The sequence below is a fragment of the Megamonas sp. genome (assembly GCF_986095205.1).
The window spans coordinates 1-57,671 of sequence record NZ_CFQVBI010000039.1 but is presented as its reverse complement, the minus strand read 5'-3'; the positions used below and the strand labels follow the sequence as shown (position 1 = coordinate 57,671).

Genomic DNA, 57,671 nt, shown 5'->3' with positions numbered 1-57,671 from the left:
AGCTCTAAACAGAGCTAATAAAATAGCAGATATTTATGGTTCTGCTGTTATAGGACGTATTCTAGATTCATCTCGTGAAGCTTATGGTACTTATGAACAAGAACGTGAATGGTTTCTTAATAATTATAAGAACTATGTTGAACGTGATGAAAATGGTAATGCTATTCTTAAAGCTCCGGAATTAGAAGAAGTTCCTTTAAATGATACTAATATCGAAAGTATTGCTGATAGATATGCAGATAATGCAGCTTCTAAAGGTTATTGGAGATCTATGTCTAATATAGCTTATGACGTAGTTGAATGGATGAATATCTTAGGTACTGCTAAAACTCTTACTAAAGCTACTAGAGATAACATTCGTAAAGCTATGGCAACTGGTGATAAATTTGCTATAGTTCGTACATTAAATGCTATACCTAATGCTGATAGAAGTCAAATTCTTAGAGCTATTGGAGGTTTCGCTGGAGGTTCTCTTGCTGAAATGGCAGACGAAATGACTATGAGCATTGCGATGCAAGAAGGTACTCATGCAGCTCGTAAAGATTTTGGTTTGCTTTCTGATACTGATGCTCTTACTGATTTTAGCATGAGAGTTAGTAGTTATCTTAAAGATCCTGATATTTGGACTGAAGGTATTGGAGGTCTTTTAGGTGGTGCTGGTATGCAAGCTATAATGCCATTTATTGAAACTAAGATTAATAAACGTGGTATTGAAAGGGAGCATGAATATCTTAAAGGTATTGAACGAGCTACAGAAGCTATGCGTTCAGGTCTTGACGGTATTGTTGAATCTCTTGCAGAAGGTGATATAGTTGGTGCTAAACTGAAAGAACAAGAAGCTATTCTTAATCAAGTTGCAGCTAATAGTCTTGATGGTTCACTTGAGTTCTATAAAGAGATGCTTAGAAATATGAGTGCTTCTCTTAAAGAAATTCAATCTATTAAAGATAGAAGAGATAGAGGTGAAGCTATTAGTGCTGAAGAACAAATTGCACTTGATAAAGGTGAATCTCTACTAGCAAATGCTAATTACTTTGAACAGACTCTTAATAAGATTGAAGCTGTTGAAGATATTTATAATAAGCATTTCGATGCAGTCAATGGTACTACTGACAAAAATCTCTATGAATATCAACGTCGTATTGCTACTCTTGAAGCTCAAAAAAGACTTAATGAACTAGAACTCGAAGCTATTACAGCTAATCCTGCTGAATATCAAAAGCGTGCTGCTGAATCTAAAGAGTATCTTAGTAATTATGTTGATTCTAAATATACAGACGATAATATTCGTATAGCTAAGAAAGCTGATATAAATACTTATGCTGAAAATAATGCAACTCTTGAAGATGCTAAAGCTGCATTAAGTGTTTACGATAAAATGATTGCTAGTCTTAAGAAACAAATAAGTGAACTTGAAAATGCAATCACTAATGCTCCTAAAGATGCTACTGCTGAGCAATTGCTAGGTCTTAAAATAGCTCTTAAAGGTGCTAATAGTAAACTCGAATCTTATAATAAAACTCTTAGTGATATTAGTAATATTCGAGATACAGCAACTAAAAACATTGAAGCTCTTAATTTAAATAAAGATGATAAAGAGGCTGCTCAACAAGCTAGAACTCTTTTATCTAATCTTACTAATCCAGAAGAAGCTAAACGATTCTATGAAAATAGAAGAACTGCTATTAATGCTGAACTTGATTATTATCGTAATGGTAATGGATTTGAAGATATTAAAGATCAAATCAAATTATATGAAGATGAAATCAAAGCCTCTACTGATAAAGATCTAACTGATGAACTTAATACGTATCAAACTTCTGAAGCTTTACAAGCGGATGAATCAAAGTTCTCTGATTCAGACACAAGAAAAGCTGCATATAATGCCCGTCTTGCTAGACTACAAAGACAAGAATCTGACACTAAAGCCGCTAACGCTCGTAGAGAAGCTGCACTTAAAGCAGAACAAGAACGTCAAGCGAGACAACAAGAAGAACGTGATGCGCTTGCAACAGAAGAAGATTCAAATGCTGCACCGATAGGTAGCGGTACATTTGGTAGATCTTATAGAGAATTTGAAGGTATTAAACCTTTATCCAATGAAGCTTCTAGTCTCTATAATGCTCTTATGTCTGAATCTCAAGTTACAGATTCACCTCTTTCTAACGTTATTGAGAATAGACGTAAAAGTAAATCTCTTACTTCTAAAGATGCAATGCTTCTTGAAGAAATTAAAGAGTTTAATGATGCTACTAATAGAGCTTTAGATAATTCATTTGATACACTTACGACTACAAATCTTAAATGGATTGTTACTCGTATTGCTGCTAAATACTCTATATTTGATAATATATTCTTCGGTCGTAGATTCAATTGGGTTGATGCTGTTACTAAAACAGAAGTTGAATATGCGCCCAGTGTAAATAACGGTGATCTTAGTGCTGAACTTAATAGTTATTTGTGGCATCTTAGTCGTTATACTGCTCAAGTTCTTGAACAAAGTGGTAGACCTCTGCCTAGTTTCTTAGCTGATGTTCACTTTGGTTTAAGTGAGACTACTAAGACTGATATTAATACTCTTACTAACAAAATTATGCAGGAAGCTAAGAGTATGCAAACTAAATTTGATATTATCAATAATACTATAGAAGATAACTTAGGTCGTAAGAATCCTAAATATGCTTTGTATGTATCTATTGGTGGTGTTGAATATAGAGTGCTTAATACTCCGAATCCTCGTAAAGATGTTGGTATTGTTATTGAAGGTTTTGAGAATCAACTTAATCGTTATGTGCTTACTCCTGCTAATATGGCAACTCCTAATGATGATTATATTCTCATTGCTAGGCAGGCACAAAGCTCCGCTCCTGACCAGTCCTTGTCTCCTACCGGGGGCTACAAAGCTCAACAGAGTTCTACTGATGAAACTATTGCTCCTAAAACTGAGATTACAGAGACTGTTTCTAGTGCTAATGGTATTACTACTGAATTTGTAAGTGATGAAAGTTCTACTAATACCGATGATACGCCAATCGAGTTTGTAACGGCTTCAAATCAGCCCCTTATAGACTTCAAAATCGAGGGCATTGATACTAAATCCATGCTTGAATTTTTAACGTCTCTAATGAGCCAAGAGGGGGTAAATTTGGCACTATTCGACACGGATTTGATAAACGCCTTAGTGCTGATTCCGAAGTTGCTTAGAAACACTAAAGTTGGTAGTAAGTACGCTTCTGATGCTTATATTAAAGCTCTAATGAATAAGTACTTTACAGACGCTAAACTTACTGGTATTGAAACTAAGATTATTGAAACTGCTAAGAAAGTTGCAGCTGCTGTTAGTATTAATATTGATGAAGGTGGAAATTCAATTCGATTGAATACTGCTGAAAATTGTCGTAATGCTATTAATGCCCTTGATAATCTTAAGAGTTTATATAAAGATGAATCTAAATGGTTATCAGATATGCAATCTCTTACAGATGCTCTGAATACTATTTATGAATCTGATCTTGTTGCTAAGTTTGCACAAGTTCTTACTCAATCTACAGATTATAATTCTGATGCTATTGCTATACGTCTTGATGAAACTCTTCATAACAAATTTGCTATGATTGCTCAAGACTTAGGTGGTATCTTTGTTGATAATCTTAATCTCTTTGGTACACTTGTTGCTTTTATTAGTGATAGAAGTGGTTTTAGAATTAATAAGATTAACTATTATGATCTTGTTAATGGTATGCGTGAATATCGTGGTGATAACTACAAAGAACTCATACCTGAAATCATGTCTATTATGAATATCACTAATTATCTTCATAATGAATTTAAGAATAGACGTGATTACTATAGTGCTAGATTTGCAGTAACTAAAGATGCTACTTATAAAGAGCTTTATAATAATTATAATTTCTTTTATGATCTTATAGATGTTGCTCCTACTAATGGTTTACCTTTAACAGAAGCTCAAGTTCTTGATTTTATTAATCGTACACCTGAGATTAAAGGTAGAACATATCATGAAGGTCTTGATATTAACTTTAGTCCTAACGGTGCTCCTGAGAATATTCTAGGTAATAGTACTGCTACTAACTTAGGTATTTATGAGTTACTTGATGGTATTAAAGAAGGTGATGAGGTTACTGTAGTTCAAACTGATTTAGAAGAGAATCCTAATAGAGCTTCTTATGATGTTGTAATGAATCGTAATGGTAAAGAGTATAAATTAGGTTCTATTCCTAAACTCGAAACTATTACAAATGGTATAGCGTATACAATTCAAGGTGCGAATGGTGTATATTATCCACGTAAATTTGCATTTACTGATGATATGGCTAAAACCTTTGCTGAATATCAAAGAGAGCTATTTAGATTCATGTATCATTACGATATTGCTTTTAATCCTCGTAATAATATATCTGCTAAAGATAGAGAGAACTCTGAACGTAACATTGATATTATCTTTGATCAGTTTAGAAAAGATCGCTTTAAGAAGCTAATGGATACATTTAAAGAACTTGTGTATTCTAATCTTACATCTAAGCAGATTAAAGATATTATGAATAGTCAGACAATGATCGGAGTTGTTGATTCTGAATATACAAGTGATACTGACGGTGAAATTTCTATTGATAATGTAGCTCTTTCATTTAATCAAATATATCAAATTTGTACTGATTTATTTCCTGCTTCTAGAATTAATCATTCAAATATGGATAGTATTATGAATGCTACGGCTATTACGAAACATTTCAATGACGCTGTTAATCGTCATGAAATGATCTTCCGTAATAATCAAGCTATTCGTAATGATATTCGCTTTACAGGTTCTAATACTTTTAGAATAAGTCATATTAGTGCTGGTAGAATACTAATTAATGATGAAGCTCGCAACGAAGATCATGAAGCTAAACATGGATTACCTATTATGCATCATCGTAATTCTTTATTAGATTCTATTAAGCCTACTAAAGATGTTCTTGATTCTAAAGGTAAACCTAGAGTTCAAATACTAGCTATTGATGAGAATGGTGTTGGTAGAGATCCTAAAACTGGTGGTATTGTTCAGAATATAGATAAGTTTGCAACACCTCATGTAGCTGATACTTTTATTGGTAATAGACGTCATGAAGTTGTTGTTATACCTCAAACTGATTCACTTAATACTGTATTCCCTATATATCCTAATACTATTATGGGTTCTATCACTGATAAAACAGAAGAAGCTCGTATTAGTAAATTAGGTAAATATACAAAATATATTGGTGATGCTATTAAAGAAATTCTTGCTCTTAATACTGGTAATATAACCGAAGCTAGACTTGATATTTCTAATAGACTTCAAAATATTATTATATGTAATGAACGTAATAGTGCCGTTCAAGATGATATTTATTTTCAATCTGGTAACAATGGTGATGGTAGTAAACGTTATGTAATGCTCAAAGCTGTTCTTGGTGATGGTAAAGGTAAAGAAGCTTATCATAAGTTTATTCAAACTACTATTGATGGACGTGACGCTGTTATTCATTATACCTCTAGTAATAAACTTGATGTTGCTAACTATAATGGTGCTTTAAATCATCCTAGTTATCCACATACTGTTTATTACTTAGATACTCCTGCTGATGTTCAAAAGTTTAATAATAAACTTAATAGTATAATTCCTAATCTAGTTCGTCAATTCGGTCTTAAAGATGGAATTGCTGTAGCTAAAGATTCTACTGGTAGTTCTTATACTACTGGATATACAGATCCAGTTACAGGCGAACGTTATGAAGATATATATGACTATTATATGGCAACTAATGCTAGATATTCAGATGTAGCTTCAGTTAAAGATAGATATGGAAATGTTGTAAGTAATGTTACTATTGCTGGAAATGCCCCTATTAAATTTTCTATTGCAACTAAAGCATTTGATACTAAAACTGATGTTCCTCAGCGTTTCTATGATCCCGTTGAATTGCTTAAAACAGTTCAAGATGCTGATCGTTATAAAGAAGATTGGTCTAGTATCTCTAAACTTGCTAATATACTTGAATATGAAGCTGGTATTAATCCAGTTTATATTAAGCATAATGTAAGTGAAGCTAAGATTAATATTGAAAGCGAAGGTTATACTGATCCTGTTAAGACTGCTGATGATGGTTTTTATCGTAATCAATTTAGGATTGATATTAACTACAATTATGATCATGCTAATCGTAAGGAACATCAAGGTTATTTAACTCGTACTCTAGCTCATGAGATGATTCATACTTATATTATGAAATTCTTTAATGCTACTCATCGAGATATTAATAATCCTGAATTACTTGCTAAACGTGAAGCTCTTATTGATTATAATAATAAAGAATGGCAAGAGTGGTTTGCTGATTTTAATCAAGCTGTTATAAATACTCGTGCTGAACTTACAGGTAAAACTGATTTAAATGATCGTGAGAGATTCTTAAAGGATATGCTTAGTGATAAAGGTATTGCTAATAGATTTATTGAAATTGTTAGTCAAGAAATCTCTAGTATATCTGAATCTATTGATACTAAACTTAAAGATCGTGTTAAAGGTACTAAGAATGTTATCAATGGTAAAGATGCTATCTCTGAAATTGTTACTTATGCTTTAACCGATCCTCGTATTTTTAGACTTCTCAATGAACTCCATTCTACTACTGAACGTGTTGAAGGTTCTGAGAATCTTGAAACTCCTACATTTTGGGAGAAGTTTAAACGAGTTCTTCTTAATATATTTGAGAAGATCTTTGGTTTCAAAGATACTGAAGTTAAAACTGATTCTCTTATGGAACGTTTTAATGATGTTCTTAATAGAATCTATAATAAAGACTTTAGAGATATGGAACCTGATGGTATTACTTATGGTATTCGGACGAACTCTCCAGTCCCCGGTAGAGAAGGAGCTGTGGAAAGGAGCGGAACGTCTGCTGTATCTACTGTTGAATCTACGACTACAGAAGTTCAAAATGCTGTTAATACAGCTGCGAATGGTGATGCAAATGCTACTGCTGAATCTCCTACGCAAACTACTCCTCGTCGTAGGGCTAGACTTGGTACTAGTTCCGATAGTAATATCAAAGCTGCACAAGTTCTCGAAGCTGTAAAATATTTACATGATTCGGTTGATAGCTTGAATAAAAATAGTAACTTAGATGAAACTAATAAACGTATTTGTTAAACGTATAAAACTTCTACTATGGGTTTAGATTGTAATATTATCCCTCAGATTAAAGTTGGTGATAGCTATACTGATAGTAAGTGTTTTCAAGATCTATGGGATAGGGCAAAGAAGCTCTATCCTAATGATCCTGTTAAAGCACGTGCTGTTGCTAAAGCTGATTATGATGCTCTTAAATCTGCTTCGTTTACATCCGAGTATGGGGACTGGGTTTTGCTTCGTGCTGTCCAAAATGCAGGACTAACAGACGCTCAATTTGCCACTTTTCAGAGCGTCTATGGCAATAATATAGAACGCTTGACTAAAAGTATTACCGTACCATTAAACGAGCAGGGAGAGCCGGAAATAAGGTCATTTCATAAACATATACCTGCTAAGAAAGCACAAGTTCTGTATGATAATGGTTATCCTTTTATTGCTGATAGTGAGCAAATGTATTTGAATCGTATCTTTGCTGCTATTGCTTTTAGACTTGAACCTCAATTCAAAAATCTTACTTACAAAGATTTTAAGAATGGTGTTACAATTCGTTCTTTAATTGCTACTGTATTGCGTCAGTATGCTCAAAATGATAATCCTGATGTTGGTTATTTAGGATTTGCAGCTCAATACAATAATCGTCTTGATGAACTTGAAGCTGCTGGAGCAACTGATGAAGCTATAGATAATGATGCTCTTCTTACTAGTTATGAAAGTAAGATGAATAATCTTCTTAGACTTGCAGATCAACTTGATAATCTTGATGATCAAGGTATTTGGCAGAGTTTTATTAATTATTATAAAGCCGAATTTATGGCTGATATTAATGATTTCGATGTTGAAGATCACATGACTATGGGAGAGATTAATGGTGCTTCCATGACTGATGAGCAAAATATCAATAAGTCTTGGAATAGTTCTCTTCAATTTAAAGTTGATCGTAAGAATACTGCTTCTTCTCGATTCAAACGTATGCTTACAGAAATGATTTATAATAATCAAAGTAATCTGTTTGCTACACTTGAAGATTCTCAATTTAATGGTACTGCTTCTTATTATAATAAATATGGTTTAGCAATGCCATTTGATATTAATGTTCTTTGGAACTCTTTGATTGATGCTACTCGTTATGCAGCTAATAAAGAAGAGCTTATAAATAGTCTTAAAGTTACTTCTGAATCTGTTTATAATGGTCAGCTTCAACCTATTATTGATCAAATTGAGATTTTTCCGAATGATGATGTTAGTACTATTGAACGTAAAGAAATATTCTACAATATGTACATGGCATCTGTTGATATGGCTACAACTGTTGTTACTCAAAGTGAAACTATGAGTTACAATATGTCAGAAAATGATTATAATCTTGCTTATTCTGTTAAAGAGAGTAATCGTCAGTCATTTGCTACTACTAATATCTACAATCAATATCGTAGTATTCTTAGTAATAAATTTCAATATGTTGGTAGTCGTGCTGCTGTTCAGTATGATATTAATGCTATATATAAAACCGGTAAATCTATTACTGATAAAGTAAATACTTTACTGTATAAATCTAACAATGTTGGTATCAATTGGTCTCCTAATACTATATTTAATTATTTATCTATTAAATTTAGTGTTCCTTTTGATGTAATTAAAGCTTTATATCATGACGGAAATGATGATAATAAAGTTAATAAACTTGTATATCAGAAAATTGAGACTGAACTTGTTAATATTGACGGTGTATTTGATAAGATTCTTAATCAAATTAAAGCTAATGTTACTGATAAGCAAAGTGAAAAAGCTAAAGATCGTCAATCACGTAGAATCAAAAGATTGTTTTATGAAGGCTTCAAAGCAGGAGATGAAATTGATTCTGTTGTGGATGATATGCGTGGTCGTATTAATATTCTTGCAACTGTAGGTGGTTGTGATCCGGCTATTAAAGTTGATTTGTCTTACATTAATGTTCAAGGTGAACAAGAATATACTCCTGAGTTCTATAATCATATTACATCAATGCTTCAAGGTATTGTTAATCGTATTGGTGAAGTTAATGTAGAACTCATGAAATATCGTTTCAATGATTTCTTAAAATCTAAAGGTACTAAATATCATCCTCTTATTTGGAATCTTGGTAATGGTATGGGTGGTGATGGTAAAGGTTTCTTTAATTTTAGAAAAGATGAAAATGGTAATGCTATACTTGACGAAAATGGTTATCGTATTCTTGATGCTGTAAATCCTGTTAATGTTGAAGCTGTTAAAGCTTTTCAATATTCTAGATTTAATGGTATGTCTAATCGTGATCAAGGTATTGGAACTCCTTATGTTGATATGCACGATTATATTTGGACACGCGATGTTATTCTTCGTCAATTTCAAGGACGTTACTCATTACCTTCTGCTGATGCGTCTCGTATATATGAATTTGTAACTGGAAATACTCTTACTGAACCTAATGCTATTAAAAGAAGTCTTCCATTTAAACTTATAGATACCGACGGTACTTTCGTTAATTATCGAATAGCTCGTACTAATGATCTTGAATCTAATTATCTATTTCAACGTGTAAAAGATACTTTTCGTACTGAAATGGAAATGATGCTTGAAGCTAGACGTCTGCTATTTGATTATAATGCTAATACTCAAACTCTTTCTATTAAGAAAGAATTTCTTAGACCTGAAGATGATGTTCGTCAAGAATTTAATTCTTTAAGTTCAGATGAACGTAGTAGAATGATTAGTGATCATAATGGTGATGCGGAAGCTGCTTTTAGAGATTTCTATGAAAGTCGTTCTTTTGATAAAGATATATTTGAAGGTCTTCAAGCTCCTATATTCTGGGATGGTAAAGCTCTTCTTAAAAATGGTAAGCCTACAGGTAATATCTTTAAGTTTGGTAATCTTAATTTTAGATATACTGATGCTAACGGTAATACTACTGTAAGAAGTATTATAGATTATATCGAAGACGCTTTTAATGAGCTTCATCCTAATGCCACAAGTTCATTCGGTAAATTCGAACCATTCATGATTTGTGGTGAAGATTTCAATACTGCTTACGGCGATGTTATTGATAATGCTTATATGCGAATGTTTGTTGATAGAATCAATAGTCATCTTCAAGATGCTTTTGATTATCTAGCTCCTGTTAGAGATAATATTCAATCGACTCTTACATATAAGAATCAACTTAAAGCTCTTAATGAAACGCTTCCTGAAGATTATAAAAATGATCGTTATTGGGGTTATGTTGTTTCTAATCTTCTTTGTAATCATTATGTTGCTGATATAGCTATTCAAGAGATATTCACTGGTTATACTTTTGAATTTAAGAATGCTCTTGATTGGGCTAAGCGTGCATCTCAAGGTGTAAGACCGGGTTCTACTACTCGTTCTAATACTACATATACACAGATTGTTGTATCTGATGTTAATCTTAAAGACAATATGTTACAGAAGATGCTTGAACCATTTGCAAATGATAAAGCAACTTCTGATGAACTTAATAGACGCTTTGGTTCTAAGACTATTACAACTGCCGATGCTTTCAATGTTATTACACAAGATGAGTGTATTAGACGTTTCAAAGCTATGGGTGATTATGATAGTTTTACTTTACCTTCTGGTAGAACTTTAGCTGATATTGTTGCTGATGAGGATACACCTATTAGTCCTAGTGATTATGCACGTATTGTTGAACAGTTAAAGTATTACTTCTATAAACGTGGTAAGTCTACGCTTAATAATAGATTTAATACTGATATTGTGTTTTCGCATCAAGATAAGAATAGTACCCTTGTTATATTCAAACGTATGTACAAAGGTACTGGTTATGAAACTCTTTATGATTGGATGAAACAAGAAGGTATTGATTCTATTAACTTTGAATCTGGTCATAAAGTTGGTGGTATGCCTAAAGTTCAACTCTTTGATATATCTAGAGATATTGCAGTTGATTCTAAAGGTTTCCCTATTTTAGATGCAAATGGTAAATACACTTATACTAATGGTACAAAAGCTACTCTTAATATTCAGTATAATGAAGCTACCAAACGTCTTGAATTAAAAGGTTATCCTAAAGGTGTTGAAGATTTTAAACACACTCTTAGTCATAGTAACCTCTATATTCAACAACAAATTCCTTCACATCTTATGGATGAAGAGAATAAGATTGGTACTCAGCTTCAAAAGCGTATTCTTGATAACCTTGTATTTAATGGAGATTATACTATAGGTAGTACTGTTCGTAAAGGTAAAACTGGAGATTATTCTTATGATGGTTCAGGAGCTTTTGAGTATTATCAGATGTTACTTTCTGCTAACGCAAATGATGAGATGTATCGTTTGTTGGCTGATTGGGGTGCTATTACTAATGACGGTAATATTAAATATACTTCAATTGAAACTGACGGTGGTCTCAGAAATGTTATCGGTGTTGATCTTGATTTAGTTCTTGCAGATCTTCGTAGATATTTTAATGAAACTGAAATTGATAGAAATTTCATAAAAGCTACTGTTGTTGTTAATGGTAAACCTTTTATACCTTTTTATCATCCTACGATTAAGAGTCGTATTGAATCAGTTCTATTAGCTCGTATTACACGTCGTGTTACTAATCTTAAACTTAAAGGTGCTCACGTTACTATTCAACCTGATACTTTCTTACAACCCGCTGCTGTTACGTTGGACAAAAAAGGGATTGTTGAAGGGACCCAAGCTAATGTTCAACGTATGTATCTTGAAGGTCAAATTAAGTTCTCTGATGATTATTGGCAATCTCGGGCTGAACTTAATGAAGATGGTACGATTAAAAGAGATGCTAACGGTACGCCTATAATTAAGAAAAATGCTGACTTTAAACTTCAAAGTGAATATTGGGAAACTAAAGCCGATGGTACTAAAGTCTTTCATCCTGCTGAGATTATACTTAATAACTGGGATTCTCGATTTAAATTAGATGCTAATGGTAATCTTGATTTGAATAGTGTTCCAGAGAATCTTAGAACGATGTTTGGTATTCGTATTCCTACTGAGGGTCATCAATCTATGTTCATTGCTAAAGTTGTAGGAGTTCTGAATAATGGTGCTAGTCAAGCTATAGTTCCTGAACATCTTGTTACTCGTACTGGTTGGGACTATGATATTGATAGTATTTACTTATCTATGAAAGAATTTGACGTTATTGATGGGCAATATATTGAATATACTAAAAATGATAGTGATACTTATAAACGTCAATCTTTGGAATACGTTTCTGATGTTTACTTTAGTAAAACTAAAGATGCACTTAAAAATGCATATCTGAAAGAAAAGATTCCATTAGTTAATGAACTTGCAGATATTAATGCTAAAATCAATGCACAAGCTAGTATTGATGATTCTGTTATAAGACGCTTAAAGCAAGAATATAAAAATCTACAGCAACAACGCTTCTATTCAAAGAATGTATCTGAGCGTAATGCACTTGCTAAAGCTATGGAATTGAAGTCTTCTGAAATTGAAGCTTATAATGCTGCAAATATGAATCCGGCTATATCTGATGCAGAACTTAAAGCATTATATGATACTAAAGCTAGTATTTACTCTAAACTTAAAAAAGCTAAGAGTGATTATGATGCTAAATACGAGAAATTCATTAAAGAAACTGTTACTCCAAAATGGAATAGTCTTAATGAATATCGTCGTATGCCTAGAGCTGCTAAGGATAATGCTATAATTGATACTTGGATTGGTATTCACTCTGATATTAAGAATACTCTTAATAAAGAGAAACCTAATGAGTTTGATCATAGTAAAGCTGCTGCTGCTTATATAAATAGAATTGCTGGTTATGATAACTCTATGATGAATCAGCATTTTCTTATTGATCAGATTAAGATTCGTAATATTAATAATAATATTGCAGTTCTTAAAGGTCAATCCATTGCAGCGGATAATGCTCTATCTATAATGGGATTTACACAGACTATGTTGTCTGATGAATTTGCTATTCCTATTAGACTTAATTTCAGTGATATTAAAGGTTATAATGAAGATATTCCTAATAAAGCTGAATGGGCTAGAAAGCAGATTCTTAAATGCTTTAAAGATGAAAGATTATCTAATGGTGAGCATAGTGTTCAAGTAGATGTAGCTTCTAATAGCGTTACAGTTTGGTGTCGTTCTCTTTATAATAATGATTATGGTACTTGGACTGATATAAATGGTGAGCCTATATCTGCACAGCGTTCTGAATTAACATCTCATATTCTTGATGCTGTTAAAGATAATCTTTGGTTTAATATGAATACATATACTATTGGTAATACCGCTTTACTTGCTTCATTCCCTATAAGTTGGAATGCTAATCTTAATGCTGGCAATGCTAAAGTTGAAGGTACTAATAGATATATCTATTCTGCTCTTATTGAATCTCAGCAAATCATTACTGATTTTGTTACGAATATTTCAATTAAGTCTATTGAAAACTCTAATAACTTCACTAATGTTAGTTTCCATAATGTACGCAGTGATTATATGATTGACGCTGTTGCTACTATGAGTAAACTACTTGCTGATAAAGGTAATAGTCTTAAAGCTTTTGCTAAGAGTTATTTTGAAACTACACAAGATAATGTAGGTCTTAAAGATATTATTACTAAACTTAGTAAATATCTTGCACAAGAAGATCTTAGTAATATGGCAATTGCTAAAGCTCATGAACATGGTCATACGATAAACATGAAACAAACTCATGCCATGGCTAGATTTATTGAAGCTCTTGCAAATGACGTGGGTGTTACTGCATACGAAGTAGATAGTAAGATTCAGAATAAAGCTAAAACTATTACTGAACTTGATTCTCTATTTAAAGAAGGTCAAAACTATAAACATGCAGTTGAAGATTTTGAAGCTTATGCTAATTATCTTAATCGACAACTTGAAGTTTTAGATTATTATATGTACGTTGATAAAGCTGTAAATGCTATGAAACTTGCTCAAGGATGTCTTATTACTGAAAAGAAAGGTGCTGGTCCTAAAACTTCTGAAAGTAATAAGCTCTTTGAATCTATTGCAATGCTTGAGCATAATGTTAATACTCTTATTCAGAATGCTAAAGATGCAGGTATTCCTGAAAGTATGCGCAATGAATTACTCTATAAATACTATAGTGTAAATGCAATTACTGATAAAGGTGAGGTTGTTGATAATTGGTTGCTTAAAGCTAATGATTATCTTCTTGAAAATAAGGATTCTAATGGTAAGGTGATTCAACTTGATAAACCTAAATCTCCTTTTAGAATTGGTGATAAATCAATGATTGAAGCTATATTCCCGTCAGTTGTTAATACTAATTGGGAGATTGAAGATAGTGCTTATCCTATTCTTCAACAACAATTGTATTCTACTAATGAGATTTCTGTTAATATGTTTCATGATCTCTTCATTAGTGAGAATCCTGCTTTTAAAGATAAGATTAATTATTGTATGGCTAAACTTAAACAAATTAATAATCCTGAACTTAGAGAAGCTCTGATTAATTATGCTATTATTGATAAAGTTAGACAAATGCCTTTCTTTAATGATGATAGTAAAAGTCCGGAAACACTTCTTGCTGAACGTGCTAAGTTATTAGGATGTGTTAATATTGTTAAAGACGAACAAACTAATGAATTTAAATTCAAAGGTGCTGTTGATTTAGCTCTTACTAATGTCAATCTTAAAAATTGGTACAATGAACTTGAAAGTAGAAATTATACTCATGATGAAAAAATAGCTATGTTTAAAGAATTACCTGTTGGTATTCAATTAGCTATGGTTAAGAATACACTTACTGATGGTAGATATGTTGCTGTAAATGGTCAATATGTTACTAAAGGTAATCTTAGACTTAATCCTAATCATATTCTTTCATTGCTTTCTCCTAATACTATGGAGAGTACAATTGTAAGAACTGGATATATTTCTATTTCAACTAAGGAAAGTGATGATGTTGATTTTACTAGAGATACATTTTTTCAACTTATTAATAGTCCTGATGAATATTGTCGTATTCTTGGTGAGAACTTAGTTAAATACGCATTTTGGGTTAATAAACTTGATTTTGGTCGTAATCTTTCTAAGTATATTCCTATTGATCTTTATGGTAAGTTCAAAACTAAAGATGGTAACTATGTAAGTGCTTATAAAACTTCATGGGGAGATCAATTTGATTCTATTAGTTTTGAATCTATCGACGGTACTAGTGACAGAGATATTAGATTAGCTATGAGAGAACAAGGTATTACTGATGGTGGTAGTAACTTCCGTTCAGAAAATGCAGCTCTTTATAACTATGCTGAAGCTCTTTATGCTAGTCAAGCGAATAAAGATAATATTCTTCTTAGAACTAACGAAGAACTTGATGTTTTCATCGAAGCTTTTGTTCGTGCTAATTCAGAGAATACTCGTATCGTTAAATATATGAAACCTGAATATATTTATGATACTAATGGTAAGAAGAGTAAAGTTAAAGATCAAACTCCTACTTTTACTAAGATTACTAAGAGTAATTTCTCGAAAGCTGTATTTGATCTTAAAGGTGCAGTAGCTAACGAATGGCATAAAGATGTTGATCCTGAGACTCGTAAGTATATAGAAGATGCTCTTAATAGTGTTATTAAAAATGCTATTGGTGTTAAGCATAATGATATTTGGAATATCATTGGTCAAATGATCTTTGAACCTACTAGATATGTAAACAATTCTAGTTATGCTGATGATATATATCTTAAGACTCGTGAAAAGGTAATTGATAAAGAACTTACTGGTCTTAAAAAGACTTACAAAGCTCAATTACCTGAGGGTATGCTTTATAAACGTTTTGATATTAATGATTGTACGTTCTATTATCCTATTAATAAAACGTTTAAATCTGAATATCTTACTACAGCTAATGATTATTATAAATATAACATTGAAGCCCAAGAGATATACGAAAAACTTGCTACTATTTTGAGTAAGTTCTATCGTAGATTTAATTCGTCTGTTACTAATGTAGAAACTCATAACAGTCTTACGTCAGCTATAGATGCTGCTACAAGTAACGCTGATTATACAATTTATATTGGTAATGAATCTGATACATATAGAGGTCTTATTGATACTTCTGCTATTACTACTATCCCATTGCAGGCAGCTATCAATGACACTTTCGATACCGATACACTACCCTCGGAAATCCAAAATTTGGCACTTGTCGGCAACGGAGAGACGCTTTCTCAATTGAAACGACTAACAATACAAGGACAACTTTTTAAGGGCTTAGACAGGCTTATTCAAAGGCTAAATCCAACTAACGTTAGTGCAATTCAAGCTGATGGTATCAATGATATTATAGTTGATTACATTGGTATTAAAAAAGATCTTAATACTACTGTTCATACTATTAATAACTCAACTCCTAAGTTCTCTAAAGTCTTAGATACAGAGTTCATAGCTGATGATAATACTGGAATTAGTATGTCAAACCTTGAATTTATTAATACTCTTTATGAAGTTGAAAAGACTGCTATTGGTAATACTAAACTTCTTAGAGATGAAATGAATCTCATGGGTGAACTTAATACTAATCTTGATAAGCTTGATGCTAAAGCTCAAAGTGAAATTGCTAGACTTGGTAGAGATATGAATAGTCTTTCTAATTATGTTGAAACATTCAAGTATAATGCTAATATACTAGAGAATGTTAAAGATATGATTAAAGCTATTCAAATGCCAATGGATACTGATACTATATTTAAGCTTTGGACTAAAGGTACTGTTGCTGATCGTAAACAATGGGTTACTGATCTGAATAAACTCAGTAGTCTTATAAAGTCTCAAGCTTATATTGAAGATCTAAATCCTATTGACGAAGCTAGTTTTGAAAATGCTTCTCAAAATACTAAAGATAGTATTGCAGAATTTAATAAAGCTCTTCTTAATCTTAAAGGTTTATATGCTGAGATTATGCCTCTTAAACGTAAAGTTGTTGATGCTTCTAAGATTTACTTTGGTTTCTTAATCAATCAAAGAAGTCATAATCCTGCTTTCAATACTAAGTTTAAGTATATTCAAGATAAGCTTGTTGAAAACGGTTTTAATGCTGATGAAATTGGCGTTTATACTATAAATGAAAAAGATATTCAAGAAAATATTCGTCGTATGCTCGGTGATAATCTTGATTTATCTACTGTTATTAAATGGTTAGATTCTGCTGCTCAAAGTGGTATTCCAATCATTGATACGGTTCTTTCTCAATATGAGTTCCATACGCTTAATGCTACTGAATTTGCTTTCAATAATAACAAGCGTACATTCGCATTATTTAAGAAGTATGATAGATTCTATAAAGAGAAATCTAATGGTAAACCTGATATGACTTTCTCTCAATCTCGTTCTAATGACTTTAGAGCTAGATTTATTAACGAAGCTAATTGTCAACTTGCTACACCATTTGATATGACTAAAGCTAATTACGATTATCAAATTGGTAAAGCTCGTGAATACGATGATTATATTAAGAGAAGATCTGAGTTAGAACCTTTGTTAGAATCTGATGATTTTGCTACAGTTAAGAAAGCTCAAGATGCTCTTGCTAAACTTGAGGAAGAACATAAGAAAAGAGTTCGTGCTGTAGGTAAAACTATATATTCTACTATGAATGTTTCAATGCCTGCCAAAATTATTAAAGGTAGACTTGAACTTGATCTTGAAGATGTATATAGTAATCCTAAGAAGTATTTTCCTAATCTTAGTGCTGAAGAAGCATATTATTATACTAAGCTAATTGAACGTGTCTATAAATCTAAGATTCGTAAGAAATTTGCTGAAGCTAATAATATTAAACTTAGTGTTAGAGGTCAAACTACTAATCGAGTTCTTCTTCAAGTCCAAACTGCCAAAGCTGATTATAGAGACGCTAAGTTTAGTAAACTTACTCATTCTGATATTGATATGATGGTTGAAATGCAAGAGATGTTTGCAGAACTTAATGATGTTGCAATGCCTAACACTGTTAGATCTGCTAGTTTCTTTCCGACTTTCATATCTGCTAATCATGTGAATGCTCTTAAACAACTTGCTGGTTATCATAAGTTGCAAGAAGATGATTATAAAAATACACTTAGTGGAGAGACTCAATACTATCTTAAAGCTACTGCACTTAATCGTCCAGAAGTTATAGGTCGTATTAAGTATGATCTCTACGCTATTACAAATAAAGAAGCTTATGATGCTCTAATTGAAAAAGCTAATAAAATAGCTAAACATAGAGGCTATTATAAACCTATTACTTCTATTGCAGATATTATCGAATATAATAAAGAGTTATCTGATAAACAATTAGGTGATGTTAGAGATCGTATGAACTTTGACCCTATGAATGTTACTCTTAATTATATTAATCAGCTTAAACGTATTAAAGTTAATCGTGACTTTGAGCCTGAACTCAATCTTCTGCAAACTATTCTTGCTATGCCTGAGTTCCAAGCTCGTGAATATGGTGTTAAGAGTAAGAATGTTATTAATAAGATTCTATCTCTTTATACTCATAAAACTGAAGTTGTTTCTCGTAAAGGTAAAGAAACAGAAGCTTTTGATAGATTTAAGAAATTCTATGATGCTTTTGAAGGTAAGAATCGTATTAATACATTAACTGATCAACTTCTTAATATACTTCATACAGTTAATAGTAAATCTCTTATGTGGATGAACTTAACTGCTGCTTTAAAGAATATTGGTACAGGTCATATCAATATTGTAAGCGAAGCAACTGGTGGTGAATTTACTACTAAAGCTACACTTCTTAAAGCTCATGAAATGTATATTAAAGCTCTTCCATCATTATGGGCATCACTTGGTGAATATACTTGTAATAATCTTGATGCAGCTTTAATGAAGTTAGCTGGTAATATTTTTGAAGATCATATTGAAGCTGGAGTAGATACTAAGACTAATATTGTTTCTCTTGGTATGTCTAAATGGGATAATGTGATGTTTGCTCCTAATACTATTGGTGAGCATTATTTGCAATTCGCTACTTTCTTGTCAGCTATGCAAACTCATCGCATTGTTGCAGGTACTATTATGAATTATGATCAATTCGTATTCTCACTTAGAGAACGTCTCTTTAGAGATATGGTTGATGATGAAACTTATACTAAGTATAAAGCATATAAAGATAAACAAGAATCTGTTAAAGGTAATAACGTTGAATTTATAGATTATCTTTCTCGATTTATTGCTTATCGTGCTAATAACTTTACTAACGAATGGAAATCTAATTACGCTAAGGCTTATAAAGAAGGTCTTAAGAATGCTAGAGTTGAGTTTGAAAAGAATCAAGTTATATATGATGCTTTTGAACTTAAAGATGGTATCGCTTCAATTAAAGCTGAAAGTAATATAACTCTTGAAGATTTTGCTAAATTCTTAGGTAAAGTTAAAGGTGTTAATCATAGTTTGCATGGTATTTACAATACTTTCGATAAATCTATGTTATCTGGTAAGATGTGGGGAGAGGCTATTCTTCAATTCCGTAAATGGCTTCGTCCTAACTTTATTAGATATTGGGGTAAACGTGTAGGTAAAATTGTATTTGATGAACGTCTTGAATCTTATAGAAGTGGTGCTTACATGGATATGATAAATTTTCTATTATCTAATGGTAAAAGTGCTTATAGAGAAACTATTGATAAAGCTATAGAAAATGACGAAGATATTGATTTTGCTACTAAAGCTAAAGCTATATTCAATGGGTTCTGCGGTTTATTATATTGGTTCAAAGATATAAACTTTAGATATAATACTCTACCTCAAGCTCAAAAAGCTAATATAAAAAGAGCCATGTTTAATTTTACAACTCTTGTTGGTTTATCTCTTGTAGCTGCTAGTCTATATGCTGCAAAAGATGATGACGATGAACTTGATGAAAATCGATTCTTTGCTCTTGCTTGTTATACTATTTATGGTGTTCAAACTGAACTTTATGAAACTTCACCTTGGGGTCTTTATTCATTCTATAAACGTACTATGGAGGCACCTATACCTTTTGAAACAAGTATGTCTAATGTTCTTAATCTTGCTTATTGGACACTTATTGCTCCAATGATTGTAGATGATGAAGAAATGCTTTATGATAGAGGTACATATAAAGATGAAGATAAACGTTGGATTGCATTTAAGAAAACTATTCCGTTATTCAATCAATACAACAAGATGTTCTATTTACCAAAGAACAATACATACTATATGCAACAGAACCCAATATTACAGATGATAGTTGAACTAAATAAGTAAGGACTTCTGTTGGACTTAAAAAAAAATGAGAGAGGGCTTTCAGATAATACTATCAGTCCTCTCTCTTCTTGTATCTATACTACTCATACTCCTGCTCGTGTCATTGCGAACGCTCCGCCCCGTTCCACATCTATCCCTCTACCGGGGTCTGCAATGCTCCACAATGCCATTTTTGCCACCTGCGGGCTTCATATATTGATTATCTATTGGCAGACGATAACTAGTTCATATCACAAAAGAAAGTGTCTCTATGAGCCTCTATTGAAGTCGTTTTAACCATACGGCTATGATGATTTGTACTAACGTTAATACGACTAGCATTAGAAACGCTAAGAGTAGCTTTCCAAACCCCAGTAGGGAACATGGTGTGGTCAGGAGCGGAACTAAGCATAGCACTTGTAACAGCACTATGCTTAGAAGTATTAATAGTATCCCTCACTTTCACCACATTCACTTAGTCCACCAAAGCTAACTTTATTCACATTAACAATGAAAGGTAGAATCTTCTTAATTTGAGTAGAAGTAACAACAAAACTATTGTTAGTACCCGGATGTCTCATAACATACTTAATACTACCAATATAAAGATTAGGAGATAGACGCTTATGTTTTTGCTTTTCAGAAGCGGTCATAGTAGCGAATCTATATACCTTATGCAAAACAGACCAATTACCAGTAAATTCTTGAATAAGAGTTCCATTTGCATCACGAGTAATCACATTCCCATCAACTTCAATATAACACGTATGTGTTTTAGTTTCTTCCATTATGCAGCTCTTAGTGCCGTTAAGGCAAGATCATAAGCCTTTTGATTTAGCTTATAAGCACCTTTTTTAGTAAGAGCTTCAAAGCGATCTTCAGAAGACTTATAATCAACAACATTATTCAGATAACAACTCACACCATTATAAAGCCAAAGCACAGTACCACGATGTAACTCTTGACCAACACCATTCTCGATAGTATCAAGAACAGCTTTGACTTTATTTTGAGTCTTAGCAGAAATAATATCCTTATCAGCAGCAAAGATATTAGTTCTAAGCTTCATGTGCTCTTGTTGTTCATCATTAAGAAACAGATTATACACAAAGCCAGTCATATTATTAGATTTAATATTAATGGCTTTAAGAGCTTGCATAGATTCTTGCATAGCTTCATGATAGATATGCGTAGCACGAATACTATTCACAGCACTCATAATAGCGTTGTGAACATTCTTTGTATGTTTAAAAGAAAACTGTTGTGTTGCATTTTTAATAGCTTGATTAAGCATATTATTACAAATAACACGAATATTTGTAACAGCACACGTGATTAATCCAGAACCATCATGACTATTGGTAAATAAGAGATACTTATCAATAAGATCTTTATTATCAATAGTGATAGCATCAGGGAATTTTGCAGTTACAAGCATACTTGCGCCATTCTTATAACAACCAGCAGTTTCAATACGAACACTCTTATCGTAATCACATATTTGATTAATAAAATCAAGAGCTACAGAGTTCTGTACAACTTCGTACTTAGAACCAACAGCACCAAATACATGATTTGTATCTTCTCTATAAGTAGCAAAACTGTTAGGAACTTTATATAACAGAAAGCTACCCGGATTAGCAGGATCTTCAAGACGAACACGAGTCTCTTTAATACCTACTTTATAATCAAGATTTGCTTCTTTAATAGCATCCTCCATACTCAAATCATTGATAGGTTTACCCATTTCATTAAATACAAGAGGACGTCTTTGATAATTTACAAAAGGCATAATATACTTTGTTTCAATAGAAGTTTATTTCTTAATTGTAACAATATCCTTTTCTTGAAGCGTCCAAGCATCAAGACCTTCAGGAGATTGATTCAATGTTTCTTTAAGATTAGTACTATTAACATAGAATTTGAAATCACCTTCTTCAAAAACAATTCCATGTTCAGCGAGAATAGCTTTAATCTTATTAGCTTTATCAAGATTTAAACCTTTATCAAGTTTAACATCAATAAAACCTTTAATAGCATCAATGTTCGCGGGTACTGTATCAACAGATGGATTTTCAAAGTATTGATACATTTGATTAAGAAAGCTATTAAACATTTCCGTATCTGTAACAACTTCCTGACCTTTACGAACACTAATAGTAATATTCGGATATTTAAGAGACACACTACCAGTAGGTTCTTTAATACCTGTTTCAGCATTCTTCTTTAATACCGGTTCACCATACTTATACGCACATTCAGCTATAACATCTTTAAGACGTTTAATCTTTTTCTCAGTACGTTTAACACGATCATCAAGAGCTTGCTTGTATTGTTTAAGTAATGCTATATCAGTGTTATAACGATCTATAACAAAAGCATAAGCATAAAGTTTCTCACCGAGTTCCTCTTCACTAATCGCAAGTTCCTCAGCACCACTTTCTCCTATATCTCCACCATTCTCGGCAGCATATTCTAATATCCTATCAATATTAGCTTGTATTTCAAACAGATTCATCGAAATTCAATTCAGTTTGGTAATGACTATAATCTTCAATCTCTTTAAAACGAACCATTGTATCCTTAACTAATAAAGTATTAGTAGGAACACTAGCCCAACCTGCAACAAAAGGTCTATGAATAAGACTCATACCTTCAGTTAGAGTATCATAATAACTTACAGGTAAATCTAAATTACTTTGTTCAAATACAGTAGTAGGTTTACCGTAATATTTAATATAAATATCAAGAGGTATAAATGCTGGTAATCTATTCACCTGCACTTTCACTTTCTCCGCCATGATCTGAATCAGTAATAGCTTTTTGAGAAGTTCTAATTACATCGAGATGATCTTTACATTGTTGCATAGTAATGTGCATATTCGGATGTGCTTTACCATACTTATCATAAAGACGCTTATCAATGATATTATCCCATTCTTTATTAAAGCCAGTATAATACATTTCACTCTTAACACTTAAGAACAAATACTCACGTGCATCTTGAGCAGGTAAATCAAGTTCATCTTTAGCTTCATTATAAAAGATCTCATCCATGATGCAACATCTGATATAATGATATGCTCGCTTATTTGCGATATTAGTATCATTTTGATATAAGCAAAAAGCAATATCTTCAAGATCGTAAAGACGTTGAATCTTATCTTCATTTTTTTCAATAGCTTCAACATCTTTAAGAAATCTCTTAAAACAAGCACTAAAAGTTGAATCTTCAACCCAATGAGGAAGACAGAAAGAAATACCATCAAATCTACCTTCATTAGAATAATCACACCAACGAGTTGATTCAACTGCATTTGATTGAACACGTTCACGTACAAGTTCATCAACAACACTTCTAAGAGTAGTTATATATGCACTCATACGAGCGAAAGGATGATCGAATTTTGGAACAAACCAAGCAACACCATGAGCTTTCCAAATCTCATTACCTTCCATAGTAGAAGTCTGAATAAGAGCTTTAGCTAATTCAGGACTTTCATTATATACAACACGAAGATTAGTGTAGATATAATAGAAATGAGAATCAGGTCTTGCATCTTTAATATTAAAAACAAAACGAGAAAAAGCAGAATGCCTAATGTTTATCATTTCAATACTCATCATATCATGATAACCACAAACATAAATAGGACAATGCTCAAGAATCGAAATATGACCTTTATCAATAAGCATCAAAAGAAACTTAACATAACTTCCGGGTTCAATCTTACCTTCAGATTTATAACAAAGACGACCGGCAAATTCAGCTAATTGTAAGCCACCTTTAAGATTATGAGCTGTATGAATAACACTAACAGGTCTAACAAATTTCATCACATATCAAGTCTAGTTTGTCCACCATCTTTTTGAACTCTATACCAATAATCAATATGATCTTCAATTGTACGACGTAATATCCCTCTACATTCAGCATTATTACCACCAACACCTAAAAGAGTTTTACAAGTACCGTCAACAACTTTAGAATAATTCATAACAGCATCAATAATACTTTCATTATCGATAGGCAAACAAGTATTAATTGAATCAGTCTTAACAGTACATCTACCACCAAGACGATGAATCTCATCTACAAGATACCAAACAGCTTTATTAAGATCTTCAACTTGTTTATCAATAAGCTTACGATCTTTGTCTTCTTTAAGACCAGCTCTCCATAGATATTTAATAGCATTACCTATATTAAAATTTCTATGACGAGTGATATCAATACATTTAATACCACTAGGATCAGAAGTATAATGTTTAGGATGATTTACTTGATCATTTTTATTTTTAGATGCCATAGCGATCAATAAAACGATTTATTTTAAACACTACGAGCTTATCAATATCGTCTTCTTTAATACCATATTTACGCATGATACGCTCAATAACAATTCTAACATCAGCAATTTCTTCCATAAGACTTTTAAGATGTTCATTATTATGACATCTATTAATCTTAGAAACAGCTTTAATAAGTTCAGATAACTCTTCAATAACTACTGTATCATGAGGATCAATTGCACAAGCTTTATTAAACATAGCAATTCTCTCATCCCATAATACAGCACCTTTTGGAGAATCTATAACAGCACTTACACTTTCAGGTGTCATATATTTTCCCATTTAGCTAGAACATCATCACTCTTAGTTTCCCAATCATCAGCAAAAATCTCATCACCAGTTGGTGTAAAATAAGTAATAACACCATTATCAAACTTACAAATTTGATTTTGATAATCGAGACTTGTAAAACCCGATTCTATAATCTCACGTTTAACAACATCCGGAAGACTTTGCATCTTAGGAATGGTTTCTTCATTTATATTAGCAGGAATTTGTGCAAATATAAACATATCATCATCCCAATTAGCGCGTCTAGCAATATAAGAACGAGTCTTAACACGTTCAATAGTTTCTCCAAAATTCATAATAACAATTTTAAATTAAACAAAAATAGCCGCTAGTCAATTAAGACCAGCGGCTTCAACAGCGTGCTTCACAGCATAGGCTATAATTGAATAAGAAATCAACCCATATTATCTTTTAAATACATATCTCAACCAACTGCCCCACTTACGATTAATAAGACTACCTTTAACATTCAAAGGTTTAAACTCAAGATACTTAATATTATCAATATTCTTAATAATATCATCAATGTTATAATAAGTACAAACAGGAATACTATCTTGCATAATAGTATAAGCTTTACCATTTTTGTAATGTACAATAACATTATAAGAATCCACATTAGTCTCATTAGCTCTAGCTTCACGCTCAAAACAAAGTTCACGATAAGCCTTACTTTCAGTGAAGAGTTTAAAGAACCATTCAATGACGTACCATACATAAAAGAATATACCTAAGAGGTCATTCTGTTGTTTAGTATGAGAACGTTCATGTTGAATAAGTTTAAAATATCTATTAGGATACCTAATCATTAATGTAAGCCTAGATTTATCTTTATCCTTAAGATAAAGTCTAGCAAACATATTAATAGCAACAAACTTACCAAAAGGAAAATGTTTAGTAATAACAACTTTCATATCTTAATCATCTGAAAAGTTATAATTTATAATAGCTTCCCAATCATCTTTAGGCATACAACCTTTATAATCAGGAACTCTAGCTTCCATAAACTCATCAAGCTTCATAGAAATAACGGTACAAATACCGAGATCCATGAGACGTCTACGTTGATTCATACAACAAAACAAATTAGCTTGATCAAGTGGAATACCAATGCTAACAAGTGCTGCTATAAAATATCTACGAAACATTTCTTTAGTAACACTACTAACAGCATCCATAGCTAAGCCTTTTTATAAATATGACTTTCTGCAATAGCTTTAAGACGATTAGAAAGTTGTTCCATATTAACTTCAATCGTCTTAGCGGCTGAATGATAAGTTGTAATAGTTAATGCTCCAATAAACTCAGGGAACATTAAAATATTAAACTTAGCTTTATAAGTATTACCAGCTTCATTCTGAGCAATCCATGCTTTAGGATTAGCATAGAAACTAAATGTATCAAGTGTTCTAACTTTAGAATTTAGATACAAAGGATTAAGTTTAGGGAAGAATGAAAGAATATGATTATTTGTAGGAGCTTCTGTAGCTGGGATAACACTATCTTTAATCCAAGCTTCAAAATCTTCAACAGTATCAAATATAAGTCTTGCAGAACATTTAGCAATAGCTAAAGAACTACCTCTAGGAACTTTATAATCTATAAGTTTCACAGCACCCTTAAATAGATTATAAGTATATCTGTTAAACATCTTAATAGCATGATCACGAGACTCAACTTCAGCACTCATGTTACTATCAACACAAATATGAAATTGAGGTTCATAAGCACTATCATAATTTTCATTGTCGATTAAATAACCTATATTCCAAATCTTATAATAGCGAGCTTTTTCATTGTTACCATCAAAGAACTCAATTGGAATATTATGAGCATAAATATAATACTGAATTTTCAAAAGAGTTTGATAGAATACAAACTGATTACCACTAGTAACAGGAATAAACTCGCCAGTAGCATCAAGAATGAAATTAATATTGGTATTAAGCCAATCAACTTCATCCTTGGATAAATCAGCAACAGTTCGAGATTCTGTAACTATATATGGCTTATCAGGAGCATCCGTTCTAACAACAGACGGAATTGAAACACCATTTATTACAATAGGTTTATACTTCTCAGTTGTAATAGCAAGTGCAGATAATTCTTCTTCAGCTTTAGAAGGAGAATCATCAACAGGAATATCTTGTTTAATTTCCTCTTCTTCTTTAAAAGGATTCGTATCTTCCATTATATGTAATTAATCATTAGATTCATAATCACGAACTCCGTAAGCATTAGCATTAAACGGAATCTTCTTATCTGTACGTTCATAAAACTTAATAGCTAACATCTTACCAATAAACTCATTTCTATGAGTGAAAATATAACCACTAGTCATATGTTCATCTATAACTCCATTATATACAGCTGTTGGTTTAACTTCAAAAATTTCATCATTTAAATCATTTCGACAAACAAACTTAGCATAAGGCGTAGTAATACTTTTACCTCTAATTTCTTTAGTTATTTCATCTATAAGTATATTTAAACAAAGAAACTCACCTTCTTCACAAGCTTTAGCTTTCATCATAGTTTGTGGACGAGAACCGAACTTATATTCTGCAATCTTAGATCGAACAACACAACCCTCATAACCGGCTGCAATACAACGATCTCTATAAGCTTCAACATCAGAATCACCTTTGATGTTAATAGAACATAATGAAACTATTTTAGCACTTTTAGTAGCGTCATGTTCTTCAGGTTTAAACTGAACATAAATAGCATCTGAATTTGAAGATGTAGCATTAAACCAAGCTTTATTCAAAATATCTCTACGAAGATGATAACGATCTCTATTAGAAACATCAGGAATACTAAGATCGAAGTTTACAAATTGAAGATATTTATGAAGAGGATTCTTAGGATTACGTGCAGCACCACCAATTGTAGTATTCTTTTGACCTTTAATATAAAGCTCACCATCAAAAGTAATATTTCTATAATCGGGAGTACAATAAATGTAAGTCATAAAAGCATCTTCAATATGTTTTACATTATAACGAAGACCTTCTTTACTTCTAATAACAACTTCTTTAGTTTTACCAAATAATCCATTATCAACTTCATCTAACTTAATAGTACAACGAACACCATTAATCTTAGGATCAGCAAAAGCACCATTAGAATAATCAAAAATGCCAGTTTTCCACTTTTGACACTTCATAGGTTTATCAACATTGTTTGCATCAGTAGCAAATTTAGGAATAACGTTATCTAGTAGATCATGAAGTTGATTAGCACTCTCATACATATCACTAGTAACACCATACATTTCTGCCGTCTTGTATCCTCGATCGATTTTACGCTTGATTTGGCTCTTATAAGAAGTCTTTGTTGAAGCTGATACAATTACCTGTCCGACATCTGAAAGTCGCTCAAACAAGCCGTATGACACTCTCTCGTGGCTTCCGTCAGTTTCAATCCTCCAAAACACAATACGCCCCAGTGCATCACGCTTGTAAAGAGTAGTAACGTTATCATCCCCATATACGGTTGCCATCTTCATCAACATTATGAGATAAAACAATACAATGCGTAGGATTATTATATGCAATCAACATACAATTCCAAGAATCACGAATAGTCTTATGAGGAGCATAAGCAATAGTTTTAAAGTTCTTATGACAAAAACATTGATAACTACCGGTTAATGCTTGTTTATTGTGAAGTTTACCTTGAACAACTTCAAAGAGAGTTTCAACAATCTTAAAGTCCTCATCAGACTTAATCTTAGTTTCGCCCATAAATGCACCTTCTTTAAAAGGATTAAAACCCCAAGTATGAACGAATTGATTTAGTTTAATTTGAGCATTTTGATAAGACATCTTACTCATAGCTTCGCGAAGCTGTTTAACAGCATCAATAACAATGTTATAATCAGTCTTATTCATAGGATATAAGAAGTACCTAGTACCATCACCTAAAGCTCTAAGAGGAACACCCTCACATAATAGCCGTTGCGCATCAGGGCACAACTCCTCCTTTTTTACCATTTACGATCTCATTTAAATACATATTAGCAAACTTTTTCTTAACGAAGTTGTAATCTGTAATACGAACTAAATCTGTAGGATCTTTAGCACTATAACCTTTAGTCATGAACAAAGCAATAAAGCCATAATTCTTTTCATATTCGATAGCGGAAGTAAGACCAGTATTATCAGTGTCAAGCATAACATAAACTTGAATCCTAGTAGTCTTTCGTAAAACATCAACAATATCATCAGGAAGTTTAGCAGTTTCACTTGCAATCACATAAACTCCAACATCATTAATTCTTAACTCTCTCAGTATTCGTAACATTAATAGTTTATCCTTTTGAGATTTAACAATCAACTTATAATTAGTATCAGTTAAAGTCTCAAGATTTTCAAGAGGACACTTATTATTAGTAATGAAACGATTAGCAGTATGCTTATTTCTAAATGGAAAATAAAGTTTAATATAACCATCATTAACTTGATATTCATAACAAGGATCATGACGAGTATAATAATATGGATTACTAACACCATCAATCTTAAAAGATTCAACAGCTTTCACGTATTTATCTACGAGATCATTAGTAACACCAAATTGATTATAATACCTATAATCATAAAAAGTCACTTTACGATTTACAGTTGTAATAACACGAAATTCATTATTGATAATCTTATTCTGAGCTTGATATACACGATTAACATAAGGTGAATCATTAAGAACATCAGAAGCATATTCGATGATATTAGAACATATTTCAACGAAGTCTTTATTGTTAGTACAATTCTTTTTAAGAACTAGACCAACAATTTCAAATACATCACCACGATAACGATAATCAGCAAAATCACGAAATATCAGCTTATTACCATACCATTTAAAACTAACTGAAGGATTAGGATCATAACGAAGAGGATTAGAGATTTTATAATTGCGTAAACAAATACAATTATTTATCTCTGTTTCAGGAACATTAAGAAAGACAGAATAAATATGTACTTGATCAAGTGTATTCAAAATATAATCCTTATCACTTGTACTCCACATATTTACATCTTTTGTAGCATTTGCAATCCCCAGTAGGGAACAAGGTGAGGTCACGTGCGGAGCGTTAGCAACACTATGCACAAAACCAATAGATACAAAAAAAGAGGATAGATTGCTCTACCCTCTTCAAAAGTCTAAGTTACATCTTAATATTTACCCGGAGTACCACCGTTACCAGCATAACGATTCTTTAAAGCATTAATTGCATCAGTATTAACGCCTTGACCGGAACCGTAATTCATAGCAACGCCAGCTTCAGCGGCTGCACCAGCAGGTTTCTCGTCTTTATCAGCATCTTTAGAAAGTTCAACAGTCTCACCCGGAAGAATTTCAATTGAAGGTTTTTTGCCGTTAATAACACGTTCAATATAACCTTGACCAACAAAGCCCGGAGTACAAAGATACTTACGATCACCATAATGAGCAAGAAGCTTCATCCAAACAACAATAGGTTCACCTTTTTCATCTAAGAATACAGGCTTACCCTCTTTGCCAACATTGAATGCTTTAACAAAGAACTCACAAAATGCTTTCCATTGAGCGATACGACCGTTAATATCAGCGTTCATATCAATAGGCTGAGGAAAGCCGGGTTCAACGAAGTTAGGACAACCGATATAAGCATCGAGACGGTGACGACAATTTCGGTACGCTTCCGTAATCAAAGATGTAAACGTTTTAACATCTACAGCAGTTCCGTCAGTTTTACGAGTAGTGACGATACGGAAAGAATCAGTATAAAACCGATCAACTTCATCACCGGGAACGGGTTCTTCTTTATAACGGAAAACAATAGTTGGTACGGGAATACCAGCATACTCATAGGTAGATGCAACACCGTTCTCATCTACTTTAGGAGTTTCGGTTTCTTTGATCTCAACAGATACGAGATGTGCCTGACACAAATTGTTGAATTCTTCACGAGGTTTAAACTTCTTGTCTTGGGTAACTACAACCTCACCAAAATTAATAACTCCGGCAGCAGCTTGACTTTTATTAACTTCACTCATTTTATAAGTAATTTAAAGAGTAAAAAAAAGAGGAACCTTAATAGTCCCTCTTTCTGTAAGATAGATTTGCTTAGCTAAGCAATATGTTGTCACGGATATAGATTAAATATCATCCCCGTCACCAGCAGTTTCTTGAGAAGCAGCGGTTTCATCCTGCGTTTCAGCAGCAATTTCAGCATTTGCGGTATCGGCTACAGTTTCCGGTGCATCAGCTTTCTTATTTTCTGCATCATCAGCAGCAGTTTCAGCTTCAACAGACGGATCGTAAGGACGGTCGATAATCTGTGCGTTCACACAAGCCCAGATACGTAACATAGAGCCGTCAGAGTTCGGATAGTCGATACCGGTATCAACCAATTCGTAGTGAACCTCGCGGTTAGCGGTGTACTTCGTGTAAGGTTTACCCTCAGAATCTTTCTTATCAATTCCGTAAGCATAGCCAAGTTCAGCCAACTTATCAGCGGTGATAGCTTGTGCATCCGGAGTATTCTGCAAGAATTGAGAGTAGCAAGCTGCGTAAGAGCAGAACAATTTACGACCAACACCTTTAGCTTTACCGACAGCAGCAAGAGTCATCATATCGTCAGTTTTCACTTTAGAAACCATGATGAAGAACTTCTTGTTCACATCGTTCTCACATTGATCAGCAGTCAAGACCATAGCTTTCATATAGTCGCCTGTTTCAATGTTAAGCATCTTAGATGCAAGACCGTTAATACACATCTTGTTGATAGAGATGTTTACCACCAACTCCGGACGAATTTCATCACTTACTTTAGCAGCTTTAGCTACAGTTTCAAAACGACCTTCATTGATACCAGCTTTCAAGAAATCAAAATTAAATTTTTCCATGACTTTAACTTTATTAATAGTTTATGTAAGATAGATGTTTGCAATATCACTACCACAAACGGTATTTATTCTTTAATAATTTGCGTTATCATCTGCTTCTACATATTGAACATCAACGTAATCATCATTAATAGATTTAACATCTTTAAGTTCAACATCACAATACATTCCGTTAAGAATATCATTAGCGCAGATACGAGCAGCGATCATAATCGCCATTTTTCTCATAAGAGAATGAGTGTGTTTATCCCAATTATCTTTACCTTTAACATCAGCACCAGTAATTGAGTTTTTACCCGATTTAAGACCAGCGTCAATAGCTTCTTGAAGAGTATAAGAAATTGTAGTTCTTTTACCTTTACGAACAAGAGTAACCGTTGTACGATAAGTCTTAACAATACGAGTAACAGGAATCATACCTTGTTCCGTCATCATTTTACGAACATAATCATCATTATATTCATCAATATCAATGTGACGTTCAGGTTTAAATTCAATAATGGGTTTACTTAGCTGAACATTAAAATATTCATATACGGGAACAAAGTCTTCGTCAATCTCAATATCAATATGATGTTTATTAAGACAACCTTCAACAACATTAATTCCCGTATAAACTTGTCTAGTACCACCACTTTCAAAACAGAATATATTCTTTAAAGAAGCGGTAACAGAAAGACCAAGAGTTTTACCAAGTTCAACCTTTTGAATAGCGTCGAGATTAAGATTACGACCATAAGCTAGAGAAGTCATAGGAGAAAGACCTAATTCCTGCCCAGTTAATAAACAAGTAACCATGTTATCAATGTTAATAACTTCAGTGACAGTTCCATCTTTAGTTACATTTTCTTTAAATCTCGCACCAAGATCAGTATTTATAAGACTTTCAGCAAAAGTTCTATATTCACCAAGAACAGCGAGATTACGAGTAATTACATCTTTATTTGCTTGTGCAACAGCTCTACTATTAGCTTTTACAACTTCACCTTTATTAGTAGCAGCATTAGCACCGTCTTTCGTAGCATCATTTGTAATAACCTCTTCACTCATTTTGTCGTTTTCTTTGTCTTTATTTTCCATTGATAAAAGTAGATAATATTTTTGACGTGTGCAACAATAGTAAGCACTAAATTATCAAAAATTAAAATTTAACATCTTTAATGCCGTTAGTCCAGACAATATCAGTAGTAAATTTACTCTGCACATCAATGAGCTTTTCTTTCTCTTTTGACGTGCGGTAATCGTCCGAATTGAGTGCGAAATCTTGCATATAAAGCCATATTATAATAGTAGGCTTATTTATGTATGGTTGTTCCTCTTTCTTGTCGGAAATGGTCTTAAATGGGTTGCAGTATGGAGAGGTACATATAATTGTAGTAAGACCCTTAACATCAAAAACCACATTAGCAACTTCATCCGTAGCAATAACAGAAACATCACCATGTTCAAGATGTTTTAAACATTCTTTTCGGATACCAATATCACCAAATACTTTAGGTTCACCTTTCTTGGCACCAGTAGTATAAGTATAAGGCTGACCATTGAAATCATAACAAATCCTAGAAATCATACCTTTATACCAACACATACAGTAATCTAAAGTCTCAACAAAATTAGTAATAGAACGAGTCTTACTTAGAACAAGTCCTTTACCTTTAATATTCTTAATAGCAGTAGCAATAGCTTCTCTCTTATTAAGATTATTATTATATAACTCTAAACGTTTCTCAATAGCATCACTAAATGCTTTAGTACGAGTGAGTATATTGTCGGGATTCCAATACATTTCTACTTGCTTATTATAGTCATTAGAAAGATCAAGATTAGCTTTCCAACCCATAATTTCAGCAACCATGTTACGTACTGTTTCACTATGTATATGCTCTACTTTATCAGTAAGATTATTTACATAATTAACACCCATGTGACAAGCTTTAATAAGAGCCATATCATCTTCTACCATATCCATATGTAGATGAGTAAACTTCCTAAACTCATAATTCACCATCTTAGCTTTACCTTTAAATATAGAAAGCATAGAAGAGATTTGTTCAGTAAGCTGTTTATATAGCTCTTTTTCTTCACTTGTAAACTCGATACCAACATTATATATAACATAAGGAGAAATCCAACCTTCTTCCAAAGCCATACCTTTAGTTATAGTATCAACAACCGGAATACCACAAGCAGTAAACGCTTTTAGCATATTAACCGGAATCTTTTTCGTAGTAACAAATAAAAACCTATCAGCAGCTACTTTTTTCAACTTCTTGAAATAAGTATCATCTTTATGATAAGCTTCATTTGTACAATCAAGCATCACAAACGTATCAGCATATAGCATATCTTTACCTTTACAAGTTTTAGTAATACGATCAATAAAATCTTTAAGTAAATCTATAACTACACCTGTATGAACAATACGTTTACGAAGAGAATCTTTCGTTTTAATATCAGGAACTACAATGTGAACATAAGGATCAGCTTCAACTTGATTAGCTACATGCTGAATAACCTCACTAATTACAAGAGGAATATCAATACGTTTAGTATATTGAAATAGACCTTTATAACCAGCTTGTTTCCATTTAAGAATACCCTGATAAATACGCTTATATTTTTCAGAAATATCGTAATCTTTCATCTATCTTAATTAACATCTGTAAGTTTAATATTATCAAGAACAGCTCTAGCGCATTGTTCTATTTCATTACGATTATATACATCATCAACATAATCAGTTAATAATTCATATAACCTAAAACCAGCATCACCCATGATACGACAAAGATCAAAAACAATATGTTTAAGCATCTTATCATGATCATAATCTTTAAAGTTCTTACTATTAAAAGGATATTGAATAAAGAAATCTTCAAAGGCAGCATCTAAATACACAACAATAACAGCTTTAACAGCTGAGAATTTATTGGTATAAAAATCTTTATAAATAACAGCTCTATCTCTCTTCATATTTTACCAACCAAACAAGTTATTACTATTATTGTTAATACCACGACGTTCACCTTTACCTGTTTTACCATTACCATAAAGAATCTTATAGGCTTCATTAATATAGAAACCATAATTAAGATTATAATCTTCTTTATATTCGTAATCATTAAACAAAGCAACTCTCTGACCAGCAACAAGCGACTTCTCTTCTTCAACAACAATTCCACTAATATCATCACCATACGCTATATTATCAGAATCAGGAACAATAGCTTTTGTTATAGCACCTCCACCACTTTTACAAATATAAAAACGATTATGCTTTTGGCACTTAATATAAACAGGTTTACCATCTCTAACTGTCTTATAAATTGTAGTATATTTACCAGCAACTTTCTGACTAAAACAGTAATCATAAATGGCAGTACGAGAAGTATTGATATAATTTCTAATAAATTCAGTAATATCAACACCATAAAGGAAATATTCTTTAAGAGCTTTCTTTACAACAGGATATTCATAACCTTTATTATATTCAGGTTCTTGAAGAAAATAACCTTTAAACTTAATAAATTTATCTTCAATAGCTTGACGTGTAGTATAAGTATTACCTTTAGAATCAATCCAGACACCACAACGATTATACTCTTGTAAAGCGTCATAGAAACCATATCCAACAGCAATATAATCATTAACAGCACTTCTACAATACTTCTCAAACTTTTCAGTTTCAAGAGTAAGCTTACTATAATCTTCCCATTCTTTACAAATATGTTCAAAGGTATCTTTTCTAGAAATAGGAAGTCTTACAAGAAGACCATCTGTATTAGCAGAAAGAACATCAAAATTATTAAGTTCAAACGCTTCTATAAGATTACATAAAAGTAATTGAAGATTGATAGTAACAGTATAAGTACATTCAGGGTCATATAAATAATCCATAGCATCATTCAATGCACCATAAATCCGATTAATAACAATCTTAAGAGCATCAGCTTCTAATTTACGACCACTATGTTTTGCATCAAGTCGAGTCGTTCTAAGCCATTCAACAATACCTAAAAACACTTTTGAAGATAAATGATGAGGACTAACACCATATTCAACAATAAAGCTGGGGTACATTGAATTAACATCAGGGTCAGCAAGAATCTCACCAGATTCAGCCCAAATGACACGAGGATCATCTTTACTATGAAGACCACCTTTTGCCATTGTATAACCCTTATCATGAGAAAGAAATTCTAAAGATTGAAAACTCTTTCTCCATGTAGTAACAATGATTCCATTAGCAATAGATTCACGTTTAAGTTCACTTTGCTTAGGACTACCAAGACCAATATAAATACTATATCTCTGAATAGATTCAAGAATCTTCCTATAAAAAGGAGTCTTAAATTGAATACTATCTTTGACAACTTTACCAATAGGCACAGCACTACGCTCAGTTCTAAGATCAACAAACTCATAAGAAGGCATACCTGACCATTCAGAATAAAACTTAGTCATTAGATTTTTACCAATAGAACTACGAGACATATTACGTAGATCAATAGCATACATCTCACTTAGCTTTGCACGAAGATCTAATTCTTTCTGTTGATTCTTAACAAGAGCATCAGTACCAAGAACATCATTAATATTATAATCTGTTACAAGTGCTATCTCATCACGTTTGATACGATAACTCCAATGAATAGGTAAGTCTTGAATACGATACCATTTTAGAACTATCATAACAGCTTTAAGAGCAACAAATGTAGCATCAAGATATAGAATCTTTTGAATATCAAAATCGGTAAAAGGACGAAAATATCTATGACCTTTATAAAAATCAAGAAGTCTACGATACGTTTTACCACCCATATCTTTATCAACAGCTTTCTGAGAATGCTCGAATAGAAATTCAGTTATATGTTGCTTCCTACCATAAGTATCTTCTCGAAGACCAGTCTTCCAATCAAATGTAGGAGCATAATGAATAAATATATCAAGCATAGTCATATCATAGTTAAAACTATTATAACCTATGATAATTTTATGAGATTTAAAAAACATATAAAGATCTTCAATACCACTACTAATATTATTAGAATCATCCCATGAAGCAGGTGTCATATTCTGACGTTCAAATTTATCTTCATGATAAGCTCTATAAATAATAAAAGTCTTAGCACCCATAGCTTCAAGAATAAGACGTTTATCTTCTTTATTCTTAGCTATATCAGCAGCAATATATAAATCAATAATATCTTGAGGAACACCGTAAGGAATAAAGCTAGCCTCAAACATATTAGGATAAACTTCTAAATCATATATCCAACTAGTAGTAGGTGATTTATTAGTAGCCATTTATTTTAAAATAACCCATTGATTAACAAATTTACGATAAGCAATAACAGCAGTATCATATGCTCTATCAAGATAACTATAATCATTATTCTTACGCATATATTCAAGACTCATAGTATAAATATGTATCTTACCATTAGGAAGCACATCAATACCTTCTCCACTTTTAGGAAAAGCTTTACCTCCACTAACAATAAAATACGGATCTTTACCATAAGTTATGAACATACTAGGTTCAACTCTAGCAATCTCTCTTTGAAGTCTAGGAAAACATTCAGCAACAGCTTTCGCATTAATAGTCTGAGATGTACCACACTTGACAACAGAAGTAATATACGATAAAGCAAGTAATTTCTTATCTTCAAGAATGCGTCTAATGAATTTACCTGTGTTACCACTAAGTACGTATTTAGTCTTTCTATCAGCAGGACTAGGAGCAGCAACTAAATGTAGGATAGTTCCGCTCCCTTCCAGTCCTTGTCCCCTACTGGGGATTAGAGAGTTCCGCACGCATAGATCACACTTATCACAATAATCATCTTCACGTAATTCATCAGACGTATCTTCAAACATATTAGAAAATCTCGTTTGCATCAGTAATTACTTTTAGCAGAAATAGCTTCAAATAAGTTACGAGGAAAAAATATATGACGAGGATTCTCAGCAACAATAGAAATTTCAACATCATAACCGTCAAAATTAAAACCATATTCTTTAGAATCAAAATCATATTTTTTACAAAATCCACCAAAAGTAATAGGTGCAGCTACAACAAGAGCATCATCAATCATGTATTCAGCTTCACCTAAATTATCATATTCTTTTTTAGTTAATGCCATATCAATAACATTTAGTAAAACTTTGCAAACCCCAGTAGGGATGAAGGAGTGGTAGGGAGCGGAGCATCTGCACCTTACAAATCAAACATATCAATAGCCATAATATCAGGTATAAATATAATATGATAAGGATTATAAACACATTCATAACCTTTATCAAGATCATCAAATTCATCAGAATTTATATTATACTTCATCTTATATTCTTGAAACGTACATCTAGTAATGATTAAAGCAATATCATTAATCAAAACATTTGTACAAATTGGCAATCTATTTTCTGTCTTCTTCGGTAGTATCGGCATAAACAGAAGTTCCGTCTTCGTATTTCAGAGTTGAACAAACAACAGCAGTAAGATCATAACCTTTAAGATTAGCTCTAGCTTTAAGGAACTCCATCTTACCAACAGTATCAACATTTAAACCACTAGCAAACAAATGTTCTTCGAGAACTTGAACAGCACTCATAGAACATTGCTCAGCAACCCAAGTAATAGGAACCATCCAACGATTATGAATAATACGTTGATTACTACCCATACCACAAGGAGCTGCCCAGTATTCTTTCAAGACATAAATCTTATCTATATCTTGAATTTGATCTTCGGTTATAAGCATAATTTAATGTTTAAATACTTTATCAAATTCATTTTCTTTCATAAGAGCCATATAACCCTTAACAGGAATATTAAGTGCAGATCTTTTAATAATAATATCTTTTGTACCATATCCTTGATCATTTATAGCAAGAATATAAATTTTATCATTACCTAATTTAGAAATGCAATCATCACAAAGATCTCCTATAATTTTTCTAGGAGCCTCTTCATCTCCTTTAAGTTTACCTAATAAAGCAATACCTGTTTCTTTGTCACAAATAGGACAAATAGTAATACTTGGATTAACTCCATGTTTTTCACTAAGTATAATATTTTTACTCATAATTTTAAATAAGCATGTTTAGTAGCTCTACTCATAGCTACATAAAGAAGTCTAAGAGCTTCAGCAGAGTTACGTCTAATACGCTTACCCCACTTAGTTTGAAAATAGATAATATCATCAAGATCAATACAAACATTTTCAAAGGTAGAACCTTGGCTCTTATGTGCGGTTATACCATAACCATAATCAATATCTTTAGCAACGAGTCTATTCTTGTTAGCAGCATTAAGTCTATAGTCGGTCATAGTAAGATGAATATCTTTAAATCTAAAGTATCTAAACCATCTACTACGATCAGTACCAGTAAGAGCTTTATAATGAATTGCATTTAGCATAGCACCGAAGTTATCCATGTTATTAGAATCCCAAAAATCAATGATCTTAAACATAGGAGTAACTTTACCATCAAATGCAGACCTCAATGTAATACAATAACAAGCAAGACCATTATCTGCTACATAATACCGAACATCATGAACAACATAATCTTCACTATTAATAATAATGGGAGATTTATATTCATCAAATACAGTACGATATGCAGTAAACATATCATCTTTTGTTATCATACCTTGAGGATTATTCAGAACACCATCACGAATAAAGGTATTCCAAAAGCCAATACAATCATTAGTAAAAGCAATAAGTCGAACATAATTAATATCCTTACTAAAGTTATCAGAACTAAACATTTCAATAACCTTATTACGGAAATCAAGTTTATTCATAATAGTAAAACCTTCACCTTGAGCATTAACAGCTTCGCGAGTTTGAAGAATATACTGATAGAAATTAGCAGTACCATTAATCAAATCAGAGCGAATAATACCAAACAATTCAAGCAAAGGATTACCAGCTTCTTGTCTAACAATTTGAGTTAAACGAAATTGAACATCAGTATGAGTAAAAGAAGGACTAATACGATTATAAGTATCTTCTTTTCCTTTTCCTTTAGCAACAACATAAGGAATCTGAAGTTCATCTCCTAAGAATAAGAGTTTACATCGACACTGAATAGCTGTCTTTATAAGTAGATTAAACAGACCGGGATTAATCATAGAACATTCATCAATAATGACAAGTCTATAACCTCTCATTTTCTGTTCACCTATAACCTTAAAAGAAGGATTCTCAATGTTATAATCTTCAATATCTACATCAGGTCTAAGACCACAAAGAGATTGAATGGTCATACCTTTCTTACCAGAACTATTTTCAAGAACTCGAAGAGCTTTATGAGTTGGAGCTGTAACACAAACCTTTTCAATTATCAAATAACGTACAAGATGACGCATGATAAAAGTTTTACCAGTACCAGCATAACCACTAAGAGTAAAACTTATAGATTGTGATTGCCACCATTGCCAAATAGCATTAATAGCATCTTCTTGTTGTTCTTTAAAATAAGAAACGTTAATACGTTTGGCAGACCTAAATAGCGCATCTTTATTAAAATCAGAACTCATCTACAACAATAAATCTTTCAGATTTAAGACGATAATCAGGTTCACCATCAGGTTCATTAGGACAACAAGCATGTAAATCCATAGTAGAACAATCAGGATGTTTATCATTATAACCTCTAAAATTCACATCTATAAGATAAGAACCTTTTTCAGTTACATAAACTATACCAGATACAGTATCTCCTACAGCTTTAATTTTTATTTTAGGTTTATCTGTAGTATCCATAATTTAAAAGGGTTTTAAAATGTATTTACAAGCAACATCAATAGTATTGTAATAACGAACAAGCGGGTGGACAGGTTCAGCAGTTGTATACACATCAGCAACTATTTGTCTTCCGTTAATACTTTTGATAACAGCTCCTCCGTTAGGGAATATAGAAATTGTGACATCATAAACAATATCGAGAAACTCCAAAATCATTCCCAACTGCATACGCCAAGATAACGTAGTAGCAAACTCAATAAAATTACCACTACCATTAGTGACTTGGAGAAGATAACGTTGAAAAGCAATACTAATATCTTCATAAGGTTTAAGTAGGTTCAACAAAGACGTCTCCATTAGCTGTAAATTCTATATCGTTATTATCACAATACTCAACAACATCTTCTTCACTAATCTCATAAAACCATTTATAACCTTGATGTTCAAATTTATTACAAAGAGCTTTATACCAAGTAAGAAATATATCTTTAAGCTTAGTAAAATCCTCAGCATACATCCAGCTACTATCTTCAAATTCAACAGTAACTGTATTGCAATGATTATACATTCTATCAAGTTTATAGAAATTAATAGAATAAATAAAATCTTCACAAGACTTAATAAAGTCTTTATCTAGCTTAGCAATACTTTCTTTAATATAAAGGATCTCAATAGCTTTATTCCATGTAATACTACCTGTAAAACAAAGACCATCTCCTTGACAATTACCAAGACTATAATAAACCTCAGATTCTTCAACACCTAAAACATCGAGAGTATGCTTAACAGAATCAGTGAAACATTGAGCATCACGTGTAGCACTAAGAATATGACCTTTAACAACTTCTTTAGCATTATCACTAAGTTCAGCATACCTATAAATAGGCACTTCAATTTTAACTATTCTCATTTTGGCTCATTTTAGACCCATAGAGACACTTTGTATTAAAGTGAACCAATTGGTTTATTTCAATACAAAAGTGCCTCTACGAGCTTGTATTAAAGCGTAGGCAGCTTCTTAATGGTTAATTCACTCCGGCGTTCCTCGGTAATATCCCGATGCTTAAAGATGTAGTGATTAACAGATTCTTGTTTAATGTTATCAAGAAGAAAGTAAGTAAACTCCTTACCATTGAGAACAGTAGTAGTAAGTTTACCAAAAATAGGAAGACCTTCTCTAAAAGGAACAAAATTCTTGAGATCAGCCTTAGCTTGATTCATTTCACGAATTGTACCCGGAATCCAATACTCATTATCGAAACCACTAAATTGATGTTTCGGAATGTTTGTAATAGGAACAGAGATAGGAACAACGAGTTTAGCTTCATTGTTTGCTTCATCTTCTTCACGAACAGCAAGCCACTGATAATGATCTTGACCTTCAAGTTTACTATAAGTAGCTTTCCATTTGCTCTTATGCAAACGATAAAAAGCATTACCATTAGAATTAGCTTCAGATTTTGTTTTACCTTTAGCTTCAACAGTCTTTGCTTCACCACTTGCAACAAGATTCTTTAACGCATCAAAATTCATAACATTAAATAAATCATATTTATCTTTTTCACCAAGAGTTACATCGTTACGATTAACAAGAAGTTCTTCTTTCTCATCATCAATACGAGTAACTAAGAACTTAGAACCGGATTTCTTTTCTTTAACTTTAACAAGTCTTTTGGTAGAATCATACAAACTGTAACGGTCAACAACTTCAAGACTTGTAATAGTGACAGTATCACCACTTTTAAGCATAGAATAAACCGGAGATACTTCACCGTATAGAGGATTACGACCTTCTTTAGTACGAATAAATTCACCAATATAAGATTCTTCTGCACCTTTAGCAAATGTAAGCATAGGAGTAAAAATCTTCTTATAATTCTGATGATTAATGGAAATAGGATTCCCATCAACAATTGCAATCAACTTGATTACAGATTCGCCATAAGTACGAATAGCATCTTCACGAGTCATAGTTTGCTTAGCAAGCTTAATGACTTTACCGTCTTCGAAATAAAACGAAATAATCGCTTCATCGCCATTCATACGGCTAACATAACCAAGATGATCATTGACCAACAAATACATCCCTTGCTTTAAATCAGCAGAGATAAGAGAATAAGTAAGATTTGCTTTCATATTTAAATTTCAATTTTCGTAATCGTAAAAATACCTTTAACACTTTTAGTAATAGCCTTTTTACAATAATCCAACAATTCATTATCTAATGGTTTAGTAAAGTCATATAGTTTAAACTGTTTAGGAAGTGTAACAAGTCTATTATAATTTTCATAACCATCTGTATAATAACAAACAACAGAAATTCGATTCTTAACCGACCATAACTGATTATTATACAGAGTGACAGTTTTGCTACCAATATTAACTTGAGAAGTATCAGCACTCTCATCAATAGATACAATAGTACCATAGATTCCCCTAGAGGTAACAACTCTATCACCAACAACAAAGTCTATTTCAGTCATAATATATACTTTAGTATTAGCATCACTCCATGTAGCATTTCCAGACCCCAGTAGGGAGATAGGACTGGAATGGGGCGGAGCTTAGAGCATACCTTTAAAATCAATAGTAACTACTTTATCATCTTTAACAGAATGAAGAATACAATAATCAAGTTCATTAATTGTACAACCAAAAGCATCTGCAACAGCTTTAGGTAGTGTTTCAATTGCGGCTTCCCATCCACCTTCAACAATTGAAAAGATACCACCTTTATCGCCACGAGATAATGCAAATACACCTTGTCCTTTAAATCTCTCAATATGACCTTTATTAAGCATAACTGTATAACCACAATTTAAGCAGCTATTAACTGTACTTTTAATATTGGTACTAAATTTATGTTCACCACAGCAAGGACAATTATTAGTCATACAATTCTCACGTTCTCTAGTAACAATAAGATTATTATGAATAACTTCAAAAGCTTTTTCTATATCCATTCTGTATAACAATCACAAGGTTTACGACGAGTATATTTATTAGGAGTATTCCATTCTACAGAATCATATTGAATATAATCAGTATCAGGATACATCTTTTCAATAGCAGCTCTCGTCGAAATATCAGTTCCATAAATACGAACATATTTATTTCTAAGTTTCGTAGAACATGGAAATATAAAATAGAAATTACCTTTATCACTTTCATGAATTTCAGAAACTTCTTTATGTGCATCTTCAAATCCACATATATTTGCAATATCAAGTCCGAGTTTTTGCCAATGCTCTTTCTTATCATCAAATATTTCTTGAAATGTACGAGAATTATCATTTGAATTAAGAACTTCATCAACATCTTTAACTTTAAGTCGTAAATCAGCAATCTTAGCTTTATCTCTGAAGACTTTAGCATCTTCAATTGCTTTCTCAACTTTAGTAATAAAATGCTGTGATTTAACATTAGTAAAACCTTTATTAAATATTGCAGGATTGAAATAAATACAAACTAGACAACGAGGGTCATTACCCCTACGCTGCCTAGATTCGCAATTACTGCATTCACCACTCATTATCTCACACCATTACATTGAGCAGTTCGGAATGTAATAGCACCGTCAATTGCAATTGTTTTAATTGTAATCGAAGGCATATCACAAAACAAACTATCAACAACAGTATTCAATATCTTACGAAAGCCATCCCACGGACGAACAGAACGATGAATAGTTTCCCAGCAATAACTGTAAAACATTTCACGTTCTAAACAATCAGCAAGATGTCTATGATCTTTACCGCCTTTATCTAAGTGATAATTAATAGCCTTATCAATATCACTTTGTTGAATAATAAATGTCTTTAGATTTTCCTTTTTCGCCATATAATAAGAAAGATTAATAAATAGATTAATAACTACGTTTGAAACTCAAACATCATAAAGCCTACAAAGATAAGCATTAATTTTGACTTAACCTAATAATCAAACACTTATCTCGGTGATAATGCAATTACAGATGCGTCTTGTAATAGACCTACAACCGAACAAAATGATTCAAGTGTAAATGCAATTAATACTATTCCACCTAAAATGAATAATGATAACACTAATGTTATCATCATTTGAACGTACCAAACCATTTCCATTCGGTGATAATACATATGACCTATTGAATCCACTAAAAACATAACTAATACAATTAGTAATGCTACTGTAAACCATAAAATAATAAAATGTACAATCATTGATTCTCTTGTCTTTTTCTAATTACATTGTTAATAACTCTGAGGATCTTCTTTTCAGCGTTCTTTCTATTTAACGCCCACATGTAAACGCATTTATCCTCGTAAATGACGCTACGTGTCTTCTTAGTACAATCACCTTTAGACGTCCATACTAATTGCTCTTTAACTGTTACTTTTGCGGGTTTTAATTCTCCCGTTTCTGTGTTAAATTGCCATAATGTTGAACCCGGTCTATATTTTATTGAACCTATGTGCTTGTACTCTTGCTGCACTTGCTTTACAAACTCGGTCTTGTCCTTATCTGGAAGCAAGCTAGGTTTAAATATCTCACTGTTCATGCACTTGATAAATGTATTCTATTTTAAATACTACGGCTTTTCCATCTTTACGTCCACCCGGCAAACATCGACACCCTTGACAGTCTTGTAATAACTTTAAATCACATTGTATTGCTGCACATTGGAATGCTCGTAAAGATGATTCTTCTGCATATACCAATGCTTCAAACTTTTTTGTTGTACCTTTTCTTATAAGTGGTACTACGTGTGGTTGATTATCAACTGGCACATACGTGTAGTTTGTTGCATCTACTTTAAATTGAGATAGAAACTCTTTAGAATATTCCATATACTCATACTGTTACGAGTAATGCTGTACCTTGTGGTAAATACAACATCGGTGTTACGTGTAATGGTGTAAACTTCATCTTAGCTGATGATAATATCTTTTTAGCTGTATTAAATGCTGCTGCATCTTTAAATACAACTACTGCGCTATTAGCATCATTGCTACGAATACTAATAACATCCTTAATGGTTGCTTTGTTTACTTGTGCTACTTGTACTTCCATAATTACAATTTATTTAATTAATAACTGTTTGTATCCTTTTATTCTCATTCTTCTAAACGCACGTTCGGATACAGTTAAACCTACGTTAGATAAGTTTAGTCTTGCTAACTTTAATGCTTCTTTATCTTTGAATTTTATTTCTACCTCATTGAGATCTTTTTCTTTCACAAATACAACAGCGATTACTGATGTTGTACATGATTTTGATTTTATTTGTATATACATCTTTTAAGGCATTATTGCGATTATTTGTGTTTGATTAAACTCAAATGTTAATGAAGTCACAAATTCATAGTTTACATTTGCTCCTTTTAATTCATATTCTGCATCATTCTTTGCGCCTAATGATGCGAATGTAACTCGTGTTGTATCAAAGTATGTTTCTATTTTGTCTACTTTAGTTAAACATACACATTCCTTTGATTCAATATCTGATTTTGCACTTGATGCTACTATTACAAACATAAAATTTTGCGTTTACTTTTATTTATAACCGATTTTACCATACCGGAAGTCAGACTTGAAATGCCATTTAAAACGTTTGAATTTGCCTTCTGTGACCTTAATTATATGGAGACAACCGAGAGGTCATCTCCATTAAACAAAGGCTCATTCTCAATATATGGCGGTCAAATCTTTACTATCAGTATTACTAAGAGTATTGCTATTATTGCTAATAACCATATTCTTGTTGCTGCTGAATATCTCTTTTCAGCTTCTAAGTACACTTGAAGTTCATCATCATCCACATAGTCAAATAGATATTTGAAATGTGCTGCTAAGTAAAATACAAATGGTACTAAGAAAAACACTAAACAATACAATATTTCTTCTATCGTATTATGTGTCTTGATATATCTTTTAATTTCTTTGGTTGTGAGAAGTTTCTTTCTCATAATGGTAATGCAATTTAATATTATTCTATATGTATTGCTTTTTCACAATAACTTTCTGTTGGTTCAACATTATACGGATCATATCCCCATATTTCTTGCATACGATTCGTATATTCTTCATAATCTTCTATACAATCATCCTCTTCATCAAAATAATGAAATTGAACATGAGATTCCTCATCAATTTTTATAGGCTTCTTCTCATATTTCTTTTTACGTTCTTCTGATTCGAGATTGTATATATACAAACGGAATAATAGAAATAATATTAATACTACAGCTAAAAATCCTATAAATGCCATAATTATTAAATATTAATATTAATATTACTTACGATGTTTCTCTCGATACTCCAATATTAATGGAGGTACAATTGCTAAAAATATAAACACTAATGCTCCTACTATTTCTTCTGTTGTAAAATAATCTTCCATTTCTAAAGTTATTACTATAGGGATGCTGAATGCTGCTCCTTCCAGTCCTTGTTCCCTATTGGGGATTGGAAAGCTCTACTGATTGTTAAAAGTCTTTACGAATATTTTCTTTGATTCTCTTGATATTACAAGTTTATGTACTAGTGGATATTCTTTTACACTTATTCTTGCGAATTTACAAAAATCTTTGATTTTATTTCTTACTTTATCTGATGTTGCTTTTATTTCTATTGTTTCATCTGATACTACACATTCGGTATCTTTGTGACACAATATTTCCATTGTCACATTATACCTCGTACATACTACAGTTAATCTTATAATCATTATTGATAATATTAAGATTAATACTCATCATCATTTAGTCTCTCTAAAAGCTCCTTTGTTGTTATATTAGATTCTTTTATAGATACTTCTTGTAATTCACTCGGATCTACTATTAATTCTTTTTCATCTACGAATTCTGTTACAGGTATGTTGTTTCTTCTAAGAAACTCTTGTACCCCGTGTCTTGTTCGTGATGATGTTAATTTAAGAACTAATTGGTAATCTACCCATGATATTGATGCTGTTACTGGAACTAACCATTCTGCTTCAATATCAGTTATAACTATTCTTAGAGTTCTCGATGTCATGTTTCCATTGTTCTAATTGATTTTTATACTCTAAGTGATTTATCTCATACTCTTTGTTTCCACTGTCCATTGCAACTGCAATTAAATTTTTATTTAATGTTACAATTGATTGATCAATTTCTGCTGAATACGAGATAAAGTGCTTTGCTTCTCTATGTACTAAGAATAATATTGAATCACTTAAACTATTTGCAATAGCTTTTGTTGCTTTCTGTTTAGTGAATATTAATTCATTTCCATATACTACGAATACATCATAAGTTACTGCTATGACTTCATCTGTTACTCGATCTTTAATATATACTACCATACGTTTAATGTTTTAAATGAAACTAATACTATAAATTCAATGAGATATAGTATTAGTTATAAAACTCAAATAATTAATCTAAAAATATCTAAGTTTACTTCAAATTATATTGATACTAATTCAAAGCATTTTGATATTCGGAATGTTAATGCAAATTGTTTTGAATATGCTTAGGATTTATTGCGGATATTTCTGTGAATATTTCTAAAGCATTTAATAGCACACTGAATACTGCATATTCTACACTCTATACTCTTAATTGTATTCAAATTGTTCTATTCTGCATTAATTATACTAAATATAACATTGATACAATTGTAAATATTAAGAGTTTTGTGAATACTCATTCTGATTCTAATTCAAATAATTCTGATATTCAAGGTTGAGGCTTGCGAGTATTTGAATTAATTCTGAATTTAGTACTAGCGCTTTGAGTCTTTCAACTGTATATATTCTAATGCTTACTCTAAATTCTTTAAAGATTCAGATTCGCATTTTAGAGTATTCTGCAATTACTTCTAGTACTTCGCATATAAATTCGAAGCATCCAAGTGCATCTTTTCTAATTCTAATTCAAAATTCTTTGCATATTGCATTGCTTTGAATTTAGCATTCTGCATTTAATTTGCAAATAGTGCTAATACTTTGCAGATTTTAATTGCATACATTCTAATGCTAATTCAAAACTTTTTATTGCTTTTGGTTCACGGTTTGCAACACTTTGATTTTAATTTGCAGTTACTACTGATATTCTGCATATAAATTCAAAGCTTTTAATTGCATCTTTTCTACAGTTAATTCTAAACTTTTTACGGTTTTTGGTTCTCTGCGTGAAACACTTTGATTTTAATTTGCAGTTACTAGTATAGCTTCGTAGATTCTATTTCCACAAATTTAGATTCTAATTCAAAACTTTTTGTAGCTTTCATTGCTCTGTATTTGACACTCTGAATTTAATTTGCAATACTTAGAAGTCGCATCGCGGTTTTTGAAGACGTTTTTGAAGACGGTATTTCTATTGAAGTTGAAGATGTTGCTACAAATCCCATTTCTACTCCTCATCCTCACTCTCATCCTCACTCTCAACCTCAAATCCAAACTGTCTACATTTCTCCCGTATCCACTCACTAATATTCGGTTCACCTTCCGCCCATTTCGCAGCTTTCTCTTGCAATTCAGCAAATAAATTCTGTCCTAACGCTTCAACTTCTTTAACATATTCCGGGTACATATACTTCTCTAATTTGTCTAATACATCATATACCTTCTGATATTTCTTAGACAATTTCGATTGATCTTCCAAATACCTGTAAATATATAGAAGCTTCGCAAAGTCTTCAAGTTTGAACAACGTCGATACTTCGTAAGCCACTTCCAACGTCTCAACTGTCGGCATTGTTTCACGTGAAACATCAAGATGTTCTTCTGTTAATGCTAAGGCTTCAAGCTGTTTACAGCGTTTAAATTCAAGTATTTCTTTAGTAATATTATCAATGCTTCGAGCATATTCAGATTTACTTAAATCATCTTGCATATCAGCAAGCTTAGCATCAATTATCTTAACATTACGCTTAAATTTTCTAATAACATTATGAGCTAACTCAATGTCATTACTGCATTCAACAATAGCATCATAGAGATTATCTTTAACAACTGGAGAACGATATGTACCTTTTGTACTTAGAGTAAGTGCAAATATATCCGGAAGTGTGACAATCTCCTTATAGTCTTCTCTATCTTTAAGAACGTAATCAAGACGATTAGCTTCAAGATATTGTGTTAAAAATTTACAACTATCTGCATTTGAATTAGAGAATCTTATATTCACTTCATCAGTATTGATGTAAAGTAAATCATAAGAAATATCAACAGTTTGACCTTTATAAATAACGTGTAATTTCATGATCATTAGTCGGATTAATTAAGTAACAAAAAGAAGAGGTAGCACTGAGAGTATACTCAGCACCACCTCACGGAATTTACGCAGCTTCTTCTGCTTGTTCAGTAGCAACAGCTTCAACCGCTTTAGGTTTAACAACAGCTTCACGTTGCTTACGAGCTGTCTCGATGTTCTTGATGAAGCCAGAAACAATATCCGCACCAACACCAAGTTTACCGAATACACCGATAAGACCTAAGCTACCAACATTGTCAGCACCTGCAAAGCTGTTGAATGTTTTCTCGTGATACGTCCATTCTTCGGTATCAGGATCAATATAACCGGTCTCACCTGCGATGTTCTCATCAATGCTGAAGTTCACAACATTACCTGCGAATACAATCGCATTAAGACCGTATTTGTCATACTGATCATTAGTGATGTAAACATCAACAAGTGGAGCACCATTCAGAGGATCAACACGAACAATCCGACAATTATGCCGAAATTTACCTTCTTTAAAGTCATCTTTATTGATCTCTTTAATAGAGATAATTTCACCGATAACTGAACGTCTCACTGGATTCTTTAATTCGTCTGCCATAATTTTAAGTATTAGAATTTCTAGGACGATCACCATGACCGCCAATTACAATAAGGGGTTTAGTCGTGTTGATTAGACGGAGTTTGTAGGGTCTTAAAAAAATAAGAGTAGCACTAATAGCACTACTCTTAACACATTAAGATTCTAATTCATCTAATAATGCCTCAGTAAAAGGATTAATCTCGATAGAATCTTCACCATTAACTTCATAGTAATCACTCATAACTTAATCAAATTTATCAGGTTTAATAATAGATGCAATAGTAATTGCAATTACAACTCCTAATAGAAATCCAATGAACACTTCACCATTAATATTAGATGCAAACCAATCAGCTAAACTCTCAGCAGCTGATAATAAGAAGAGCACCACCAATATGATGATGCACTTTAATAACGTCTTTAATACTCTCATTTGTTTAATTCTTTAAGTTCGTTATACATATCCTTAATACCATGCTTAGCACAAGCAATTAACAAGTTAATATCATTAGTCTTAACAACATCCACTACTTGCTTGTGTGTAGTCGTGTGAAACTTCACCTCTTCATTGATGTCTTCATCATCAATATACTGAGTAACATCAGCAATGCAATCTTTATAGACTACATCAATGATCTTACCAACAAGACCATCAATCTTATCAAAGATCTTCTTACCAATGAACAAACGTTCAATAGTATTACCTTCTAGATCATTACAATCAATCAGATAACGATCTTGATAATCTTCTGTGTCTTTAAGAACAGCAATTGCATTCAATACGATTGCACTCATCTTCTTAACTTCAGGAGCATTAATCATTGTATTCATAAGATAGATACGATTCACCTTAGCATCGTGAGGTTCAAAATTAATATTTATTTTAATTAAATCCATGCTATCAAGCGGAGATAGTCGTGAGGTAATAGAAATTGTAACTGCAACATCTCTATGGAAAATTGCAGTTCCAATTCGGAAAATCATTCCTCATGAATCATCGACGGGGGCATTCCCCCCAAGCATTATAAGGGGGTGCTGTCGTATAAGGAGGTCCCCATACATAGCCTCTCACAATCGATATAAAACCAAGCAACAGAGTCACTAAAAATTTTAGAATTAATAATTGTAATAACAATAGAAAATGTTTTAGAATTTGCAATAAAAGAATCATGAGAATAAACCATGCAATAGAGCTAATAGAAGTCTTAGAATTATCGCCACCAAAATCAATAGAAATTCCATAAGAATCAAAATTAAAAATTGCATTACTAAAAGTCTTAAAATAACCAATAATAAAATCTAGAGAGTGTCTGCAATAAATTGCAATAAAATAAGTCCCCGCACACAGACTTTCACGCCCGACCTAAAGCTGAGCAACACCATCTTCAAAACTATTGAAATAGCCATCATCAAAAGCCTTAGAATTATCAAAACCAAAACCAACAGAAGCACCGTAAGATTCAAAGTTACAAATAGTGCCACTAAAAGTTCAAGAACAACTAATAGAAATGTAAATAGAAAATGCCTTATAATTTGCAATAAAAGAACAATGAGAACAAGCCAGTGTAATAAAAGTTGCAATGTGAATTAAATTAATCGCCCCGACACTATGCAGAATACTTTAAATAATTGCGATATTAAAAGAATTAGAATAAGCACTTGAATCACTCTGTGTACAAATCCGAGTATTAGAATTTGCAATGTGAATTGAATAAGAAGCCCTGCTAATATTCAAAGTAATTTGAGTAATACTAAAAGCATACTCAATATAATCTGCATTAGCTTTAAGATTAATTAGAGTAACATTAATACAATCAGCACAAGCATCACCAAAATTCAGTATATAATTTGCCAAAAATGTAAGCCGAAATGTGGTAACGTTGATTCTATTACAGATAATATTACAAGTAATATCAGAGTTACTCTAAGTAGTAATAGTATTAATACTACCGGTATTTATGATAGCTTTGATGAGCTTTGTAATCCCCAGTAGGGAAATGGGTGTGGAAGGAGCAACACCTTGCTATTACTCATAGTTATTCTAATATTACTAAAGATACTTCTACCACTGCAAAACTTATGAATATTACTCATGCTTATTCAAAATACATTGAAGATGCTTATACTAACTCTTATAATACGGGTGATGATGCGGATGCTCCGCGCGTCACCAGTCCTTCTTCCCTACTGGGGTCTGCTGATCGTTACAAAGCTCCGAGAGTTGGTAGTTGCAAAGCTATTCAAGATACTATTGTTACTCTAAGTATTACAGATGCTTTTCGTAGCTTTGTTACATTTTGCATTGAGCGGGGTGGAACTCCTATATATACTCTAAGTTTACTTAATGTTACTCTAAGTATTACTAAAGATACTTAAAGGAACTTAGAAGGGCATATACTTACTAAAGATAATACTATTATATTTAAAGCTACTTTAAGTAGCTTCGGGGTGCTTTGTAAAGGAGAAAAGAGGGAGGAAAAGAGAGGGAGAGAAAAGGGGAGAAAAGAGGGGGACTATAGGGGGTAATAAGAGGGGATATGAGTAGGTGAGTATTGGTGGGTGATAAGAGGTTTATTTGAATATAATTAAAATACATATTACGGACGGACGAATTTGAAGTAGTAATACTGTCATTGATATTACCTTTGGTAATCTTTATATATATCCTTATATATATCGCAAAACTCTGCATAGCGCACACGTGCGTGCGTGTATATAGACAAAGGTATGAATGTGGTAGTACTGCGAATGCTTTGCATATTGATTCGAAGCATTTAGAAGAACAAGGCACTGCGTGCGTGGCTGCAAATCCGGGTGAAGACGCTAGTACTATTGAGATTTCTATTGAATATTGCCTTTGAAACAGAAAAATATAAGGTTTAGAAAAAGATATTCAAGTAATCCCTTGTAATATCTAATTTATTCATATCTTTGTGAGTGACCTTTTACTCATAATGAAGTCGGGAGTACTGACTAATGCTGTAACTGAAAATATCTCTGCTATTGTTGGTACTCCTATTTTTACTAATGGTAATTCTGTTACTCTCATTTTATACTTTGTTTCACATTGAGGACGTGTTGGATAAAGGTTTTCTGTTTTTGTCATTTGCACTTTTGAAGACCGTCCTCCTTTTAAACCTACTACTATGTACACTGTTACAGTAAGTAATACTTTAATTGTTTATAATATTACCTTTTATACTGACGCAGGTCTTTGTAGAGGTTATGAGATTGTGCCTATTAACATTGATTATCTTATAAAGTAAATTATTTAAACTATGGATTCAATTCAAACTAAAATCGAAGCTATTAAAGTTGATAAGAATAATCTTAAAACAGCTTGTGTTGCGCCGAATTCTCTTTGTAATATTAAGGTTGGCGAAGGTCGAGTTATTATTGCAAATCAATATAAGATGTCTCCGCTTGAAGTAACTGATATTATGAAAGTTGATAGAGAAGTTCCTAAAGCTACTTATTGTATTGCTATTCCTGACAATGTCCTACCGGATATGCTCGGTCGTGAAGTTGTTCTTGATATGTCTTATGGTGGCAAAGGTGTACCTCTAAGTCATAAGATTAAAAATCTTGACAAAAAGCTTATTGATGTTCTTGGTGGTGATGATAACTTTAGAGTTGTCGAAAATCGTCCGGGTCTTAAAGATCGTAGTAAGCTTATTGTTGGTGAAGATGGTAAAGTTGAATTTTGGGAATGTAATCTTATTTCTCTTAATCAAATTGGTGGTGTGATTTATTAATCCAATTCTGTTATGGCTAAAGGCGCTAGGTTATTTCCTCTTCAAGTCACGAGACTTTATGAGAGAATGGTTGCAGTTGTAGATCGTAAAAGAAAGGAACCTACTAAGATGTATTATAAGACCAAAAAAGGTCGTCATTTTATTGAACGTTATACTCCCGAACAGATTTGGTGTAGAGACTTTCTTACATTTATTCGTAATAAAGAAGATTTTGAACGTTTTCTAAATGATATTGCAGATAGTCAGTGGATGTCTATTCTTACTGCAATGCAACGTGTGGATAGAGAGATTGAAATACCTTCCTTTGGTAAACATTGGATTCATCCTGAAACTTACGATATTTATGCCGAATGTGGTTTTGATTTTAATAAGATGACTTCTTTACCACATGAATATATGAAAGAACGTCACAAAGCGTTCTATGAACGATTACGAAAGAAGCTATTCCTTAAACTTACTGATAAAGCAGCTTATGACGCAGATTATACCCAGAGACTTGCCGATCTTCTTCGACGAGGAAAAGCATAAATATACTGACGCTCTTGATAGAGAGTATATATCTACTACTACTATTATTGGTAAGTTTGTAGAACAAAAGGATTGGAAAGCTATTGCTGAAGCTTGTGCTAATATTGGTAGTCGTCCTGTTCCTCCTACTCATAGAAATTATAGTAAATATATTCGATATAGAGGTAAGACTGTTAAACAGATTCTTGCTGAATGGAAGATTGAAACTGAAAAGGCTTGTGCTAAGGGAACTGAAAAGCATAATTTCCTAGAACAATGTGTGAAAAGATGTAACAACTACTATTTAAATGCGAATGGTTTTATTGATGGTCGTATTTACACAATAGATGATATTATAAGAACTCATAGTTATGGCAGACTCGATCTCGATTATTTTCGAGTTGTTGGTATTGCTGATAGGTATCCTCAAATTTACAAGTTTATTAAGGATATGACTTCTATGGGATTTGAGATCTATGCTGAGATTGGTGTTTATCATCCAGAATATTTGATTTCAGGTCTTGTTGATATTCTATTTGTTAAAGGAGATGAGTTCTTTATTCTTGATTGGAAAACTAATAAAGCACCTATTCGATTTGAAGGTGGATATTGGGCTAAGAAAGCAGATGGTACTATTGACTTAGATAAGTACATTGTTACTAATGAGACTATGTTGTTTCCTATAAATCATTTACAGGATTCTACTGGTATTCATTATTCTCTTCAATTAAGTATGTATGATTATCTGATTGAACAATGGGGCTTTAAATGTCTTGGTAATATGCTTTGTCATATTAGGACTATTGAGAATCCTTTGATTCCTGATGATATGCCGCATGAAGAGGTTATTACTTTTGTTGATATTAAATACCTTAAAGCTGAGGTTAAAGCCATTTGTGATTATAGACTTGCTCAATTAAATAAAGAACGTAAAGCAAATACCAATTTGTTTAATTATAATATCAAGTAACTATGAGTGAATTAACGAATGCTTTAATTACTTATGGTGACGTCATAGCTAAGACTAATATTGACGTTCTTCGTAAGATTGCTAAAGTTCATGACTTTGCTATCTTTGATAAAGGTAACTACAATCTGAACATTTGGGGTATTAGATGTAACACTGTTGATACAGGTACATTTAATGATCTTCTTCTCGTATTCTACAAAGCTAATGATGCCAATCCTAAAATGAATGGTAAATGGACTTATGATTGGTTTTCAATAACTACTGATCCTTCTGATTTGAATTTGATTAAACCTATAAATTCTAAAGGTTGTGCTATTCTAAAAGAAGGTCAATTCAGAGATGCATTTAAAGTTGGAAAGCATAAAGGTGATTATCCTGCGCTTGTTCAAGTTAAACCTCTTCCACTTTATCGTGATAATAACCGAGATAATAAACTTGATTTATCTGGTCGTATTAGTTACGAAATGGCAGGTATTAATATACATCGTGCTTCTAAGTGGAAAATTATTCGTACTATCGGTCTTTATTCTGCCGGTTGTCAAGTCTTTGAATCTGTTAGAGATTATGAAGATAAATTTATGCCATTGGTAAATAAGGCTAAAGATTTATATGGTAATTCTTTTACTTATACTCTTACTAACATTAAAGAGTTCGAGTTATGAAGATAGATTTTAAGGGGGTGTTAATAGCACTCCTTTTTTTGGCTCTATGTCTTACTAATATTATTCAATGTAATGAAGAAGAACGAATACCGACAACTGATATTCCTTATCATACTTTGGATTCTCTTGGTAGGGTTATTTCTGCTTTGGAGAATTATGCTATAAAACAAGAACGTCTTATAGATAGTCTCAAAGCTAATACAAATAAAACTATAATTAAATATGAAACAGATATTAAGAACTTCTCTGATGTTTATGTTGTTTCTGATGATAGCATCGCTCGATATATACGGCAGAGAATTGAAAGTCTCTAAAGATACTGTTATTACATATACTCTTGAAGATAATCGTAAAATTGCAATTCTCCTTAAACAAGGTGAATATGATGCAGCTTTATGTAAATCTTTAAAGAGCATTATTGTTAAGCAAGATACTCTTATTGATGGTTTGAAACATACTCTTTATACTCTTACGAATCAAGCGAACGTTTATAAGCAATCTATTGTTGAACTAGAAAAGAGTAATAAAGATATGATTAAAGATCTTAAGAAGTATATGCGTCGTTCTGCTAAGTGGGCTAAGATCGGTGGTGTTTCTATTGGTCTTAATGTTATGTTTCTAACTTTATTGATTCTAATATGAAAACAGTTTTTCTTAATCCTTTTCTTCCTACTGATTTAAATGAGAAAGTAACATCTGTCAGTTTTAAGATTGGTTTTTTTGATTATATAGCTAAATACGCTAATGTCAAAACAACCGAAATTGATTTTGATAAACGTATCATACAAATCAATGATGATTTAGATTTAACTGCATCTCTTAGAGAACTTGTTAGAGCATTCTTTATTATTGTTGCTTATGAGCTTAATTTAAATGCTGAGTTTCCTAATGGCAAAAAAGCTCATCTTGATGATATTGCAATGGCTCATTTGAGTTTCTTATTTACTCATTGGTGGGATGATTCTACTTTTGATTGGGAATATAATACTGATTATCCTAAGAGTTTTAAGGTTGGTTCAGTTATCTATAGAGTCTATAATATGACTGAGGTTTCTTATCAATCTACTCAAGGGATACAATATGGAGTTTCTGATCATGTTCTAGGTTTAGTTTATATTATACTTAGAGACAGAAGTAAAGATATTCCTAGTTCTATAAGAACTCAAACGTTTTGGCATGAGTATGTTCACTGTTTATTCGTTCAAGCTAATGAAGATTATGCGAATGATATTGAATATGTTGT

Annotated in this window: 60 protein-coding genes (1 of these 60 running past the window's edge); 12 read left to right on the top strand and 48 right to left on the bottom strand. The window is 32.3% G+C overall.

From position 1 onward, the window contains the following. Both AC5LAX_RS05820 and AC5LAX_RS05815 read left to right on the top strand, forming a co-directional pair. Window positions 1–7,192, top strand: partial view of a hypothetical protein gene (locus AC5LAX_RS05820; protein ID WP_493263778.1) — the 3' portion only. It extends 629 nt beyond the left edge of the window; the window shows 7,192 of its 7,821 coding nt (coding positions 630–7,821); its start codon lies off the left edge, out of view; its stop codon occupies window positions 7,190–7,192. 18 nt (window positions 7,193–7,210) lie between these two features. Next, on the top strand, window positions 7,211–20,461 hold the full coding sequence (locus AC5LAX_RS05815) for a hypothetical protein (RefSeq protein WP_493263777.1): 13,251 nt from the start codon (window positions 7,211–7,213) through the stop codon (window positions 20,459–20,461). Between the two features lie 220 nt (window positions 20,462–20,681). Here AC5LAX_RS05815 and AC5LAX_RS05810 read toward each other — a convergent pair whose 3' ends face one another. The 41 genes from AC5LAX_RS05810 to AC5LAX_RS05610 form a co-directional block, all read right to left on the bottom strand. Continuing rightward, window positions 20,682–20,909: a hypothetical protein gene (locus AC5LAX_RS05810; protein ID WP_493263776.1), complete on the bottom strand. Its 228-nt coding sequence runs from the start codon at window positions 20,907–20,909 to the stop codon at window positions 20,682–20,684. Then, on the bottom strand, window positions 20,884–21,180 hold the full coding sequence (locus AC5LAX_RS05805) for a hypothetical protein (protein ID WP_493263775.1): 297 nt from the start codon (window positions 21,178–21,180) through the stop codon (window positions 20,884–20,886). Before AC5LAX_RS05805 ends, AC5LAX_RS05810 begins: the two co-directional genes overlap by 26 nt. A 47-nt stretch (window positions 21,181–21,227) precedes the next feature. Further along, complete coding sequence (locus tag AC5LAX_RS05800) at window positions 21,228–22,232, bottom strand: DUF932 domain-containing protein (protein ID WP_493263774.1); 1,005 nt, start codon at window positions 22,230–22,232, stop codon at window positions 21,228–21,230. A gap of 24 nt (window positions 22,233–22,256) precedes the next feature. Continuing rightward, entirely contained in the window at window positions 22,257–22,958 is a 702-nt protein-coding gene (locus AC5LAX_RS05795) for a siphovirus Gp157 family protein (protein WP_493263773.1), read from the bottom strand. After that, window positions 22,945–23,217 (bottom strand): hypothetical protein, encoded by a 273-nt coding sequence (locus AC5LAX_RS05790; RefSeq protein WP_493263772.1) that lies wholly within the window; start codon window positions 23,215–23,217, stop codon window positions 22,945–22,947. Before AC5LAX_RS05790 ends, AC5LAX_RS05795 begins: the two co-directional genes overlap by 14 nt. Next, window positions 23,210–24,277 (bottom strand): FAD-dependent thymidylate synthase, encoded by a 1,068-nt coding sequence (locus AC5LAX_RS05785; protein WP_493263771.1) that lies wholly within the window; start codon window positions 24,275–24,277, stop codon window positions 23,210–23,212. The genes AC5LAX_RS05790 and AC5LAX_RS05785 overlap by 8 nt, the downstream gene beginning before the upstream one ends. After that, window positions 24,277–24,750, bottom strand: coding sequence for a DUF3310 domain-containing protein (locus AC5LAX_RS05780; protein WP_493263770.1), 474 nt, complete (start codon window positions 24,748–24,750; stop codon window positions 24,277–24,279). The genes AC5LAX_RS05785 and AC5LAX_RS05780 overlap by 1 nt, the downstream gene beginning before the upstream one ends. Then, complete coding sequence (locus tag AC5LAX_RS05775) at window positions 24,740–25,075, bottom strand: hypothetical protein (RefSeq protein ID WP_493263769.1); 336 nt, start codon at window positions 25,073–25,075, stop codon at window positions 24,740–24,742. The genes AC5LAX_RS05780 and AC5LAX_RS05775 overlap by 11 nt, the downstream gene beginning before the upstream one ends. Continuing rightward, window positions 25,060–25,380, bottom strand: a complete 321-nt coding sequence (locus AC5LAX_RS05770; protein ID WP_493263768.1) for a Thoeris anti-defense Tad2 family protein — start codon at window positions 25,378–25,380, stop codon at window positions 25,060–25,062. The genes AC5LAX_RS05775 and AC5LAX_RS05770 overlap by 16 nt, the downstream gene beginning before the upstream one ends. Window positions 25,381–25,488: 108 nt before the next feature. Beyond that, window positions 25,489–25,998: a hypothetical protein gene (locus AC5LAX_RS05765; RefSeq protein ID WP_493263767.1), complete on the bottom strand. Its 510-nt coding sequence runs from the start codon at window positions 25,996–25,998 to the stop codon at window positions 25,489–25,491. Between the two features lie 3 nt (window positions 25,999–26,001). Further along, window positions 26,002–26,262 (bottom strand): hypothetical protein, encoded by a 261-nt coding sequence (locus AC5LAX_RS05760; RefSeq protein WP_493263766.1) that lies wholly within the window; start codon window positions 26,260–26,262, stop codon window positions 26,002–26,004. 2 nt (window positions 26,263–26,264) lie between these two features. Then, the gene (locus AC5LAX_RS05755; RefSeq protein ID WP_493263765.1) at window positions 26,265–27,275 is read right to left on the bottom strand and encodes a hypothetical protein; all 1,011 of its coding nucleotides are present in this window, start codon (window positions 27,273–27,275) and stop codon (window positions 26,265–26,267) included. Between the two features lie 9 nt (window positions 27,276–27,284). Then, complete coding sequence (locus tag AC5LAX_RS05750) at window positions 27,285–28,589, bottom strand: ATP-dependent DNA ligase (protein WP_493263764.1); 1,305 nt, start codon at window positions 28,587–28,589, stop codon at window positions 27,285–27,287. Further along, the gene (locus tag AC5LAX_RS05745) at window positions 28,567–29,082 is read right to left on the bottom strand and encodes a hypothetical protein (RefSeq protein ID WP_443626194.1); all 516 of its coding nucleotides are present in this window, start codon (window positions 29,080–29,082) and stop codon (window positions 28,567–28,569) included. The genes AC5LAX_RS05750 and AC5LAX_RS05745 overlap by 23 nt, the downstream gene beginning before the upstream one ends. After that, a complete protein-coding gene (locus tag AC5LAX_RS05740) occupies window positions 29,054–30,172 on the bottom strand; it encodes a hypothetical protein (RefSeq protein WP_493263763.1) in 1,119 nt (372 codons plus the stop codon). Before AC5LAX_RS05740 ends, AC5LAX_RS05745 begins: the two co-directional genes overlap by 29 nt. A 92-nt stretch (window positions 30,173–30,264) precedes the next feature. Next, window positions 30,265–30,783, bottom strand: a complete 519-nt coding sequence (locus AC5LAX_RS05735) for a hypothetical protein (protein ID WP_493263762.1) — start codon at window positions 30,781–30,783, stop codon at window positions 30,265–30,267. A 447-nt stretch (window positions 30,784–31,230) separates the two neighbouring features. After that, window positions 31,231–31,980 (bottom strand): hypothetical protein, encoded by a 750-nt coding sequence (locus AC5LAX_RS05730; RefSeq protein WP_493263761.1) that lies wholly within the window; start codon window positions 31,978–31,980, stop codon window positions 31,231–31,233. A 72-nt stretch (window positions 31,981–32,052) separates the two neighbouring features. After that, window positions 32,053–33,060, bottom strand: coding sequence for a hypothetical protein (locus tag AC5LAX_RS05725; protein WP_493263760.1), 1,008 nt, complete (start codon window positions 33,058–33,060; stop codon window positions 32,053–32,055). Between the two features lie 61 nt (window positions 33,061–33,121). After that, a complete protein-coding gene (locus AC5LAX_RS05720; RefSeq protein WP_493263759.1) occupies window positions 33,122–34,624 on the bottom strand; it encodes a hypothetical protein in 1,503 nt (500 codons plus the stop codon). Between the two features lie 5 nt (window positions 34,625–34,629). After that, window positions 34,630–34,953 carry a hypothetical protein gene (locus tag AC5LAX_RS05715; protein WP_493263758.1) on the bottom strand — a complete coding sequence of 108 codons (324 nt, stop codon included), beginning with the start codon at window positions 34,951–34,953 and terminating at the stop codon, window positions 34,630–34,632. Between the two features lie 3 nt (window positions 34,954–34,956). Further along, window positions 34,957–37,287 carry a hypothetical protein gene (locus tag AC5LAX_RS05710; RefSeq protein ID WP_493263757.1) on the bottom strand — a complete coding sequence of 777 codons (2,331 nt, stop codon included), beginning with the start codon at window positions 37,285–37,287 and terminating at the stop codon, window positions 34,957–34,959. Continuing rightward, window positions 37,288–37,860 carry a uracil-DNA glycosylase family protein gene (locus tag AC5LAX_RS05705; protein ID WP_493263756.1) on the bottom strand — a complete coding sequence of 191 codons (573 nt, stop codon included), beginning with the start codon at window positions 37,858–37,860 and terminating at the stop codon, window positions 37,288–37,290. Window positions 37,861–37,880: 20 nt separating this feature from the next. Continuing rightward, window positions 37,881–38,126, bottom strand: coding sequence for a hypothetical protein (locus AC5LAX_RS05700; protein ID WP_493263755.1), 246 nt, complete (start codon window positions 38,124–38,126; stop codon window positions 37,881–37,883). Between the two features lie 74 nt (window positions 38,127–38,200). Further along, a complete protein-coding gene (locus AC5LAX_RS05695) occupies window positions 38,201–38,431 on the bottom strand; it encodes a hypothetical protein (protein ID WP_493263754.1) in 231 nt (76 codons plus the stop codon). Further along, complete coding sequence (locus AC5LAX_RS05690; RefSeq protein ID WP_493263753.1) at window positions 38,400–38,744, bottom strand: hypothetical protein; 345 nt, start codon at window positions 38,742–38,744, stop codon at window positions 38,400–38,402. The genes AC5LAX_RS05695 and AC5LAX_RS05690 overlap by 32 nt, the downstream gene beginning before the upstream one ends. A 3-nt stretch (window positions 38,745–38,747) precedes the next feature. Further along, window positions 38,748–39,068 carry a hypothetical protein gene (locus AC5LAX_RS05685; protein WP_493263752.1) on the bottom strand — a complete coding sequence of 107 codons (321 nt, stop codon included), beginning with the start codon at window positions 39,066–39,068 and terminating at the stop codon, window positions 38,748–38,750. Beyond that, window positions 39,065–40,534 carry an ATP-dependent DNA helicase gene (locus AC5LAX_RS05680; protein ID WP_493263751.1) on the bottom strand — a complete coding sequence of 490 codons (1,470 nt, stop codon included), beginning with the start codon at window positions 40,532–40,534 and terminating at the stop codon, window positions 39,065–39,067. Before AC5LAX_RS05680 ends, AC5LAX_RS05685 begins: the two co-directional genes overlap by 4 nt. After that, window positions 40,524–40,760, bottom strand: coding sequence for a hypothetical protein (locus tag AC5LAX_RS05675; protein ID WP_493263750.1), 237 nt, complete (start codon window positions 40,758–40,760; stop codon window positions 40,524–40,526). Before AC5LAX_RS05675 ends, AC5LAX_RS05680 begins: the two co-directional genes overlap by 11 nt. A 3-nt stretch (window positions 40,761–40,763) precedes the next feature. Beyond that, window positions 40,764–41,084 carry a hypothetical protein gene (locus AC5LAX_RS05670; RefSeq protein ID WP_493263749.1) on the bottom strand — a complete coding sequence of 107 codons (321 nt, stop codon included), beginning with the start codon at window positions 41,082–41,084 and terminating at the stop codon, window positions 40,764–40,766. Then, window positions 41,071–41,652: a hypothetical protein gene (locus AC5LAX_RS05665; protein WP_493263748.1), complete on the bottom strand. Its 582-nt coding sequence runs from the start codon at window positions 41,650–41,652 to the stop codon at window positions 41,071–41,073. Before AC5LAX_RS05665 ends, AC5LAX_RS05670 begins: the two co-directional genes overlap by 14 nt. Window positions 41,653–41,741: 89 nt before the next feature. Then, window positions 41,742–42,878: a hypothetical protein gene (locus AC5LAX_RS05660; protein ID WP_493263747.1), complete on the bottom strand. Its 1,137-nt coding sequence runs from the start codon at window positions 42,876–42,878 to the stop codon at window positions 41,742–41,744. 2 nt (window positions 42,879–42,880) lie between these two features. Continuing rightward, window positions 42,881–43,225 (bottom strand): hypothetical protein, encoded by a 345-nt coding sequence (locus AC5LAX_RS05655; protein ID WP_493263746.1) that lies wholly within the window; start codon window positions 43,223–43,225, stop codon window positions 42,881–42,883. Window positions 43,226–43,306: 81 nt separating this feature from the next. After that, the gene (locus AC5LAX_RS05650; RefSeq protein ID WP_493263745.1) at window positions 43,307–43,705 is read right to left on the bottom strand and encodes a hypothetical protein; all 399 of its coding nucleotides are present in this window, start codon (window positions 43,703–43,705) and stop codon (window positions 43,307–43,309) included. Next, window positions 43,696–44,274 carry a hypothetical protein gene (locus AC5LAX_RS05645; protein ID WP_493263744.1) on the bottom strand — a complete coding sequence of 193 codons (579 nt, stop codon included), beginning with the start codon at window positions 44,272–44,274 and terminating at the stop codon, window positions 43,696–43,698. The genes AC5LAX_RS05650 and AC5LAX_RS05645 overlap by 10 nt, the downstream gene beginning before the upstream one ends. Further along, window positions 44,274–44,582 (bottom strand): hypothetical protein, encoded by a 309-nt coding sequence (locus tag AC5LAX_RS05640; protein ID WP_493263743.1) that lies wholly within the window; start codon window positions 44,580–44,582, stop codon window positions 44,274–44,276. The genes AC5LAX_RS05645 and AC5LAX_RS05640 overlap by 1 nt, the downstream gene beginning before the upstream one ends. Window positions 44,583–44,689: 107 nt before the next feature. After that, window positions 44,690–44,839, bottom strand: a complete 150-nt coding sequence (locus AC5LAX_RS05635) for a hypothetical protein (protein WP_493263742.1) — start codon at window positions 44,837–44,839, stop codon at window positions 44,690–44,692. A 101-nt stretch (window positions 44,840–44,940) separates the two neighbouring features. Next, window positions 44,941–45,282, bottom strand: a complete 342-nt coding sequence (locus AC5LAX_RS05630) for a hypothetical protein (RefSeq protein WP_493263741.1) — start codon at window positions 45,280–45,282, stop codon at window positions 44,941–44,943. Continuing rightward, the gene (locus tag AC5LAX_RS05625; protein ID WP_493263740.1) at window positions 45,272–45,511 is read right to left on the bottom strand and encodes a hypothetical protein; all 240 of its coding nucleotides are present in this window, start codon (window positions 45,509–45,511) and stop codon (window positions 45,272–45,274) included. Before AC5LAX_RS05625 ends, AC5LAX_RS05630 begins: the two co-directional genes overlap by 11 nt. 64 nt (window positions 45,512–45,575) lie before the next feature. Then, window positions 45,576–45,794 carry a hypothetical protein gene (locus AC5LAX_RS05620; RefSeq protein ID WP_493263739.1) on the bottom strand — a complete coding sequence of 73 codons (219 nt, stop codon included), beginning with the start codon at window positions 45,792–45,794 and terminating at the stop codon, window positions 45,576–45,578. Between the two features lie 9 nt (window positions 45,795–45,803). Continuing rightward, window positions 45,804–45,962: a hypothetical protein gene (locus AC5LAX_RS05615; protein ID WP_493263738.1), complete on the bottom strand. Its 159-nt coding sequence runs from the start codon at window positions 45,960–45,962 to the stop codon at window positions 45,804–45,806. Between the two features lie 60 nt (window positions 45,963–46,022). Further along, entirely contained in the window at window positions 46,023–46,259 is a 237-nt protein-coding gene (locus AC5LAX_RS05610; RefSeq protein WP_493263737.1) for a hypothetical protein, read from the bottom strand. 60 nt (window positions 46,260–46,319) lie between these two features. Between AC5LAX_RS05610 and AC5LAX_RS05605 the strand changes: the two genes are divergently transcribed. Further along, on the top strand, window positions 46,320–46,526 hold the full coding sequence (locus AC5LAX_RS05605) for a hypothetical protein (protein WP_493263736.1): 207 nt from the start codon (window positions 46,320–46,322) through the stop codon (window positions 46,524–46,526). A 184-nt stretch (window positions 46,527–46,710) separates the two neighbouring features. Here the strand turns inward: AC5LAX_RS05605 and AC5LAX_RS05600 are convergent, their stop codons facing one another. Next, on the bottom strand, window positions 46,711–46,992 hold the full coding sequence (locus AC5LAX_RS05600) for a hypothetical protein (RefSeq protein WP_493263735.1): 282 nt from the start codon (window positions 46,990–46,992) through the stop codon (window positions 46,711–46,713). Between the two features lie 214 nt (window positions 46,993–47,206). Here AC5LAX_RS05600 and AC5LAX_RS05595 point away from each other — a divergent pair, with 214 nt between their 5' ends. Continuing rightward, window positions 47,207–47,392, top strand: a complete 186-nt coding sequence (locus AC5LAX_RS05595) for a hypothetical protein (protein ID WP_493263734.1) — start codon at window positions 47,207–47,209, stop codon at window positions 47,390–47,392. 76 nt (window positions 47,393–47,468) lie between these two features. On the opposite strand, the gene AC5LAX_RS05590 is transcribed toward AC5LAX_RS05595, so the two are convergent. The 6 genes from AC5LAX_RS05590 to AC5LAX_RS05565 form a co-directional block, all read right to left on the bottom strand. After that, complete coding sequence (locus AC5LAX_RS05590) at window positions 47,469–47,759, bottom strand: hypothetical protein (RefSeq protein WP_493263733.1); 291 nt, start codon at window positions 47,757–47,759, stop codon at window positions 47,469–47,471. Next, window positions 47,725–48,069, bottom strand: coding sequence for a hypothetical protein (locus AC5LAX_RS05585; protein WP_493263732.1), 345 nt, complete (start codon window positions 48,067–48,069; stop codon window positions 47,725–47,727). The genes AC5LAX_RS05590 and AC5LAX_RS05585 overlap by 35 nt, the downstream gene beginning before the upstream one ends. Before the next feature lie 1,051 nt (window positions 48,070–49,120). Continuing rightward, entirely contained in the window at window positions 49,121–49,972 is an 852-nt protein-coding gene (locus tag AC5LAX_RS05580; protein WP_493263731.1) for a hypothetical protein, read from the bottom strand. Window positions 49,973–50,048: 76 nt separating this feature from the next. Then, window positions 50,049–50,552 carry a hypothetical protein gene (locus tag AC5LAX_RS05575; protein ID WP_493263730.1) on the bottom strand — a complete coding sequence of 168 codons (504 nt, stop codon included), beginning with the start codon at window positions 50,550–50,552 and terminating at the stop codon, window positions 50,049–50,051. A gap of 226 nt (window positions 50,553–50,778) precedes the next feature. Beyond that, window positions 50,779–50,967, bottom strand: coding sequence for a hypothetical protein (locus tag AC5LAX_RS05570; RefSeq protein WP_493263729.1), 189 nt, complete (start codon window positions 50,965–50,967; stop codon window positions 50,779–50,781). Beyond that, entirely contained in the window at window positions 50,964–51,518 is a 555-nt protein-coding gene (locus AC5LAX_RS05565; RefSeq protein ID WP_493263728.1) for a hypothetical protein, read from the bottom strand. The genes AC5LAX_RS05570 and AC5LAX_RS05565 overlap by 4 nt, the downstream gene beginning before the upstream one ends. 1,017 nt (window positions 51,519–52,535) lie before the next feature. On the opposite strand from AC5LAX_RS05565, the gene AC5LAX_RS05560 reads away from it, so the two are divergent. From AC5LAX_RS05560 to AC5LAX_RS05525, 8 genes are all read left to right on the top strand, one after another. Next, on the top strand, window positions 52,536–52,910 hold the full coding sequence (locus AC5LAX_RS05560) for a hypothetical protein (protein WP_493263727.1): 375 nt from the start codon (window positions 52,536–52,538) through the stop codon (window positions 52,908–52,910). 902 nt (window positions 52,911–53,812) lie between these two features. Next, window positions 53,813–54,289 (top strand): hypothetical protein, encoded by a 477-nt coding sequence (locus AC5LAX_RS05555; protein ID WP_493263726.1) that lies wholly within the window; start codon window positions 53,813–53,815, stop codon window positions 54,287–54,289. Between the two features lie 108 nt (window positions 54,290–54,397). Beyond that, entirely contained in the window at window positions 54,398–54,817 is a 420-nt protein-coding gene (locus tag AC5LAX_RS05550) for a hypothetical protein (RefSeq protein ID WP_493263725.1), read from the top strand. Beyond that, complete coding sequence (locus AC5LAX_RS05545) at window positions 54,762–55,766, top strand: hypothetical protein (protein ID WP_493263724.1); 1,005 nt, start codon at window positions 54,762–54,764, stop codon at window positions 55,764–55,766. Before AC5LAX_RS05550 ends, AC5LAX_RS05545 begins: the two co-directional genes overlap by 56 nt. A gap of 2 nt (window positions 55,767–55,768) precedes the next feature. After that, on the top strand, window positions 55,769–56,428 hold the full coding sequence (locus tag AC5LAX_RS05540; RefSeq protein ID WP_493263723.1) for a hypothetical protein: 660 nt from the start codon (window positions 55,769–55,771) through the stop codon (window positions 56,426–56,428). A gap of 38 nt (window positions 56,429–56,466) precedes the next feature. Further along, complete coding sequence (locus tag AC5LAX_RS05535) at window positions 56,467–56,742, top strand: hypothetical protein (RefSeq protein ID WP_493263722.1); 276 nt, start codon at window positions 56,467–56,469, stop codon at window positions 56,740–56,742. Further along, window positions 56,696–57,070, top strand: coding sequence for a hypothetical protein (locus tag AC5LAX_RS05530; protein ID WP_493263721.1), 375 nt, complete (start codon window positions 56,696–56,698; stop codon window positions 57,068–57,070). Before AC5LAX_RS05535 ends, AC5LAX_RS05530 begins: the two co-directional genes overlap by 47 nt. After that, window positions 57,067–57,671, top strand: a 605-nt coding sequence (locus tag AC5LAX_RS05525) for a hypothetical protein (protein WP_493263720.1), incomplete at its 3' end; no start/stop codon positions are given. The genes AC5LAX_RS05530 and AC5LAX_RS05525, both read left to right, overlap by 4 nt.

What these genes read in the sequence shown, in the direction of transcription:
- AC5LAX_RS05765 (WP_493263767.1), bottom strand. Translation starts at nt 25,998, where the DNA reads ATGAAAGTTGTTATTACTAAACATTTTCCTTTTGGTAAGTTTGTTGCT.
- AC5LAX_RS05705 (WP_493263756.1), bottom strand. Translation starts at nt 37,860, where the DNA reads ATGTTTGAAGATACGTCTGATGAATTACGTGAAGATGATTATTGTGAT.
- AC5LAX_RS05725 (WP_493263760.1), bottom strand. Translation starts at nt 33,060, where the DNA reads ATGGAAAATAAAGACAAAGAAAACGACAAAATGAGTGAAGAGGTTATT.
- AC5LAX_RS05675 (WP_493263750.1), bottom strand. Translation starts at nt 40,760, where the DNA reads ATGGATACTACAGATAAACCTAAAATAAAAATTAAAGCTGTAGGAGAT.
- AC5LAX_RS05665 (WP_493263748.1), bottom strand. Translation starts at nt 41,652, where the DNA reads ATGAGAATAGTTAAAATTGAAGTGCCTATTTATAGGTATGCTGAACTT.
- AC5LAX_RS05690 (WP_493263753.1), bottom strand. Translation starts at nt 38,744, where the DNA reads ATGCTTATAACCGAAGATCAAATTCAAGATATAGATAAGATTTATGTC.
- AC5LAX_RS05620 (WP_493263739.1), bottom strand. Translation starts at nt 45,794, where the DNA reads ATGGAAGTACAAGTAGCACAAGTAAACAAAGCAACCATTAAGGATGTT.
- AC5LAX_RS05730 (WP_493263761.1), bottom strand. Translation starts at nt 31,980, where the DNA reads ATGGAAAAATTTAATTTTGATTTCTTGAAAGCTGGTATCAATGAAGGT.
- AC5LAX_RS05630 (WP_493263741.1), bottom strand. Translation starts at nt 45,282, where the DNA reads ATGAACAGTGAGATATTTAAACCTAGCTTGCTTCCAGATAAGGACAAG.
- AC5LAX_RS05585 (WP_493263732.1), bottom strand. Translation starts at nt 48,069, where the DNA reads ATGGTAGTATATATTAAAGATCGAGTAACAGATGAAGTCATAGCAGTA.
- AC5LAX_RS05800 (WP_493263774.1), bottom strand. Translation starts at nt 22,232, where the DNA reads ATGCCTTTTGTAAATTATCAAAGACGTCCTCTTGTATTTAATGAAATG.
- AC5LAX_RS05600 (WP_493263735.1), bottom strand. Translation starts at nt 46,992, where the DNA reads ATGGCATTTATAGGATTTTTAGCTGTAGTATTAATATTATTTCTATTA.
- AC5LAX_RS05570 (WP_493263729.1), bottom strand. Translation starts at nt 50,967, where the DNA reads ATGAGAGTATTAAAGACGTTATTAAAGTGCATCATCATATTGGTGGTG.
- AC5LAX_RS05565 (WP_493263728.1), bottom strand. Translation starts at nt 51,518, where the DNA reads ATGATTTTCCGAATTGGAACTGCAATTTTCCATAGAGATGTTGCAGTT.
- AC5LAX_RS05785 (WP_493263771.1), bottom strand. Translation starts at nt 24,277, where the DNA reads ATGAAATTTGTTAGACCTGTTAGTGTTATTCATACAGCTCATAATCTT.
- AC5LAX_RS05685 (WP_493263752.1), bottom strand. Translation starts at nt 39,068, where the DNA reads ATGAGTAAAAATATTATACTTAGTGAAAAACATGGAGTTAATCCAAGT.
- AC5LAX_RS05680 (WP_493263751.1), bottom strand. Translation starts at nt 40,534, where the DNA reads ATGAGTTCTGATTTTAATAAAGATGCGCTATTTAGGTCTGCCAAACGT.
- AC5LAX_RS05715 (WP_493263758.1), bottom strand. Translation starts at nt 34,953, where the DNA reads ATGAAGAGAGATAGAGCTGTTATTTATAAAGATTTTTATACCAATAAA.
- AC5LAX_RS05770 (WP_493263768.1), bottom strand. Translation starts at nt 25,380, where the DNA reads ATGAATTTTGGAGAAACTATTGAACGTGTTAAGACTCGTTCTTATATT.
- AC5LAX_RS05550 (WP_493263725.1), top strand. Translation starts at nt 54,398, where the DNA reads ATGTATTATAAGACCAAAAAAGGTCGTCATTTTATTGAACGTTATACT.
- AC5LAX_RS05540 (WP_493263723.1), top strand. Translation starts at nt 55,769, where the DNA reads ATGAGTGAATTAACGAATGCTTTAATTACTTATGGTGACGTCATAGCT.
- AC5LAX_RS05700 (WP_493263755.1), bottom strand. Translation starts at nt 38,126, where the DNA reads ATGGCATTAACTAAAAAAGAATATGATAATTTAGGTGAAGCTGAATAC.
- AC5LAX_RS05780 (WP_493263770.1), bottom strand. Translation starts at nt 24,750, where the DNA reads ATGGCATCTAAAAATAAAAATGATCAAGTAAATCATCCTAAACATTAT.
- AC5LAX_RS05575 (WP_493263730.1), bottom strand. Translation starts at nt 50,552, where the DNA reads ATGGCAGACGAATTAAAGAATCCAGTGAGACGTTCAGTTATCGGTGAA.
- AC5LAX_RS05755 (WP_493263765.1), bottom strand. Translation starts at nt 27,275, where the DNA reads ATGGAAGATACGAATCCTTTTAAAGAAGAAGAGGAAATTAAACAAGAT.
- AC5LAX_RS05590 (WP_493263733.1), bottom strand. Translation starts at nt 47,759, where the DNA reads ATGACATCGAGAACTCTAAGAATAGTTATAACTGATATTGAAGCAGAA.
- AC5LAX_RS05720 (WP_493263759.1), bottom strand. Translation starts at nt 34,624, where the DNA reads ATGAAAGATTACGATATTTCTGAAAAATATAAGCGTATTTATCAGGGT.
- AC5LAX_RS05645 (WP_493263744.1), bottom strand. Translation starts at nt 44,274, where the DNA reads ATGAGTGGTGAATGCAGTAATTGCGAATCTAGGCAGCGTAGGGGTAAT.
- AC5LAX_RS05545 (WP_493263724.1), top strand. Translation starts at nt 54,762, where the DNA reads ATGACGCAGATTATACCCAGAGACTTGCCGATCTTCTTCGACGAGGAA.
- AC5LAX_RS05650 (WP_493263745.1), bottom strand. Translation starts at nt 43,705, where the DNA reads ATGGATATAGAAAAAGCTTTTGAAGTTATTCATAATAATCTTATTGTT.
- AC5LAX_RS05610 (WP_493263737.1), bottom strand. Translation starts at nt 46,259, where the DNA reads ATGTTTGTAATAGTAGCATCAAGTGCAAAATCAGATATTGAATCAAAG.
- AC5LAX_RS05580 (WP_493263731.1), bottom strand. Translation starts at nt 49,972, where the DNA reads ATGAAATTACACGTTATTTATAAAGGTCAAACTGTTGATATTTCTTAT.
- AC5LAX_RS05795 (WP_493263773.1), bottom strand. Translation starts at nt 22,958, where the DNA reads ATGAATCTGTTTGAAATACAAGCTAATATTGATAGGATATTAGAATAT.
- AC5LAX_RS05635 (WP_493263742.1), bottom strand. Translation starts at nt 44,839, where the DNA reads ATGGTTTGGTACGTTCAAATGATGATAACATTAGTGTTATCATTATTC.
- AC5LAX_RS05775 (WP_493263769.1), bottom strand. Translation starts at nt 25,075, where the DNA reads ATGGGAAAATATATGACACCTGAAAGTGTAAGTGCTGTTATAGATTCT.
- AC5LAX_RS05555 (WP_493263726.1), top strand. Translation starts at nt 53,813, where the DNA reads ATGGATTCAATTCAAACTAAAATCGAAGCTATTAAAGTTGATAAGAAT.
- AC5LAX_RS05695 (WP_493263754.1), bottom strand. Translation starts at nt 38,431, where the DNA reads ATGCCGATACTACCGAAGAAGACAGAAAATAGATTGCCAATTTGTACA.
- AC5LAX_RS05660 (WP_493263747.1), bottom strand. Translation starts at nt 42,878, where the DNA reads ATGAAAGCAAATCTTACTTATTCTCTTATCTCTGCTGATTTAAAGCAA.
- AC5LAX_RS05750 (WP_493263764.1), bottom strand. Translation starts at nt 28,589, where the DNA reads ATGGCAACCGTATATGGGGATGATAACGTTACTACTCTTTACAAGCGT.
- AC5LAX_RS05745 (WP_443626194.1), bottom strand. Translation starts at nt 29,082, where the DNA reads ATGGTAAAAAAGGAGGAGTTGTGCCCTGATGCGCAACGGCTATTATGT.
- AC5LAX_RS05760 (WP_493263766.1), bottom strand. Translation starts at nt 26,262, where the DNA reads ATGGATGCTGTTAGTAGTGTTACTAAAGAAATGTTTCGTAGATATTTT.
- AC5LAX_RS05815 (WP_493263777.1), top strand. Translation starts at nt 7,211, where the DNA reads ATGGGTTTAGATTGTAATATTATCCCTCAGATTAAAGTTGGTGATAGC.
- AC5LAX_RS05605 (WP_493263736.1), top strand. Translation starts at nt 46,320, where the DNA reads ATGCCATTTAAAACGTTTGAATTTGCCTTCTGTGACCTTAATTATATG.
- AC5LAX_RS05655 (WP_493263746.1), bottom strand. Translation starts at nt 43,225, where the DNA reads ATGACTGAAATAGACTTTGTTGTTGGTGATAGAGTTGTTACCTCTAGG.
- AC5LAX_RS05530 (WP_493263721.1), top strand. Translation starts at nt 56,696, where the DNA reads ATGATAGCATCGCTCGATATATACGGCAGAGAATTGAAAGTCTCTAAA.
- AC5LAX_RS05710 (WP_493263757.1), bottom strand. Translation starts at nt 37,287, where the DNA reads ATGGCTACTAATAAATCACCTACTACTAGTTGGATATATGATTTAGAA.
- AC5LAX_RS05640 (WP_493263743.1), bottom strand. Translation starts at nt 44,582, where the DNA reads ATGGCGAAAAAGGAAAATCTAAAGACATTTATTATTCAACAAAGTGAT.